This window comes from Mesorhizobium sp. B283B1A (genome assembly GCF_020165735.1).
In the GTDB taxonomy this organism is placed as follows: Bacteria; Pseudomonadota; Alphaproteobacteria; order Rhizobiales; family Rhizobiaceae; genus Mesorhizobium; species Mesorhizobium opportunistum.
This window is the reverse complement of the sequence record NZ_JAIUIQ010000039.1, coordinates 1-55,764: the sequence shown is the minus strand read 5'-3', so window position 1 is coordinate 55,764 and position 55,764 is coordinate 1. Positions and strand designations below refer to the sequence as shown.

At 62.8% G+C, this 55,764-nt stretch carries 54 protein-coding genes, 2 tRNA genes and 2 pseudogenes (1 of these 58 only partly in view); 38 read left to right on the top strand and 20 right to left on the bottom strand.

What is annotated here, in order from left to right; genetic code table 11:
- From LB577_RS26380 to LB577_RS26365, 4 genes are all read left to right on the top strand, one after another.
- A protein-coding gene (locus LB577_RS26380; RefSeq protein WP_224689553.1) for a valine--tRNA ligase crosses the window boundary here: on the top strand, positions 1–1,352 show its end. It extends 1,432 nt beyond the left edge of the window; the window shows 1,352 of its 2,784 coding nt (coding positions 1,433–2,784); its start codon lies off the left edge, out of view; it ends in the stop codon at positions 1,350–1,352.
- 358 nt (positions 1,353–1,710) lie between these two features.
- Entirely contained in the window at positions 1,711–2,940 is a 1,230-nt protein-coding gene (locus LB577_RS26375) for an OmpP1/FadL family transporter (protein WP_224689552.1), read from the top strand.
- Between the two features lie 307 nt (positions 2,941–3,247).
- Positions 3,248–4,972 (top strand): dihydroxy-acid dehydratase, encoded by a 1,725-nt coding sequence (gene ilvD, locus LB577_RS26370; protein WP_224689551.1) that lies wholly within the window; start codon positions 3,248–3,250, stop codon positions 4,970–4,972.
- Complete coding sequence (locus tag LB577_RS26365; RefSeq protein ID WP_031250208.1) at positions 4,959–5,810, top strand: tetratricopeptide repeat protein; 852 nt, start codon at positions 4,959–4,961, stop codon at positions 5,808–5,810. Before ilvD ends, LB577_RS26365 begins: the two co-directional genes overlap by 14 nt.
- A 190-nt stretch (positions 5,811–6,000) precedes the next feature.
- Here LB577_RS26365 and LB577_RS26360 read toward each other — a convergent pair.
- From LB577_RS26360 to erpA, 5 genes and pseudogenes are all read right to left on the bottom strand, one after another.
- Positions 6,001–6,326 (bottom strand): annotated as a pseudogene (locus LB577_RS26360) (endonuclease domain-containing protein).
- 135 nt (positions 6,327–6,461) lie between these two features.
- Positions 6,462–6,779: a hypothetical protein gene (locus tag LB577_RS26355; protein WP_318013560.1), complete on the bottom strand. Its 318-nt coding sequence runs from the start codon at positions 6,777–6,779 to the stop codon at positions 6,462–6,464.
- An 86-nt stretch (positions 6,780–6,865) separates the two neighbouring features.
- Positions 6,866–7,660 (bottom strand): exodeoxyribonuclease III, encoded by a 795-nt coding sequence (gene xth, locus LB577_RS26350; protein ID WP_013895093.1) that lies wholly within the window; start codon positions 7,658–7,660, stop codon positions 6,866–6,868.
- Between the two features lie 7 nt (positions 7,661–7,667).
- Entirely contained in the window at positions 7,668–8,060 is a 393-nt protein-coding gene (locus tag LB577_RS26345; RefSeq protein WP_224689549.1) for a VOC family protein, read from the bottom strand.
- Between the two features lie 10 nt (positions 8,061–8,070).
- A complete protein-coding gene (gene erpA, locus LB577_RS26340) occupies positions 8,071–8,418 on the bottom strand; it encodes an iron-sulfur cluster insertion protein ErpA (protein ID WP_224689548.1) in 348 nt (115 codons plus the stop codon).
- A 90-nt stretch (positions 8,419–8,508) separates the two neighbouring features.
- Here erpA and LB577_RS26335 point away from each other — a divergent pair, with 90 nt between their 5' ends.
- The 14 genes and pseudogenes from LB577_RS26335 to LB577_RS26270 form a co-directional block, all read left to right on the top strand.
- Positions 8,509–9,723, top strand: coding sequence for a deoxyguanosinetriphosphate triphosphohydrolase (locus LB577_RS26335; RefSeq protein WP_023778720.1), 1,215 nt, complete (start codon positions 8,509–8,511; stop codon positions 9,721–9,723).
- A 62-nt stretch (positions 9,724–9,785) separates the two neighbouring features.
- Complete coding sequence (gene argS / locus LB577_RS26330) at positions 9,786–11,543, top strand: arginine--tRNA ligase (protein ID WP_023778721.1); 1,758 nt, start codon at positions 9,786–9,788, stop codon at positions 11,541–11,543.
- Between the two features lie 103 nt (positions 11,544–11,646).
- Positions 11,647–15,036, top strand: a complete 3,390-nt coding sequence (locus tag LB577_RS26325) for an SPOR domain-containing protein (RefSeq protein ID WP_224689547.1) — start codon at positions 11,647–11,649, stop codon at positions 15,034–15,036.
- A gap of 235 nt (positions 15,037–15,271) precedes the next feature.
- Positions 15,272–16,291, top strand: coding sequence for a beta-N-acetylhexosaminidase (gene nagZ, locus LB577_RS26320; RefSeq protein ID WP_224689546.1), 1,020 nt, complete (start codon positions 15,272–15,274; stop codon positions 16,289–16,291).
- 64 nt (positions 16,292–16,355) lie between these two features.
- A complete protein-coding gene (locus LB577_RS26315; protein ID WP_224689558.1) occupies positions 16,356–17,156 on the top strand; it encodes a segregation and condensation protein A in 801 nt (266 codons plus the stop codon).
- Positions 17,153–17,917 carry an SMC-Scp complex subunit ScpB gene (gene scpB / locus LB577_RS26310; RefSeq protein WP_224689545.1) on the top strand — a complete coding sequence of 255 codons (765 nt, stop codon included), beginning with the start codon at positions 17,153–17,155 and terminating at the stop codon, positions 17,915–17,917. The genes LB577_RS26315 and scpB overlap by 4 nt, the downstream gene beginning before the upstream one ends.
- Positions 17,918–18,097: 180 nt before the next feature.
- Positions 18,098–18,319: a twin-arginine translocase TatA/TatE family subunit gene (locus LB577_RS26305; protein ID WP_013895102.1), complete on the top strand. Its 222-nt coding sequence runs from the start codon at positions 18,098–18,100 to the stop codon at positions 18,317–18,319.
- A gap of 30 nt (positions 18,320–18,349) precedes the next feature.
- Positions 18,350–19,090: a Sec-independent protein translocase protein TatB gene (gene tatB / locus LB577_RS26300; protein WP_224689544.1), complete on the top strand. Its 741-nt coding sequence runs from the start codon at positions 18,350–18,352 to the stop codon at positions 19,088–19,090.
- Complete coding sequence (gene tatC, locus LB577_RS26295) at positions 19,087–19,962, top strand: twin-arginine translocase subunit TatC (protein ID WP_224689543.1); 876 nt, start codon at positions 19,087–19,089, stop codon at positions 19,960–19,962. Before tatB ends, tatC begins: the two co-directional genes overlap by 4 nt.
- Positions 19,963–20,064: 102 nt before the next feature.
- The gene (gene serS / locus LB577_RS26290) at positions 20,065–21,369 is read left to right on the top strand and encodes a serine--tRNA ligase (protein WP_224689542.1); all 1,305 of its coding nucleotides are present in this window, start codon (positions 20,065–20,067) and stop codon (positions 21,367–21,369) included.
- Positions 21,369–22,127, top strand: coding sequence for a 5'/3'-nucleotidase SurE (gene surE / locus LB577_RS26285; protein WP_013895106.1), 759 nt, complete (start codon positions 21,369–21,371; stop codon positions 22,125–22,127). The genes serS and surE overlap by 1 nt, the downstream gene beginning before the upstream one ends.
- Positions 22,124–22,783, top strand: a complete 660-nt coding sequence (locus tag LB577_RS26280; protein ID WP_013895107.1) for a protein-L-isoaspartate(D-aspartate) O-methyltransferase — start codon at positions 22,124–22,126, stop codon at positions 22,781–22,783. The genes surE and LB577_RS26280 overlap by 4 nt, the downstream gene beginning before the upstream one ends.
- Positions 22,784–23,042: 259 nt before the next feature.
- The gene (locus LB577_RS26275; RefSeq protein WP_224689541.1) at positions 23,043–24,575 is read left to right on the top strand and encodes a peptidoglycan DD-metalloendopeptidase family protein; all 1,533 of its coding nucleotides are present in this window, start codon (positions 23,043–23,045) and stop codon (positions 24,573–24,575) included.
- 176 nt (positions 24,576–24,751) lie between these two features.
- Positions 24,752–24,930, top strand: a pseudogene (locus tag LB577_RS26270) (helix-turn-helix domain-containing protein); the annotation flags it as partial.
- 39 nt (positions 24,931–24,969) lie between these two features.
- On the opposite strand, the gene LB577_RS26265 reads toward LB577_RS26270, so the two are convergent.
- Positions 24,970–25,860 (bottom strand): ATP-binding protein, encoded by an 891-nt coding sequence (locus LB577_RS26265; protein ID WP_224689540.1) that lies wholly within the window; start codon positions 25,858–25,860, stop codon positions 24,970–24,972.
- A gap of 271 nt (positions 25,861–26,131) precedes the next feature.
- On the opposite strand from LB577_RS26265, the gene yajC reads away from it, so the two are divergent.
- The 6 genes from yajC to LB577_RS26235 all read left to right on the top strand — a co-directional run bounded on the left by yajC (position 26,132) and on the right by LB577_RS26235 (position 31,812).
- Positions 26,132–26,473, top strand: coding sequence for a preprotein translocase subunit YajC (yajC, locus tag LB577_RS26260; RefSeq protein ID WP_010909882.1), 342 nt, complete (start codon positions 26,132–26,134; stop codon positions 26,471–26,473).
- Between the two features lie 51 nt (positions 26,474–26,524).
- Positions 26,525–29,074 (top strand): protein translocase subunit SecDF, encoded by a 2,550-nt coding sequence (gene secDF, locus LB577_RS26255; protein WP_224689539.1) that lies wholly within the window; start codon positions 26,525–26,527, stop codon positions 29,072–29,074.
- Positions 29,075–29,102: 28 nt separating this feature from the next.
- Positions 29,103–29,495, top strand: coding sequence for an Mth938-like domain-containing protein (locus tag LB577_RS26250; protein WP_224689557.1), 393 nt, complete (start codon positions 29,103–29,105; stop codon positions 29,493–29,495).
- A gap of 1 nt (position 29,496) precedes the next feature.
- Positions 29,497–30,345, top strand: a complete 849-nt coding sequence (locus LB577_RS26245; protein WP_224689538.1) for a phytoene/squalene synthase family protein — start codon at positions 29,497–29,499, stop codon at positions 30,343–30,345.
- An 82-nt stretch (positions 30,346–30,427) separates the two neighbouring features.
- A complete protein-coding gene (locus tag LB577_RS26240) occupies positions 30,428–30,862 on the top strand; it encodes a hypothetical protein (RefSeq protein WP_013895115.1) in 435 nt (144 codons plus the stop codon).
- Positions 30,862–31,812 (top strand): sterol desaturase family protein, encoded by a 951-nt coding sequence (locus LB577_RS26235; RefSeq protein WP_224689537.1) that lies wholly within the window; start codon positions 30,862–30,864, stop codon positions 31,810–31,812. Before LB577_RS26240 ends, LB577_RS26235 begins: the two co-directional genes overlap by 1 nt.
- Positions 31,813–31,814: 2 nt before the next feature.
- Here the strand turns inward: LB577_RS26235 and LB577_RS26230 are convergent, their stop codons facing one another.
- From LB577_RS26230 to LB577_RS26210, 5 genes are all read right to left on the bottom strand, one after another.
- Positions 31,815–32,147 carry a type II toxin-antitoxin system RelE/ParE family toxin gene (locus LB577_RS26230; RefSeq protein ID WP_224689536.1) on the bottom strand — a complete coding sequence of 111 codons (333 nt, stop codon included), beginning with the start codon at positions 32,145–32,147 and terminating at the stop codon, positions 31,815–31,817.
- Complete coding sequence (locus LB577_RS26225) at positions 32,119–32,421, bottom strand: type II toxin-antitoxin system ParD family antitoxin (protein ID WP_224689535.1); 303 nt, start codon at positions 32,419–32,421, stop codon at positions 32,119–32,121. Before LB577_RS26225 ends, LB577_RS26230 begins: the two co-directional genes overlap by 29 nt.
- 71 nt (positions 32,422–32,492) lie before the next feature.
- Positions 32,493–33,902, bottom strand: coding sequence for a methylenetetrahydrofolate--tRNA-(uracil(54)-C(5))-methyltransferase (FADH(2)-oxidizing) TrmFO (trmFO, locus tag LB577_RS26220; protein ID WP_224689534.1), 1,410 nt, complete (start codon positions 33,900–33,902; stop codon positions 32,493–32,495).
- A gap of 574 nt (positions 33,903–34,476) precedes the next feature.
- Positions 34,477–34,617: a DUF1127 domain-containing protein gene (locus tag LB577_RS26215; protein WP_013895120.1), complete on the bottom strand. Its 141-nt coding sequence runs from the start codon at positions 34,615–34,617 to the stop codon at positions 34,477–34,479.
- Between the two features lie 49 nt (positions 34,618–34,666).
- A complete protein-coding gene (locus LB577_RS26210; RefSeq protein WP_013531315.1) occupies positions 34,667–34,807 on the bottom strand; it encodes a DUF1127 domain-containing protein in 141 nt (46 codons plus the stop codon).
- A 237-nt stretch (positions 34,808–35,044) separates the two neighbouring features.
- Between LB577_RS26210 and LB577_RS26205 the strand changes: the two genes are divergently transcribed.
- Both LB577_RS26205 and LB577_RS26200 read left to right on the top strand, forming a co-directional pair.
- Complete coding sequence (locus LB577_RS26205) at positions 35,045–36,163, top strand: DUF2157 domain-containing protein (RefSeq protein WP_224689533.1); 1,119 nt, start codon at positions 35,045–35,047, stop codon at positions 36,161–36,163.
- Complete coding sequence (locus LB577_RS26200; protein ID WP_224689532.1) at positions 36,160–36,744, top strand: GDYXXLXY domain-containing protein; 585 nt, start codon at positions 36,160–36,162, stop codon at positions 36,742–36,744. The genes LB577_RS26205 and LB577_RS26200 overlap by 4 nt, the downstream gene beginning before the upstream one ends.
- Before the next feature lie 50 nt (positions 36,745–36,794).
- Here LB577_RS26200 and LB577_RS26195 read toward each other — a convergent pair.
- A tRNA-Leu gene (locus tag LB577_RS26195) sits at positions 36,795–36,877 on the bottom strand.
- 363 nt (positions 36,878–37,240) lie between these two features.
- Here LB577_RS26195 and tig point away from each other — a divergent pair.
- Together tig and LB577_RS26185 are read left to right on the top strand one after the other, a co-directional pair.
- The gene (gene tig, locus LB577_RS26190; protein ID WP_224689531.1) at positions 37,241–38,734 is read left to right on the top strand and encodes a trigger factor; all 1,494 of its coding nucleotides are present in this window, start codon (positions 37,241–37,243) and stop codon (positions 38,732–38,734) included.
- Between the two features lie 157 nt (positions 38,735–38,891).
- On the top strand, positions 38,892–39,410 hold the full coding sequence (locus LB577_RS26185) for a hypothetical protein (protein ID WP_224689530.1): 519 nt from the start codon (positions 38,892–38,894) through the stop codon (positions 39,408–39,410).
- Between the two features lie 45 nt (positions 39,411–39,455).
- Here the strand turns inward: LB577_RS26185 and LB577_RS26180 are convergent, their stop codons facing one another.
- Positions 39,456–40,136, bottom strand: a complete 681-nt coding sequence (locus LB577_RS26180; protein WP_224689529.1) for a GntR family transcriptional regulator — start codon at positions 40,134–40,136, stop codon at positions 39,456–39,458.
- A 221-nt stretch (positions 40,137–40,357) separates the two neighbouring features.
- Here LB577_RS26180 and LB577_RS26175 point away from each other — a divergent pair, with 221 nt between their 5' ends.
- The 7 genes from LB577_RS26175 to LB577_RS26145 all read left to right on the top strand — a co-directional run bounded on the left by LB577_RS26175 (position 40,358) and on the right by LB577_RS26145 (position 48,860).
- Complete coding sequence (locus LB577_RS26175) at positions 40,358–41,485, top strand: sugar ABC transporter substrate-binding protein (protein WP_224689528.1); 1,128 nt, start codon at positions 40,358–40,360, stop codon at positions 41,483–41,485.
- 103 nt (positions 41,486–41,588) lie between these two features.
- On the top strand, positions 41,589–43,121 hold the full coding sequence (locus LB577_RS26170; protein ID WP_224689527.1) for a sugar ABC transporter ATP-binding protein: 1,533 nt from the start codon (positions 41,589–41,591) through the stop codon (positions 43,119–43,121).
- Positions 43,118–45,193: an ABC transporter permease gene (locus LB577_RS26165; protein WP_224689526.1), complete on the top strand. Its 2,076-nt coding sequence runs from the start codon at positions 43,118–43,120 to the stop codon at positions 45,191–45,193. The genes LB577_RS26170 and LB577_RS26165 overlap by 4 nt, the downstream gene beginning before the upstream one ends.
- A gap of 13 nt (positions 45,194–45,206) precedes the next feature.
- Positions 45,207–46,013 carry an SDR family oxidoreductase gene (locus tag LB577_RS26160; RefSeq protein WP_224689525.1) on the top strand — a complete coding sequence of 269 codons (807 nt, stop codon included), beginning with the start codon at positions 45,207–45,209 and terminating at the stop codon, positions 46,011–46,013.
- 13 nt (positions 46,014–46,026) lie between these two features.
- Entirely contained in the window at positions 46,027–46,974 is a 948-nt protein-coding gene (locus tag LB577_RS26155; RefSeq protein ID WP_224689524.1) for a 3-hydroxyacyl-CoA dehydrogenase, read from the top strand.
- The gene (locus tag LB577_RS26150) at positions 46,971–47,933 is read left to right on the top strand and encodes a 3-keto-5-aminohexanoate cleavage protein (RefSeq protein ID WP_224689523.1); all 963 of its coding nucleotides are present in this window, start codon (positions 46,971–46,973) and stop codon (positions 47,931–47,933) included. Before LB577_RS26155 ends, LB577_RS26150 begins: the two co-directional genes overlap by 4 nt.
- A 48-nt stretch (positions 47,934–47,981) precedes the next feature.
- Positions 47,982–48,860 (top strand): SMP-30/gluconolactonase/LRE family protein, encoded by an 879-nt coding sequence (locus tag LB577_RS26145; RefSeq protein ID WP_224689522.1) that lies wholly within the window; start codon positions 47,982–47,984, stop codon positions 48,858–48,860.
- 127 nt (positions 48,861–48,987) lie between these two features.
- On the opposite strand, the gene LB577_RS26140 is transcribed toward LB577_RS26145, so the two are convergent.
- From LB577_RS26140 to map, 3 genes are all read right to left on the bottom strand, one after another.
- Positions 48,988–49,773: a hypothetical protein gene (locus tag LB577_RS26140; RefSeq protein ID WP_224689521.1), complete on the bottom strand. Its 786-nt coding sequence runs from the start codon at positions 49,771–49,773 to the stop codon at positions 48,988–48,990.
- Positions 49,774–50,071: 298 nt separating this feature from the next.
- Complete coding sequence (gene radC, locus LB577_RS26135; RefSeq protein WP_224689520.1) at positions 50,072–50,833, bottom strand: RadC family protein; 762 nt, start codon at positions 50,831–50,833, stop codon at positions 50,072–50,074.
- A gap of 57 nt (positions 50,834–50,890) precedes the next feature.
- Positions 50,891–51,718: a type I methionyl aminopeptidase gene (map, locus tag LB577_RS26130; RefSeq protein ID WP_224689519.1), complete on the bottom strand. Its 828-nt coding sequence runs from the start codon at positions 51,716–51,718 to the stop codon at positions 50,891–50,893.
- Between the two features lie 345 nt (positions 51,719–52,063).
- On the opposite strand from map, the gene LB577_RS26125 reads away from it, so the two are divergent.
- The 3 genes from LB577_RS26125 (at position 52,064) to LB577_RS26115 (ending at position 53,055) form a co-directional block, all read left to right on the top strand.
- Complete coding sequence (locus tag LB577_RS26125; protein ID WP_023763564.1) at positions 52,064–52,360, top strand: DUF982 domain-containing protein; 297 nt, start codon at positions 52,064–52,066, stop codon at positions 52,358–52,360.
- A gap of 189 nt (positions 52,361–52,549) precedes the next feature.
- Positions 52,550–52,813 carry a DUF6074 family protein gene (locus LB577_RS26120; protein ID WP_013895144.1) on the top strand — a complete coding sequence of 88 codons (264 nt, stop codon included), beginning with the start codon at positions 52,550–52,552 and terminating at the stop codon, positions 52,811–52,813.
- 166 nt (positions 52,814–52,979) lie between these two features.
- A tRNA-Cys gene (locus LB577_RS26115) sits at positions 52,980–53,055 on the top strand.
- A gap of 152 nt (positions 53,056–53,207) precedes the next feature.
- Here the strand turns inward: LB577_RS26115 and LB577_RS26110 are convergent.
- The 4 genes from LB577_RS26110 to LB577_RS26095 form a co-directional block, all read right to left on the bottom strand.
- Positions 53,208–53,414: a hypothetical protein gene (locus tag LB577_RS26110; protein WP_224689518.1), complete on the bottom strand. Its 207-nt coding sequence runs from the start codon at positions 53,412–53,414 to the stop codon at positions 53,208–53,210.
- Between the two features lie 591 nt (positions 53,415–54,005).
- Positions 54,006–54,488, bottom strand: coding sequence for a hypothetical protein (locus LB577_RS26105; RefSeq protein WP_224689517.1), 483 nt, complete (start codon positions 54,486–54,488; stop codon positions 54,006–54,008).
- Positions 54,489–54,671: 183 nt separating this feature from the next.
- A complete protein-coding gene (locus LB577_RS26100; protein WP_224689516.1) occupies positions 54,672–54,863 on the bottom strand; it encodes a hypothetical protein in 192 nt (63 codons plus the stop codon).
- A gap of 291 nt (positions 54,864–55,154) precedes the next feature.
- Positions 55,155–55,358 carry a hypothetical protein gene (locus LB577_RS26095; protein WP_224689515.1) on the bottom strand — a complete coding sequence of 68 codons (204 nt, stop codon included), beginning with the start codon at positions 55,356–55,358 and terminating at the stop codon, positions 55,155–55,157.
- Between the last annotated feature and the right edge of the window lie 406 nt (positions 55,359–55,764).

Here is a 55,764-nt window from a genome sequence, read left to right as displayed (position 1 = left end):
ACAAGCTCGAGAACTACAAGCCGGGTGAAATCCTGACCCGGGACGAGGACGTGCTCGACACCTGGTTCTCGTCGGCGCTGTGGCCATTCTCGACGCTGGGCTGGCCGGACCAGACGCCGGAGCTGAAGACCTACTACCAGACCGACGTACTGGTGACTGGCTTCGACCTGATCTTCTTCTGGGTCGCCCGCATGATGATGATGGGCCTGCACTTCATGGATGAGGAGCCGTTCCACACCGTCTATATGCACGCGCTGGTGCGCGACAAGAACGGGCAGAAGATGTCGAAGTCGAAAGGCAACGTCGTCGATCCGCTCGACCTCATCGACGAATATGGCGCCGATGCGCTGCGCTTCACGCTGGCCGTGATGGCGGCGCAGGGGCGCGACGTGAAGCTCGACCCGGCGCGCATCGCCGGCTACCGCAATTTCGGCACCAAGCTGTGGAACGCGACCCGCTTTGCCGAGATGAACGAAGTCGCCCGCAACGACGATTTCTGGCTGAACGACGCCAAGCTGGCGGTCAACCGCTGGATCCTGACCGAGCTGACGCGCGCGGCGCGCGAGGTCACGGACGGCATCACCTCATACCGCTTCAACGAGGCGGCGGGCGCTGCCTATCGCTTCGTCTGGAACCTGTTCTGCGATTGGTACCTGGAACTCTTGAAGCCGGTGTTCATGGGCACGGACGAGGCGGCCAAGGCCGAAAGCCGCGCCTGCGTCGCCTTCGTGCTCGACGAGATCTACAAGCTCTTGCACCCGATGATGCCGTTCATGACGGAAGAGCTGTGGGCGCAGACGGCGGGCGAGGGCAAGGAGCGTGAGTCGCTGCTGTGCCATGCGGCCTGGCCTTCGCCGGACTTCGAGGACGCGGCCGCGGCCGCCGACATCAACTGGCTGGTCGATCTCGTCTCCGGCATCCGCTCGGTGCGCTCGGAGATGAACGTGCCGCCGGGTGCGATAGCGCCGCTCGTCGTCGTCGGCGCCAACGCCGTGACGCGTGAACGGCTGGTGCGCGAAGAGTTGGCGATCAAGCGCCTGGCGCGCGCCGGCGATATCTCGCTCGCCGATGCCGCACCCAAGGGCTCGGCGCAGATCGTGCTCAACGAGGCGACGATCTGCCTGCCGCTCGGCAGCCTGATCGATCTCGCCGCGGAGGCCTCACGACTGCAGAAGGAACTGGCCAAGGTCACCGAAGAGATCGCACGCCTGCACAAGAAGCTGTCCAACGAACGATTCGTCGCCAGCGCACCGGCCGAGATCGTCGAGGCCGAACGCGAGAAGCTCGCCGAATACCGCGATGCGCAGGACAAGCTTTCGGTGGCGCTGACCAGGGTCCGCGACGCCGGTTGAGAGGCAAGATTCGCCGTGACGCCGGAGGAAATTCCCATACGTAACCTGCCCCGAAAAAGGGCATTCCGTTGCGTTAATTTTGACGTAAACGGAAGTTTTTGCCCCATTGTTGCCATAATGTAACAATGGGGCCAGTAGGCCCATAAAAAGGCTGTTTTTGATCCTTTTCGGCCGGTTTTCTTTCCCTTTCAAGGCCAGGGCAGGCCTTGGTCAGCTATTTTCGGCGTTCTGGCGCCGCGTTGCATTTTGTCGAAAACGCGTTTGGCGAACGTGTACATGTACGCCTCCGAATTCGTTGTTGCGCCGTTAACCCGAATTGGTTCTAGCTTGAGCCACTAGTTACTCGGGGAGGACATCCATGAACACTTTGCGTTTGAAAGCCCTGCTGGGGGCGGGGTGCTTTTCGCTGGCTTTGATTGGGACGGCGATGGGTTCAGCGCATGCCGGCGGCCTGGAGCGCGGCGGCTACGATATCGACTTGCTGTTCGATCCGGCGCCGTTCGCTACGGAGGCGGAAGCGACTTATGTGATGCCAGACCGCAAGTATGAAAATGCGCGGGGTCCGGGCGGCTTCAATTTCCTCAATTCCACGGCGGATGGCGCCGAGGGCTATTGGGTACCCCGTATTGGTGGGAAAGTTCAGGTTGTGCAAGGCTTCGACTGCATGGTCGACTATTCACAGCCGTGGGGCGCCCACACAGCCCCCGGCGCGTCGTGGAATGGCGCGTTTTCCAACGTCGAAACGGATATCAAGAGCAACAATTACGCCGGCACCTGCTCCTACAAGTTCGATGTCGGCAAGGGCCAGCTCCGTTTTATCGGCGGCCTATTCTACCAGGAAATTTCAGGCTTCAAAGAAAGCTTGGTGGGTTTCAATCCATTTGGGCCGTCACCGATCGGCCGCGTCGACCTAGAGGCCAACGGTTGGGGTTGGCGAGCCGGCGTCGCCTACGAAATCCCCGACATCGCATTGCGCGCGAGCCTAGTCTACAATTCGAAAGTCAAGCTCGACAATATCGAGGGAACGCTTGATCTTACCAGTGTTGGCGGGAAAATTACGCCGATCTTCGGTGCGACGGAGTACATGCCGGACTCGGTGGAGTTGAAACTGCAGTCAGGCATCGCGCCCGGCTGGCTCGCTTTCGGCTCGATCAAGTGGGTCAACTGGAGCTTGCTGCAAAGCGTCCCGATCTGCCCAGTGGGCTTTGCGGCATCGTCATGCGTCACGGGTTCTCCGGTTGCGGTGACTTCGCTCGACCTGATGTACCGCGATGGCTGGACCGTTTCAGGTGGTGTCGGCCACAAATTCAACGATCAGTGGAGCGCCGCCGGCCAGCTTTCCTGGGATCGTGGTACCTCGCATGGCTATGGCGCGCAGTCTGATACGTGGACCCTGGGCGGCGGCGTCGCCTATACGCCGCGGCCCAATATCGAGGTGCGGCTTGCTGGAGCGATCGGCGTGCTGACCAGCGGCCACTCAGGGGAGTTAGCTGGTGAGAACGGATATGTCGCAGGCGAGGATGCTAGCTACGATTTCGGCAACGATCTGATCACAGCGATTTCTGGCGGTATCAAGATCAAGTTCTAACTGACTGAAAATTCTAACAAAAGGCCGGGCAATGCCCGGTCTTTTTCGTTTGAGCCGGCGCCGCCGGTGCGCCCGGTATCCAGGCCGCGTTGCATATAGGCGGCACTGTTGGCGCCTCGTGCGATTGTGACGTTTTGGCAACACTTCCTGAACAACCCCTGGGCTAGAAGCCAGGCCGAGGAAATTGCCCATTTCCCGCCATAAACCCGGCGCACCTCGATCTTGTCTCGGGACACGCGCCAAAAGGCTCGGGCGATGGGAGAGGCCGCACCGCCCCATTTGCAGGGAAGATGGGGCAAGGCAGAGTATGGACACCAAAGTCATTTCCAAGGCCAAGCTCCCTAGCCGTTATGTGACCGTCGGTCCGGCGCGTGCGCCGCATCGCTCCTATCTCTATGCGATGGGCCTGTCAGCGGCCGAGATCGCGCAGCCGCTGGTCGGCGTCGCGTCCTGCTGGAACGAGGCGGCGCCCTGCAACATCTCGCTGATGCGCCAGGCGCAAGTGGTCAAGAAGGGCGTCGCAGCCGCCAACGGCACGCCGCGCGAATTCTGCACCATCACGGTCACCGACGGCATCGCCATGGGCCACCAGGGCATGAAGTCGTCGCTGGTGTCGCGCGAGGTCATCGCAGATTCGGTCGAACTCACCATGCGCGGCCATTGCTACGACGCGCTGGTCGGCTTGGCCGGCTGCGACAAGTCGCTGCCCGGCATGATGATGGCCATGGTGCGCCTCAACGTACCGTCGATCTTCATCTATGGCGGCTCGATCCTGCCCGGCAGCTATCGCGGCCGGCAGATCACCGTGCAGGACGTGTTCGAGGCTGTCGGCCAGCACTCGGTCGGCACGATCAGCGATGACGAACTGCTCGAGATCGAGCAGGTCGCGTGTCCCTCGGCCGGCTCCTGCGGCGCCCAGTTCACCGCCAACACCATGGCGACCGTCGCCGAGGCGATCGGCCTGGCGCTGCCTTATTCCTGCGGAGCGCCCGCGCCTTACGAAATGCGGGACCGCTTCAATTTCGCCTCCGGCGAAAAAATCATGGAACTGATCGCGAAAAACATCCGGCCGCGCGACATCGTCACGCTGAAGGCGCTGGAGAACGCGGCGACCGTGGTCTCGGCCACCGGCGGCTCGACCAATGCGGCCCTGCATCTGCCGGCGATCGCACATGAGGCGGGGATAAAGTTCGACCTGTTCGACGTGGCCAGGATTTTCGAGAAGACGCCTTACATCGCCGATCTCAAGCCTGGCGGCAAATATGTCGCCAAGGACATGTTCGAGGCCGGCGGCATTCCGCTGTTGATGAAGACGCTGCTCGACCATGGCTATCTGCACGGTGATTGCCTGACGGTCACTGGCCGCACTTTGGCCGAAAATATGGAGCATGTTTCCTGGAATGAACACCAGGATGTGGTCCGCCCGGCCGACAGACCCATTACCCAAACCGGCGGTGTCGTGGGGTTGAAGGGAAACCTTGCCCCCGAAGGCGCGATCGTGAAGGTCGCGGGCATGACGGAGTTGAAATTCTCCGGCCCGGCGCGCTGCTTCGATTCGGAAGAGGAATGTTTCGAGGCGGTGACGCATCGCAATTACCGGGAAGGCGAGGTTCTCGTCATCCGCTACGAAGGGCCGCGCGGTGGGCCAGGCATGCGCGAGATGCTGTCGACGACGGCAGCGCTCTATGGCCAGGGCATGGGCGGCAAGGTGGCGCTGATCACCGACGGCCGCTTCTCGGGCGCGACACGCGGCTTCTGCATCGGCCATGTCGGCCCCGAAGCGGCGGTTGGCGGTCCAATCGGTCTCATCCGGGATGGCGACGTGATTTCGATCGACGCGGTGAACGGCACGATCGAAGTGGCGCTGACCGAGGCCGAACTGGCGGCGCGGGCAAAGACATGGAAGGCGCGCACGACCGACTATCAGTCGGGCGCGATTTGGAAATACGCACAGACGGTAGGTTCCGCCCGCGACGGCGCGGTCACCCATCCGGGCGGTGCGAAAGAAACACACTGCTATGCGGATATCTGAGTTGTTGAAGTCAACACCAGAGTTGTTGAGGTCATCTGTCCTGCCGGCACTTGTCGCGTTTGCGATCTTTGGCGCCGTGGGCCAGGCTTTGGCCTTCGACGACAAGGTGTTCGACGACAAGACCGGCGTGAAGCCGCAATCTAGCCCCTGGGCGGTGTTCCAGTTCGGCTTCTCCGCCTACAAGAACGGCCACAAGGAACAGGCCGCCGAGGCCTATAAATATGCCGCCGAAAACGGCCAGATCGGCGCCACCTGGAAGCTTGCCCGCATGTATGCCGAGGGCGACGGCGTGGCGCGCGACGACTATGAAGCGTTCAAGTTCTTCTCGGAGATCGTCGACCAGGACGTAGAGCCCGGTTCGCCCGAGGAAAGCTACGTCTCCGACGCGCTGGTGGCGCTCGGCGATTACCTGCGCAAGGGCATTCCCGGCAGCCCGGTCGCCGAGAACGAGGTGGCGGCACAGGAATATTACATGCGCGCCGCCGCCAACTACCGCAACCCGAACGCCCAGTTCGAGATGGGGCAGATGTTCCTCAAGGGCGAGGGCGGGGTGAAGGCCAGCGTCAAGCAGGCCGGGCGCTGGTTCCAGCTTGCCGCCGAGAAGGGCCATGCCGGTGCCCAGGCGACGCTTGGCCACCTGCTGTTCCAGAGCGGCAAGATCGTTCGTGGCCTGGCGATGATGACGGCGGCGCTCGAACGCGCCTCGCCGGCCGATCAGCCCTGGATCCGCGGCATGCAGGAAGAGGCCTTCGCCGCCGCCGGCGAAGCGGACCGGCGCACGGCGATCTCGCTCGCCGACGACATCCTGACCAAGGGCACCACCAACGCGGAACAGTAAGGCGTTGACCGCCGAACTGCCGATGTTCCCCGCAAGGGGGTGTTTGGACCGGGAGATTGGCAGCTTGGCTGCCGGCGCGTTTTCTTGCAACGTTGGAGATTGGCGAAAACGGTTGTGACAGCCAATCTCCCCCCAAGTGGGGGAGATGTCCGGCAGGACAGAGGGGGGCGCTGTCCCGCCAGCCATGCTGTTATGCTGATGTACCCGCAACACTGGCCACGATTGCAATGTGCTGGCAGACATTGTCGATGTCACGGATGATGTCGTCATTCCAAAAGCGCAGGACGGTCCAGCCATTCTTCCCCAGACGTGATGATCTCGCTTCGTCGCCCGCGACGGCATCGCCTTCCGCGTGTTGGGAGCCATCAACTTCGACCACCAGTTTCTTCTCTGGACAAGCAAAGTCGACAATGTAGCCGGCGATCGGAAATTGCCGCCGGAAGCCAAGCCCCATCAACCGGTGCGCGCGAAGCTCGTTCCAGAGCTTCAACTCGGCGTCGTCATCACCTTGCGCATCGACTTGGCGTTTGCACGATGGTTTGGAGGCAGAGGCGAGGCATTCTCGATGCTCGGTTGCTGTTGGGACTGGCGCTCTACGGCGCCCCCCTCTGTCCTGCCGGACATCTCCCCCACAAGGGGGGGAAGATTGGCTTAGTTCTCGGTGGGTTCCGTCGGCACCATGCTTGGCGCGGGCGTCGAGATCGGGGTGACGTGCAGGTGCGGCGCCATCGTGTTTTCGGGGCAGTTGTCGCCGACCTTCGTCCAGGATGTATTGTTGAGCACCATCTCGCAGCGCGCAAGATGGCTCTGGTCGGCAACGGTCAGGCAGGCGACCTGACCGACCGGATAGGATTTGCCATTGGCAAGACATTCCGGTGCGGCGAAAGCCGGCACCATAGCGGCGGTGGCAAATGCCAAGCCGATCGGACAAACAAGAAATCGAACGCTCATGGGAACCCCAGCCGCCATGATGATCTCCCATCATGCGCCTGAATGTGGCGACATGAGGTCCAGCTCGGCTGTGTCCCGGCATCTGGCCCGGGGGCGCTTCTCCGTCAGGCCGGCAACAAGGCGAGGTCGATCGCCACCGGCACATGGTCGGACGGCTTTTCCCACGCGCGCACATGTTTTTCGATCGAGGCCGACGAGAATCGGTTGGCGGCTTCCGGCGACAGCAGCAGATGGTCGATGCGGATACCGTTGTTCTTCTGCCAGGCGCCGGCCTGATAGTCCCAGAAGGTGTAGGTGTCCGGCGCATCGGTGACCGCGCGCACCGCCTCGGTGAAGCCGAGGTTGAGCAGCCGCCGGAAGGCTTGCCGCGTCTGCGGCTGGAACAGCGCGTCGCCCAGCCAGTTCTCCGGAAACCGCGCGTCGATCGGCTCGGGAATGACGTTGTAATCGCCAGCCAGCACCAGCGCCTCCTCCAGCCTCAGGCGCTCTTCGGCCCAGCGCTCCAGCCGCGCCATCCAGGACAGCTTGTAAGGAAATTTCTTCTCGTCATCGATCGGATTGCCGTTCGGCAGATAGAGCGAGGCGACGCGAAGGGCGCCCTTGTCGGTCGAGAACACGCCTTCGATGAAGCGCGCCTGTTCGTCGGCGTCGTCGCCCGGCAGGCCCTTGGTGACCTCGTCGAAGCGCAGCTTCGACAGCAGCGCCACGCCATTAAAGCCTTTCTGGCCATGGGTTTCGACATTGTAGCCCAGCGCCTCGATCTCGGCACGCGGGAATTGGTCGTCGACCGTCTTGATTTCCTGCAGGCAAACGATGTCGGGCGCGCTCTCGGTCAGCCAATGGGTGAGGTTGCCGATGCGGGCGCGAACGCCGTTGATGTTCCAGGTGACGATTTTCATGATGGTCTTATTCTTCCTGCGGCGGATGGCGTTCGACGAGGCCGATCGTATTGCCAGCAGGATCTTTTATAAAGGCCATCCACTCGCTTTCTCCCGCCGGACCGAACTGGCCTTCGGTATCGTGATGCACCAGCATCGGCGGCGCGGTGAAGGGGACCCCCATGGCTTTCGCCTCGGCGTGGAAGGGCTCGAGGCCGGCAATGTCGAGATAGACGGTGCCGGCCGGAACGCCGTCTGTGAACAGCAGGCGCACATCGCCCGCCATGATGAAGGCGATACCCGGGGGATCGTAGCGGGCGTGAACGCCCATACCGAGCACATCGCGCCAGAAGGCCAGCGTCGAATCAAGGTCGCGTCCGGCCGACAGCGCGACCTGACGGACCGCGCCGACGGCAGGCATCGCAATGCCGCTAGATGGAGAAACTGGTGCCGCAGCCGCAGGAGGCGACCGCGTTGGGGTTCTTGATCTGGAAGGACTGGCCCATCAGATCGTCGACGAAGTCGATCACCGAGCCGCCCATATAGACCAGCGACAAATCGTCGATCAGCACCGTTGCGCCATCCTTCTCGATGGCCACATCATCGTCATTGCGCGTATCGACCAGGTCGAACTTGTAGGAAAAGCCCGAGCAGCCGCCGCCTTCGACGGAAACGCGCAGCGCCGTCTTGCCGGCTTCGCCAGAGACGATCTTGGCGATCCGCCTGGCGGCGGCCTCGGTCATGTCGACTTTCATGGCAATCTTGGCATCTGCGCCCATGGGCGTCACCTTGCTTTCGGTTTCACATGATAGGTATGAAGCGAGAGGGGCCAAGTCAACTAGATCAAGTCAACCGCGGCAGCATCAGCCATGACCAACGAGTTGGGCGACATCGGATTCGGCTATCGGCCGCGCGCGGCCTATGCCACGGATCCGGCGCGCTCGCGCGGCCGGTTGTTCGACGAGGTCGAGAGCCCGACCCGCACGCCGTTCCAGCGCGACCGCGATCGCATCATCCATTCGACGGCGTTCCGGCGGCTGAAGCACAAGACGCAGGTCTTCATCGCCCATGAAGGCGACCACTACCGCACGAGGCTGACCCATTCGATCGAAGTGGCGCAGATCGCGCGTGCCCTGGCGCGTGCGCTGCGCGGCGACGAGGATCTGGCCGAGGCGGTGGCGCTGGTGCATGATTTCGGCCACACGCCCTTCGGCCACACCGGCGAGGACGCGCTGAACGAGAAGATGGCCCAATGGGGCGGCTTCGACCACAACGCGCAATCGCTGCGCATCGTGACCAGGCTTGAGGCGCGATACGCTGAATTCGACGGGCTGAACCTGACCTGGGAAACGCTGGAAGGGCTGGTCAAGCACAATGGCCCGCTGACCGACGGCAGCGGCAAGGGCCTGAAAGGAGCGGTGCCGCAGGCAATCCGCGATTACTCGCAGTTGCAGGACCTCGAACTGGACCGGTTCGCCGGCATCGAGGCGCAATGTGCCGCGATCGCCGACGACATCGCCTATAACAACCACGATATCGACGACGGGTTGAGATCAGGGCTGCTGACGCTGGACATGCTGAAGACTGTCTCGCTGCCGGGAACGATCCTGGAGGGTGTACGCGAGCGCTATCCAAGGCTCGATGACGTTCGCACCGGCCATGAGCTGATGCGGCGGCAGATCACCGCCATGGTCGAGGACGTGATCATGTCGACGACAGCCAATCTGGAGCGCGTCAGGCCGCAGAGCGCCGATGCGGTGAGGGCGGCGGGCGAGACGATGGTGACCTTTTCCGCCGAGATGGCAGCGGTGGAGAAGGAACTGAAGGCTTTCCTCTACAAGCACCTCTACCGCCACCAGGAAGTCATGCGGGTGCGCGCCGATGCCGAGCAGATCGTCAGGGACCTGTTCGATGCCTATTTCGCCGACCCGCGCGCCATGCCGGATGGCTGGCGCGAGGGGCTGGACCGGGCTGAAGATCGCATCAAGGCCCGCAGCGTGGCCGACTTTCTAGCCGGGATGACCGACACTTACGCGCTGAAGGAACACCGGCGTTTGTTTGACCGCACCCCGGATTTGAGCTAGGGCGGGCTCGATTTTGCCGGCCAACGAGCCGGATTCGCCATAAAGCCGCCAGAGCAATACCCATGAACATCTTCGCCGATTTCACCGCGCGAGTCATAAAGGCTGTCGAAGCGCTTGATCTGAAAGACAAAGACGGCGTTTCGCCCGATTTGTCGCGCATCGCCGTCGAGCCGCCGCGCGACGCCAGCCATGGCGACCTTGCGACCAATGCTGCAATGGTGCTGGCCAAACCTACGGGGCAGAACCCGCGCGTGTTGGCCGACAGGCTGGCGCTGGCGCTGCGGGATGACGTGGATGTCGCCGCCGCCGAGGTCGCCGGTCCGGGCTTCGTCAACCTCCGGCTCAAGGACGGCTTCTGGCAGGCCCATCTGTCGGCACTTCTGGGCGAGGGGCGCAACTATGGCCGCTCGACGATCGGTGCCGGCCGGAAAACCAATGTCGAATATGTCTCGGCCAACCCGACCGGGCCGATGCATGTCGGCCATTGCCGGGGCGCGGTTGTCGGTGACGCGCTCGCCAATATCATGGCCTTTGCCGGTTACGACGTGACCAAGGAATATGTCATCAACGATGCGGGCTCGCAGATCGACGTGCTCGGACGCTCGGCCTTCCTGCGCTATAGCGAGGCGCTCGGCGAGGACATCGGCGAGATTCCGCCAGGGCTCTACCCCGGAGACTACCTCGTCCCCGTCGGCGAGGCCCTGGTCAAGGAATTTGGACGCTCCTTGCTGCAGATGCCGGATGACGAGGCGCTGGCCATCGTCAAGGACCGGACCATCGATGCGATGATGGCGATGATCCGCGAGGACCTGGCATTGCTCAACGTGCATCACGACGTGTTCTTCTCCGAGCGCACGCTGCATGCCGACAATGCCAGGAAGATCCGGTCGGCGATCAACGACCTGACGCTGAAGGGCCATATCTACAAGGGCAAGCTGCCGCCGCCCAAGGGCGAGAAGCCGGACGACTGGGAAGACCGTGAGCAGACGCTGTTCCGCTCGACCGCGGTCGGCGACGACATGGATCGGGCGCTGGTCAAGTCCGACGGCTCATTCACCTATTTCGCCGCCGACGTCGCTTACCTGAAGGACAAGGTCGATCGCGGGTTCGTCGACCTGATCTATGTGCTTGGCGCCGACCATGGCGGCTACGTCAAGCGGCTGGAAGCACTGGCGCGGGCAATTGCCGGCGACGACGTCAAGCTCACCGTGCTGCTGTGCAACCTGGTCAAGCTGTTTCGCGATGGCGAGCCGGTTCGTATGTCGAAACGCTCCGGCGATTTCGTGACGTTGCGCGAAGTGGTGGAGGAAGTCGGGCGCGACCCGATCCGCTTCATGATGCTCTACCGCAAGAACGATGCGCCGCTCGATTTCGACTTCGCCAAGGTGACCGAACAGTCCAAGGACAATCCGGTGTTTTACGTGCAGTACGCCTCGGCGCGCTGCCATTCGGTGTTCCGGCAGGCGAGCGAGCAGTTGGGTGAGGCGAATTTCGACCGCAACAGCCTTGTGGCGGCCGTGACGTCGCTGACCGATGAGGGCGAGATCGGCCTGATCCGCAAGCTCGCGGAATATCCACGTCTCATCGAATCCGCCGCGCTTGCGCTGGAGCCGCATAGGCTGGCATTCTACCTCTACGATCTCGCTTCCAGTTTCCACGGACACTGGAACCGTGGCACAGATAATCCGGACTTACGTTTTGTTAAGGTTAACGACCGAGAATTGACGCATGCCAGACTAGGGCTGGTGCAGGCTGTTTCGGACGTTCTGACGTCCGGCCTGACGCTGATCGGAGCCGCTGCGCCCACCGAAATGCGTTAGGTTTGACTAAAAAACCTGTCACCTTTTGCCCACATTGCGCTGGTAAGGGCCAACCCTGCGCGACGTCCATGGCGTCCGACTGAGTGCGAGTTCGGGAACAATAATGGCAGACAGAACCCAGCTGAGAGTAGCCGACAACAACGACATCGCCGACGATGATCCGTTCGCGGAACTGACCAGGATCATGGGATTCGACCCGCGCCAGCCGGTCAAGCCGAAAGCCGATGTCGCCAGTCAGCCGGCGGATGAGGGCGACTTCGATATCGACCTCGAAAAGGAACTGATGGGCGAGTTCGACGCTGACGACAGCGACGCCGCTCCGGTTGTGGAAGCTTATGAGCCGGCATTCGAAACAGCTCCCGCTCATGATGGGACGGACGACGATCTTCGCGCGGACGATGATCTTGCGCTTTCGCTCGACGACGATTTCCACCTGGACTTCACGGCTGCCGATGAGCAGGCGTCCGTCGCCAGCCATGCGAACCCCAGCGCTGCCGAAGCCGCACCAGCCGTCGAACCTGCCTTCGACGCCGATTTCGATAGTGCCGTCGCCAGTTCGCTCGAAGACGTTTCCCCCTTTGAAGACGATGTGCCGATGGAGGACGAGCTCGCCGCGTCGCTCGATCAGGATTTCCGCATCGAGGACGAAGTCGCCGGCACCCAGCACGCGTTTGCCGAAGTGCCGATGGCTCTCGAGGCCGCCTCCGATCCTGAATTCGACGACGAAGCCGCGATTCCGCTCGAAGACGAATTGATGCTCGACGACCATCCGATGGATCAGCGTCATGCGGCTGCGACCACGGTGGAGTACCCAGAGCCGGTGGCGGCCGCCCAGGACCAGGACCAGGACCAGGCGATTTCCGACGAGGATTTCGAGGGCCGTTTCGACGACGTCATCGCCGATGTCGATGTGAATTTTGACGTTCCAGCGGACGAGCCGGTGGCCTTCGATCAGGCGGAAGCAGACGAAGTGCGCGCCGATGCCGTGGATACTGGCGAATTTTCAAGCCCTGAAGCCGTGTCGGATGACGCATTTGATCCGAGCTTGGATGACGGTGCTGCCGAGCGTGCCGAAGAGCCGGTCGTCGCCGAGGCCGCGGCCACTCCCGCCTGGCTGGTGGCGCCCGCCGCAACCGTGACGGCCCCTGCCGCCGATGAACGAAGCCTGGAAGACGAGTTGAACGCGCTGCTGGGTGCCATGACCCAGCGCACGGCTCCGTCGGCCAAGGAAGAGCCCGTCATGGCTCAACCCTTTGTCGCCCAACCCTTTGTGGCCCAGCCTTCCGCTGCTCCCGCCCAGCCTGCTGCCGCACCAGAGACGGTTGCCGACGAGCCCGCCGACCTTGCTGGCGACCTCGACTGGGATCTCGATGAGCCGGCGTCCGAAGAGGCGCATGCCGCCCAGGCCGCCGATGTCGATCTCGACGATATGCTGTTCGATGAGCTCGGGGATCACGGCTCGGATGCCGCCGAGGTCGACGTCGATTTCGACAATGCTGCATTCGACGCCGCCTTGGCCAACAGCCTCGATCCACGTGATGGGGCCGCTTCCCCGCAGGATCGGGATGATTCTCGCGATTGGCTGGCGGAACGTTCCACGCCGACGGAGCCAGCCCGCTCGTGGAGTCGCGTGACGCCGGTTCCCCAGCCGCCGGCGTTTGCCGCGCAGCCGTCCGCTTCGATGGCGGCCAGGACCGCCACACCGGAAGCGGCCCCAGCGGTGGCATCTGTGCCGTCCTACCGTGCGGCCGAACCGGCTGCGGCTGCTGCCTACACAACCCCCATCTCAGCACCGCCGGCGCCGCAGTCCCCGCGCTACGACGAGATGCCCGATGTCGAAACGGTCGATGTGCCCGAGCGCGTCGTGGCGCTGGCTGACGATCTCGACATTCCGGAGCTGCATTTCGAGGACGATGCACCGACGGCTGCCGGCTATGACGATCTCGATGCGGAGTTCGCCAGCCTTTTGACCGAGATGAATTCGGTCGAGGTGGCGCCGGCTTCCGCCGGCAGCGCTTCCTATGCCGACGATTCCTACAATGCCGGTTTCAACCCTGGTGGGCTCAATCCGGCCTATGAAGAGCCAAAACCGGCCTATCAGCCGGAAGCGCGGACCTATGCCGCGCGACCGGCGGGAATGCCGGCCCGTGCGGCGGCGACCGCAAGTTATGCCGATGCCGCTGACGGCTTCGACCTCGACAGCCTGCCAGGCAGCCAGCCGGTTTCGCAGGCGGACGATTTCACCGTCGACGAACTCGACTACGATCCGGAACTCGACGAGGCGATGTCCGTTCCGGGTCTGGGCGAACGCGAGGCGGCCAAGTCGTCGGGGCGTCGCGGCCTGTTCATCGCAGCGATTGTCGGTGCGGTGGCGGTTGCAGGCGGTCTTGGCGCCTTTGCGCTGTCTTTGGGCGGCAAGGGCGGCAGCGAAGCTCCGGTGATCGTCAAGGCCGACAATTCGCCGATCAAGGTCAAGCCTGAGAATCCGGGCGGCACCGTGGTGCCGAACCAGGACAACAAGGTCTATGACGCGGTGGTCAAGGGCGCGAAACCGGCCGAGCCGGTTCAGCAGAAGCTTGTCACCGACGTCGAGGAGCCCGTGGATGTGCAGGCGAAGGATCCGGCACGTGCCGTCGATCTTTCCCCCGATCAGAACGCCGCGGCCGACCAGAACGCTGCCGCCGGCGAAACGGGCGACAACAACGCCGCGCAGACGACCGCCAATGCGGCGCCGGCGACTGCCAATGCAGCGCCGACCGGCGTTGCGGCGCCAGCCGACAACGCAGCGCCGGCACCCAAGTCCGAGGATCGCATCGCGCAGGTGCTGCAGGATGCCGAGAAGGGCACCAACGCCGATGTCGTCGCCGTTGCGCCGCGCAAGGTGAGGACCATGGTCGTCAAGTCGGACGGCTCGCTGGTGCCGCGCGAGGACCCGGCTCCGGCCGCACCGCAGGTGGCCGTCACCGAACCGGCCGATCCGGCGCCGCAGCATGTCGCCCCTGCGGCCCAGTCTGATGCCGACCAGACCGGCACCGTGGCGCCCGTCGCCGCACAGTCGGACGACGCGCCGGCCCTCAAGCCGGCAGCCAAACCGGAAAAGGCCCAGTCAGCCAATACGCAGTCAGCCAATACTCCGGCCAAGGTTGCGATCGCGCCGCAGCGTCCGTCCGACCAGCCGGTCGACGTCGTCGGCGAGGTCAAGCCCGATCAGGTCGCCTCCATCGATCCGGCAACGACGGCAACCGGTGGCGGTTCGTGGTCGATGCAGGTTGCTTCGCAGCCGACGGTGGAAAGCGCCCAGTCGAGTTACCAGGATCTGCAGCGTCGTTACGCCAGCGTGCTTTCCGGCCGCAAAGCCAACATCGTCAAGGCCGAGATCGCCGGCAAGGGCACGTTCTACCGCGTCCGCGTCGTGGCCCAGTCGCGCAACGATGCCATCAACCTGTGCACCAACTATAAGGCTGCCGGCGGCAACTGCTTCGTGTCGCGCTAGAGCAATTCCAGGAAAAGCGTGAAGCGGTTTTCCGTTCGGAATTGCGTCAAAACCAAGAGTTAGACCGGTTTGCCGTTTCCGTGAAACGGTGAGCCGCTCTAGTCACCGGTCAACCAATCAAGCCGGCGCGGTCTTAGACCGCGCCGGCTTTTTTCATGTGGAAGCCGTTCTGGCGCCGGGCGGCGGTGATCCCGGGACGATTCCCTTTCGTCGCGCGAAGTCCTAGACTCCAGGCATGACCGAATCAAAATCCATGATCCTCGGCTGTGCCGGGAAATCGCTCACCCGCGAAGAAATCAATTTCTATCGCAATGAATGCCCGTGGGCCTTCATCCTGTTTGCCCGCAACATCGGCGAGACCGAGCAGATCCGCGATCTGGTCGCCGAGATGCGCGACTGCATCGGGCGTCCCGATGCGCTGGTGTTCATCGACCAGGAGGGTGGCCGGGTGCAGCGCCTGCGGCCGCCGCTGGCGCCGAACTATCCCTCGGGCGGCGCGCTTGGCGCGTTGTGGCGCGACGATCATGACGCCGGTGCCCGCGCGGCCTGGCTGTTGGCGCGCCTGCACGCCTTCGACTTGCTGCGCTACGGCATCACGGCGGATTGCCTGCCGGTGCTGGACGTGCCGATCGAGGGCGCCAGCGACGTCATCGGCGCGCGCGCCTACGGCAAGGAGCCGCGTCCGGTCATCGAACTCGGCCGCGCCGCTGCCGAAGGCCTGATGTCGGGCGGCGTGCTGCCGGTCATGAAACATATTCCAGGCCATGGCAGGGCCTTCGCCGACACCCATTTCGAGCTGCCCGTCGTCAACGCCTCGCTCGGTGATCTGCAGCGGCACGACTTTGCTCCGTTCCGGGAGCTCAACCATCTGCCGATGGCGATGACGGCGCATGTCGTCTACAGCGCCATCGATCCCAACAACCCGGCGACGACGTCCGGCAAGGTCATCGACGAGATCATCCGCCGCGAGATAGGCTTTGATGGGCTCCTGATGAGCGACGACACCTCGATGAAGGCACTTTCTGGGGATTTCCCGACAAAGGCGGCCTCGATCCTTGCGGCGGGCTGCGATCTGGTCCTTCACTGCAACGGCGTTTTCGAGGAGATGGCGGGCATCGCGTCGCGGACCAAAGGGCTTGAGGGCAAGTCGCTTGAGCGTGCAAAGCGCGCGATGACCTATATAGAGAATCGCGACGCGGCCGAAGAAACCGAAATACGCGCCGAATTCGCCACCTATTTCGATGCGGTGGCCTAGCTGAAAGGGAAGTGACGAGGCAGTGGCGGAAACATTGGAAAGCAAGGCCGCGAAGGCCGCACCGATGGACCGCCTGTGGGCCGAGAACGACGATTCACGGCTGACGGGCGACCCGTCGCTGGTCGTCGACGTGGCCGGCTTCGAAGGTCCGCTCGACCTTCTCCTGCACCTTGCCCGCACCCAGAAGGTCGATCTGGCGCGCATCTCCATCCTGGCGCTGGTCGAGCAGTATCTGGCCTTCGTCGAGACGGCGAGGGCGCTGCGGCTCGAGCTTGCCGCCGACTATCTGGTGATGGCGGCGTGGCTTGCCTTCCTGAAGTCGAAGCTCCTGATCCCCAAGCAGCCGGGCGATGAGGGCGAAAGCGGCGAGGAACTGGCGGCGGTGCTGCAGTTCCGGCTGAAGCGCCTGGAAGCCATGCGCGACGCGGCGGCGCGTCTGGTCAACCGCAACCGGCTCGGCCGCGACGTGTTCGCGCGCGGTATGCCCGAAATGGTCATCATCGAGAAGCGCAACGCCTATTCGGCGTCGCTCTACGATCTCTTGACCGCCTATGCCCAGCAGCGGCAGAAGCAGGCAATCAACAATGTGACGATCGCCAGGCGTGGCGTCTGGTCGCTCAAGGACGCGCGCGACGTCCTGACCCGCCTGGTCGGGGCTGTTAGCGACTGGACGACGCTGGAAAGTTTCCTGATCGCGTACATGACCAGTCCCGAGGAAAGGCGCACGGCGATCGCCAGTTCCTTTGCGGCGACATTGGAGCTGGTGCGTGACGGCACGATGGACGTTCGTCAGGATCAGACGTTCGCACCGATCTATCTGCGCGGCCGGGTGCAGCCGATCAAGGCAGTCGAGGTGGCAACATGAGCGAACGCGCCAATGCTTCCGTGATCCCGTTCAAGGTCGAAGATGAGCCGGAGCAGGAGCTTGTTGCCGAGGGGGGCGCCGAGCAGGTCCAGAATCCTGCCGAGCGGCTGCATATGGCGGAGGCCGTGCGCATGGCAGAGGCGATCGTGTTCGCCAGCGCCGAACCTGTGAGCGAAAAGCAGCTTGCCGCACGCCTTCCCGACGGCATCAACGTCACCCTCGCGATGGCCGAGCTGCAACAGATATACGCCCGGCGCGGCGTCAATCTGGTGCGCGTCGGTGATGGTTGGGCGTTCCGCACCGCCGGCGACCTGGCCTTCCTGATGAGCCGCGATACGGTGCAGCAGCGCAAGCTGTCGCGGGCGGCGCTCGAAGTGCTGGCGATCATCGCTTATCACCAGCCGGTGACGCGCGCTGAGATCGAGGACATCCGGGGTGTCGAGACCTCGAAAGGCACGCTCGACACGCTGCTCGAGACGGAATGGGTGCGCATGCGCGGCCGCCGCAAAACGCCCGGCCGTCCGGTCACCTACGGCACCACCGAAACCTTCCTCGACCATTTCGCGCTCGAGGAAATCCGTGATCTCCCCGGCATGGAAGAATTGAAGGGCGCCGGCCTGCTTTCGGGCCGCATGCCGTCTAATTTCTCCATTCCGCAGCCGCCGGCCGACCCGGATGCGCTGACCGAGGACGAGGATCCGCTGACCGACATCGATCTCGAGGAACTCGGCCTGCTAACGCCGCGCGTCACGGAAGATTGACCGCGAAATCTGTTTCAAAAGCAGTCGGCAGACTGTACATGCGCGGATTCGTAGCGGGCCATCACACTGAAAATGCGTGACAACCGCCACCCTTTCATAAACTCTGTCGCTGTTGTGTTTGAATCCCAACGCGAAAACGCATAGATCATCGCCAGGGAAAACGTTCGAGAGAGATTAGCTATGGGTTCATTTTCGATTTGGCACTGGATGATCGTGCTGGTGATCGTGCTGCTGGTGTTCGGCCGCGGCAAGATTCCGGAACTGATGGGCGACATGGCCAAGGGCATCAAGAGCTTCAAGAAGGGCATGGCGGATGACGACGTCGCCGAAGACAAGCGCACTGTCGAACACCGTGCCGACGAGACCGTTTCGGCCGTGAAGGAAAAAGCCAGCAAAAGCTGAGCCAGAAAGTTCTAGTCGGAACAGATTGCCATGTTTGAAGTCGGCTGGACCGAAATGCTGGTGATCGCGATCGTCATGATCGTGGTCGTCGGGCCGAAGGATTTGCCCAACATGCTGCGCACCTTCGGTCGCACGACGGCGAAGCTGCGCGCCATGGCCGCCGATTTTCAGAAGCAGTTCAACGAAGCGCTGAAGGAAGCAGAGCTCGACGACGTCAAGAAGTCGGTCGACGAGCTCAGGGGCCTCAGTCCCGTTGCCGAGATCAAGAAGCAGCTCAATCCCTTCGAGCAGGCGGCAGCCGATGTTCGCGCCGGCGTCGACGCGGCGATGAAGCCGAAGCCGGCCCCTGATCCGGCAACGCCCGCACCCTCTACACCCGTGGCGGCCGAGCCGTTGAAGAACGGCGCGACGACCATGCCTGGCGGCGCGGAGGTCGCGCCGGTGACTTTCCCGGCAATGACCGATGAATCGGTGGTAACGCCGTCAACGAGTGCGGCGCCGAAGGCGACCAAGGCTGCGCCGGCAAAGGCAGTGTCGGTTGCAAAAGCGTCGGCCAAGGCTTCGGCTGTGAAAGCTACCGCGCCAGCGAAAGCGGCGGCCGCGCCAAAGGCACCGGCGAAGACCGCTGCGGCCGCAAAGCCTGAAGCGGCGAAGACCGTGAAGCCAGCCGTGGCCAAGACGATTGCTGCCAAGACCGTGGCGAAGGCCGAACCAAAACCTGCGCCAGTGAAGAAGCCGGCAGCCAAAAAGACGGCGGGAGCCGCCAAGTGAGCGTTTCGGACAAGGAAAAGGACGAGATCGAAAAATCGTCCGCTCCACTGATGGAGCATCTCATCGAGTTGCGTCGGCGGCTGATCTGGTCGCTCGGCGGCTTCTTCGTCGCCTTCCTGGTCTGCTTCTTCTTCGCCAAGAAGCTGTTCAACCTTCTGGTCGTCCCGTTCAAATGGGCGACGAAATGGGCGGGGCTCGATCCGCACAAGGTCGAACTGATCTACACCGCGCCGCAGGAATTCTTCTTCACGCAGGTCAAGCTCGCCATGTTCGGCGGCATGGTGATCGCCTTTCCGCTGATCGCCACGCAGATCTACAAGTTCATCGCGCCCGGCCTCTACAGGAACGAGCGCAACGCCTTCCTGCCGTTCCTGATCGCGTCGCCTATCCTGTTCCTGATGGGCGCCTCGCTGGTCTATTTCTTCTTCACGCCGATGGTGATGTGGTTCTTCCTCGCCATGCAGCAGGCTGGCACCGACGATCAGGTGCAAATCTCGCTCCTGCCGAAAGTGTCGGAGTATCTCAGCCTCATCATGACGCTGATTTTTTCCTTCGGCCTGGTGTTCCAGTTGCCGGTGGTGACCAGCCTGATGACGCGCGTCGGCATGCTGTCGTCCAAGGCGTTGGCGGAAAAACGCAAATGGGCGATCGTCATTGCCTTCATCGTTGCCGCCGTGCTGACACCGCCGGATCCGATGAGCCAGATCGGCTTGGCCATTCCGACCATCCTTCTCTACGAGGTCTCGATCTGGGCCGCGCGGTGGATCGAGCGGGATCAGGAAAAGCAGCGGCTGGCGCGCGAGAAGCAGGAAGCCGGCGAGACCGTGGCGGATAAAGCGCCGGACGAGCCTCCAGCGCCGGCTGCTTCGTAAGACAACAGGCAGCGCCGGAAATAGACAGTCGCTGCCCGCTCTATCTTGCATCAATCAAGGATGCGGTTTACGCCCTCTCGCATAGCTGAGGACGGATAAACCATGCTTGACATCAAATGGATTCGCGACAACCCGAAGGCCCTTGTCGAGGCGCTGGTCAAGCGCTCGTGGTCGGCGGCTGAGGCGCAGTCCACGGTTGATGAATTGATCGCCAGGGACGAGGCGCGGCGCGAGCATGTCACCGAGTTGCAGACCAGGCAGGAGCGACGCAACGCCGCCTCGAAGGAGATCGGCAACGCCATGCGTTCGGGCGATGCGGCCCTTGCGGAAAAACTGAAAGCCGAAGTCGGCGAGATCAAGACCTTCATCCAGAATGGCGAGGCGCGCGAGCGCGAGCTCGACAAGGCGCTGAACGACGCGCTTGCCGTGCTGCCCAATGTGCCGTTCGACGACGTGCCGGTTGGCAAAGATGAGCACGACAATGTGGTCAAGCATATCGTTGGAGAAGTGCCGACGCGCCCGAATTGGGTGAAGGAGCATTTCGAGATCGGCGAAGCGCTCGGCATGATGGATTTCGAGCGCGCGGCAAAACTGTCGGGCTCACGCTTCACCGTGCTGAAGGGCGGGTTGGCGCGGATGGAGCGCGCGATCGGCCAGTTCATGCTCGACCTGCACACCAATGAGCACGGCTATGAGGAAATCATTCCGCCGCTGATGGTGCGCGACGAGGTGCTGTTCGGCACCAACCAGTTGCCGAAGTTCGAGGAGGATCTGTTCTTCACGCCGCACGGGGATGGCCGGCTTGGCCTGATCCCCACCGCCGAAGTGCCGCTCACCAATCTGGTGCGCGAGGAAATCACCGCGCATGAAAAGCTGCCACTGCGCTATACGGCGCTGACGCCGTGCTTCCGCTCCGAAGCAGGGTCGGCCGGGCGCGACACGCGCGGCATGCTGCGCCAGCACCAGTTCTACAAGGTCGAGCTGGTCTCGATCACCGACCAGGAATCGTCGATCGCCGAGCATGAGCGGATGACGCAATGCGCCGAGGAAGTGCTGAAGCGGCTCGGCCTGCCGTTCCGGACCATGGTGCTGTGCACCGGCGACATGGGTTTTGGCGCGCGCAAGACCTATGACATCGAGGTCTGGCTGCCCGGCCAGAACGCCTATCGCGAAATCTCGTCCTGCTCCGTCTGCGGCGATTTCCAGGCGCGCCGCATGGACGCCCGCTACAAGGACAAGGACGGCAAGGGCAACCGCTTCGTCCATACGCTGAACGGTTCGGGCACCGCTGTCGGCCGCGCGCTCATAGCTGTCATCGAAAATTACCAGAATGAGGATGGCAGCGTAACCATTCCTGAAGTGCTGCGGCCTTACATGGGCGGTCTAGAAAAGATCGAATCGAAATAATGCGCATTCTTCTGACCAATGACGACGGCATCCATGCCGAGGGCCTGGCGTCGCTCGAACGCGTTGCCCGCACCCTGTCCGACGATGTCTGGGTGGTGGCGCCGGAGCAGGACCAGTCCGGTTATGCGCATTCGCTGTCGATCTCGGAGCCACTGCGGCTGCGCAAGATCGGCGAGAAGCATTTTGCCGTTCGCGGCACGCCGACCGATTGCGTCATCATGGGCGTGAAGAAGATCCTGCCCGGCGCGCCCGACCTGATCCTGTCAGGCATCAATTCGGGCGCCAACATCGCCGACGACGTGACCTATTCGGGAACCGTCGCAGGCGCCATGGAAGGCGCGCTGCTCGGCATCCGCTCGATCGCGCTCAGCCAGGGCTACAGCACTGTCGGCGAGGATCGCGTGGTTCCCTATGAGACCACCGAGGCGCTGGCGCCGGCGCTGCTGAAGAAGCTTGTCGCGACGCCGCTGCCTGATGGCGTGCTGCTCAATGTCAATTTTCCGAACTGCCTTCCCGAGGAAGTCGCAGGCACCGTGGTCACCTCGCAGGGCAAGCTCGTGCACAGCCTCTGGGTCGACGAGCGGCGTGACGGGCGCGGCCTGCCTTACTATTGGCTGCGCTTCGGCCGCGAGCCGGTCGAGGGCAAGCAAGGCACCGATCTCTACGCACTGCGCAACCGCCTGGTGTCGGTGACGCCTTTGCAGCTCGACCTCACCGCTCATGAGATCCGTGACCAATTGAGCAAGGCGCTTGCATGAACCAGGGCTTTCCAATCGACGATCGCGAAGGATTTGCGGCTTTCCTTTTGCGCCTGCGCGGCAGGGGAACGGTGCCGAAGGCGCTGATCGCGGCTTTCGAGGCGACGCCGCGGCGTGGCTTTCTGGCGGCACAATTCCATCAGATCGCCTGGTCGGACCGCATGCTGCCGATCGAATGCGGCGAGGCGATCGAAGGGGCGGACATGCAAGCGGCAGTGATCGCCGCACTCGCCATCGAAGCGGGAAACCGCGTGCTCGAGATCGGCACCGGCTCTGCCTATACCGCGGCGGTGATGTCGCGGCTGGCGGCGCGGGTCGTCACCGTCGACCGCTACAAGACGCTTGTCGAACAGGCCAGGCAACGTTTCGAGGCGCTCGGCATCGGCAATGTCATTGTCCGCCAGGCCGACGGCTCCGGCGGTTTGCCCAATGAAGGGCCATTCGACCGCATCGTTGCCTGGGCCGCCTTCGACAGCCTGCCGCGCTTCCTGCTCGACCAATTGTCGAGCGGCGGCATCGTCATCGCACCGATCGGCCCGGAGGAGGGCGAGCAGGTGCTGGCCAAGCTGACCAAGGTCGGCAGCCGTTTCGAGCGCGAGGATATCGGCCTGGTGCGCTTGCAGCCGATCTTGCGCAGCGTCGCCGCGGTGATCTAGGCGCATTGAGATTCAGGTGAGGCCGGTCTGCAAATGGCTGATATCCGCGCCTCCAGCGCTCGCGTACTGAAGTACGCTCCGCTCCGGTTCTCGGTATCAACCATTTTCGACCCGGCCTGACCTGAATCTCAACGCGCCTCCAGTCCACTCGAAAATGTTTTAAGAAAATTTTCGTCGGATTCTAATGGGTTAACCGACCAGTAACATTAACGCGCTTTAATCCTGTCCAGTTGGTTCAGCGTTTGTGCGGGTTAGTGCGATGCAATTCAGTGTTTTGAAGGCAAATAGTCGCAATCTGGCGCGGGGCTGCGCTGTTCTCATGATTGCAGGCGCGGCGGCAGGGTGCAGTTCCCAGGCTTCGCGGTTCAACAGTGTCGATGACGTCTTCACCTCTTCGACCAACAATCAGCGCGCCATCATCAACAAGCAGGACGCCGTGCAGCCCTATCCGGGCGACGTCTCGGCCGCTCCGCTCGATGGCAGCCATACGCAGTCGGTGAGCCGCTCCAGCCTCGATCCGGTCTCCAGCCGGCCGTTGCCACCGCCCGCCACAGCCCAGGCGCAGCCAGAGCCGGCACTCGCGCCTGCCGCCAATCCGGTGCGTGTCGCATCGGCGCCGGCCATGGTCCGGCCGGCTCCTCATGTCGACAGGACGACGACCGGCACCGTCGCGCCGGCCGCGAAGCCGTTCAAGGAAGCGCAGCCCGATGCGCCGAAGGTGGCGGAGGCGGGCAGGCCGCACGCGACCGAGATCGTCGTCAGGGATGGTGAGACCATTTCCGGCCTGGCAGCGCATTATAAGGTGCCGGCCGATGTCATCATGAAGGTGAATGGCCTCAGCCCGACCAAGGGGCTGAAGAGCGGCCAGAAGATCGTCATCCCGGCCTATGCCTATTCGAGCAAGGCCGAGCCGAAGGTCGCCGATGCAAAGCCGGCGAAGGACGGGAAGCATGACCTGCCGGCCACCGCGCCGGACAAGGTCGCGGTGCTGCCGCAGCAGCCGAAGCTCAAGGAAGGCAAGGCTGCCGCTCAGGTCGACACGTCGGTCGCCGCAAGCCAGCCCAAGGAGCCCAAGCCGACGCAGGTAGCTAAGGCAACCGGCGCCCCCGGTACCTATACGGTCCAGTCGGGCGATACGATGTCGTCGATCGCCAGGAAGACCGGTGTCGGTGTCGTTGCGCTGAAGCAGGCCAACGGCATGAAGGATGGCTTGCTCAAGATCGGCCAGACCTTGAAGGTGCCGGCCGGCGGAACTGCGACTGTCGCCAGCGTCAAGCCGGCGAAGGTCGATCCGGTGACGACGGCAACGACGCAGCCTGCGGCAAAGACGACGCCGTCGGAAACGCTGGCATCCTACACGCCGCCGAAGAAGGATGCGAAGGTCATCCAGCAGGCCGAGGACGACGACGCGGTGGCGCCGGATGCCACGGGCATCGGCAAGATGCGTTGGCCGGTGCGCGGCCGGGTGATCTCTGGTTTCGGATCCGGCAAGGACGGCGTCGACATCGCCGTGCCCTCGGGCACGCCGATCAAGGCGGCCGAGAACGGCGTCGTCATCTACGCCGGTGACGGCCTCAAGGAATTCGGCAACACGGTGCTGGTGCGCCACGAGAACGGACTGGTCACTGTCTACGGCCACGCCAGTTCGATCGAGGTTCAGCGCGGCCAGAAGGTCAAGCGCGGACAGGAAATTGCGCTATCTGGCATGAGCGGTACGACGGACTCGCCGAAGCTGCACTTCGAGGTGCGCAAGAACTCGGCCCCGGTCGATCCCTCGACCTATCTCGAATAGAAGAAAAAAAAGCAATTTTGCGGGCCGTCTGACCTCCAGTCCAGCCCGCCGGCTCAGCCCGCCCCGCAAGGAGCGGGCTTTTTCAGTTGCTGCCCAACACCTATTCCCTCAAGGCTCAAAGATGATCACGCAGCGTGTCGGCTATCATCGTCTCAAGGCTGCTCGCCTTCACGCCGAGAAGCGTGTTGCGACGTCGGGTCGAACGTGCGCGCATTCTGCTGCGGCAAGGCGATCTCAACACAAGCGAGGTGGCGGAATTGACGGGCTTCGCGCACCCACACACCTAGCGCATTGGATGCGCCGCGAGATCGGCCAAACGCCGCGTGACTTGCGACGGGCGCAGCCGCCCAAATGATCTTGACGTTAGATGGCGTTGGCGACGCAATCCGATGCATCAATCCTTGAGTGGCTTGCCTAGCCGGCCTGCCAGGTCCTGCGTGAACTGCCAGGCGACGCGGCCGGAGCGGCTGCCGCGGGTCGTTGCCCATTCCAGCGCCTCGGCGCGCAACTGCTCGGGGTCGACGTCGAGGCCGTGATGGCTGGCATAGCCGTTGATCATGTCGAGATATTCGTCCTGCGAGCATTTGTGGAAGCCGAGCCACAGGCCGAAACGATCGGACAGCGAGACCTTTTCCTCGACCGCCTCCGACGGGTTGATGGCGGTCGAGCGCTCATTGTCGATCATGTCGCGCGGCAACAGATGGCGGCGGTTCGAGGTGGCGTAGAAGATGACGTTGGCCGGGCGGCCTTCGACGCCGCCTTCGAGCGCTGCCTTCAGCGACTTGTAGGACGTGTCGTCATGGTCGAAGGACAGATCATCGCAAAACAGGATGAAGCGGAAGGGAGCCGCCTTCAGCAAGCCCATCAGCTTTGGCAGCGTGTCGATGTCTTCGCGGTGGATCTCGATCAGCTTGAGCGGCAGGTCGGACCTGGATTGTTCGTATTTGGCTTTGGTATTGATTTCCGCGTGCACGGCCTTGACCAGCGACGATTTGCCCATGCCGCGCGCGCCCCACAAGAGCACGTTGTTGGCCGGGTGGCCGGCGGCGAAGCGCTCGGTGTTGTCGACCAGGATGTCGCGGACACGGTCGACGCCGCGGATCAGGCCGATGTCGACGCGGTTGACCTTGCGCACCGGCTCAAGATAGCCGGGATCGGCCTGCCAGACGAAGCAGTCGGCCTCGCCGAGGTCGGTTTGGGGCACCGGCGGCGGGGCGAGGCGGCTGACGGCCTCGATCAGCCTGTCGAGTTTCTTGTTGAGGGCGTCGATGCTGCTGTCGGTCATTTCAGGTCTTTTGCTTCGTTTCCTCGGGCAGGTGGAAGCGATCTTTTCGAATCCGTCGGGTTCGAAACTGGTTCCAACCTTTTGTTCGAGCGTGATCTTTTCGGAAAACCGGCTCGCGCTTTTCGCGATCCTGCTCTAACACGGCTCAACAGGCCGGAAAAGCAGCCGATTTGCCGGGCCGCGCAGTTGCATTGACAACTTTACCGACTATATTCCGGCCAAATTTCAAGGGGGCCGTTCGCGGCCGTTTTCAAAATTCAGGAGTACCTCGATGTTCGTGACACCGGCATACGCCCAAGGCATCGGCGGCGCCTCTCCCGATATGTTCATCAGCATTTTGCCGTTTGTCCTGATTTTCGTGATCATGTATTTTCTGATCATCCGCCCGCAGCGCACGCAGCTGAAGAAGCGCGGCGAGATGCTGGCGGCGGTCCGTCGCGGCGACACGGTCGTCACCGGCGGCGGTTTCGTCGGCAAGGTGACGAAAGTGATCGACGACAATGAGCTCGAGATCGATCTCGGCGGCGGCACCAAGGTGACGGCGCTGCGCTCGACAATCGCCGATGTGCGCGTCAAGGGCGAACCGGTGGCCAACCAGAACGCCAAGAAATAACCCAATTCAAGGCGGAGCGATCCGCGGACACGCTCTGACGGACGACGCCATATGCTGTATTTTTCGCGCTTCAAGATGATCCTGATCTGGGTGGCCGTGGCCATCACAGTGATCCTCGCCGCGCCCAATCTGTTCCCTGCCAGCACGCTGGCCCAACTTCCGAGCTGGGTTCCGAAGCGGCAGATGACGCTCGGCCTCGATTTGCAGGGCGGCTCGCACATCCTGCTGGAGATGAACCAGAACGACCTGATCAAGGATCGGCTGGAGACGACACGCGACGAAATCCGCACACTGCTGCGTGACGCCAAGATCGGCTATACCGGTCTTGCCGGCAACGGGCGGACCTTGCAGGTGCGCATCACCGACCCCGCCCAGCTCGATGCCGCCAAGAAGGCCCTGAAAACCTTGACCGACCCGGTTGCCGCCGGCCTGTTCACCGGCGGCTCCATCCAGGAAATGTCGCTGGATGAATCCGAGCCCGGCCTGCTCAAATTCACTGTGACCGACGCCGGCATCAAATACCGCACGTCGACCGCGTTGGCACAGTCGATCGAGGTGGTCGAGCGCCGCGTCAACGAGCTCGGCACCACCGAGCCTATCGTACAGCGGCAGGGCGACGACCGCATCCTTGTCCAGGTGCCTGGCCTGCAGGATCCACAGCGGCTGAAGGAAATCCTCGGTCAGACGGCGAAGCTGACCTTCCAGATGGTCGACCAGTCGATGCCGGTGCAGGACGCCCTCAAGGGGCGGCCGCCGGCAGGCTCGTCGGTGCTCTATTCCCAGGACGATCCGCCGGTTCCGTATCTGATCGAGAACCGCGTCATCGTATCGGGCGAAAACCTCGTCGACGCGCAGGCGACCTACAATTCGCAGAACAACGAGCCGGTGGTTTCATTCCGCTTCGATTCGAAGGGTGCCGCGCGCTTCGGCCAGGCGACCGCGCAGAATGTCGGCAAGCTGTTCGCCATCATCCTCGACAACCAGGTGATATCGGCGCCGCAGATCCGCGAGCCGATCCTCGGCGGCACCGGCCAGATCTCCGGCAATTTCACCGCCCAGAGCGCCAACGATCTCGCCGTGCTGCTGCGCGCCGGCGCGCTGCCCGCGACGCTGACTGTGATCGAGGAGCGTACCGTGGGTCCGGGCCTCGGCCAGGATTCGATCCATGCCGGCAAGGTCGCCGGCATCATCGGTTCGATCCTCGTCGTCGCCTTCATGTTCGTCGCGTACGGCTTCCTGGGCTTCCTCGCCAACATCGCGCTCGCGGTCCACGTGGCGATGATCGTCGGCGTACTCTCCTTGCTCGGCGCGACACTGACCTTGCCCGGCATTGCCGGTATCGTGCTGACCATCGGCATGGCGGTCGATTCCAACGTGCTGATCTACGAACGCATCCGCGAGGAGCGACGTGCCGGCCGCTCCGTGATCCAGGCGATCGACACCGGTTTCACCAAGGCGCTGGCGACGATCGTCGATTCCAACGTCACCTCGCTGATTGCTACCGTGGTGCTGTTCTATCTCGGCACCGGCCCGGTGAAGGGCTTTGCCATCACCTACGCCATCGGCATTCTGACCACGGTCTTCACCGCTTTCACCTTCACCCGTCTGCTGGTGTCGATCTGGCTGCGTCGCGCCCGCCCGAAGGAGTTGCCGAAGGCGCCGGTGACCTTCGTTCCGCCCGGCACCAAAATCCCGTTCATGGGCATCCGTCGGTGGACGTTTGCGCTGTCGAGCACGTTGTCGATACTGTCGGTGGTGCTGTTCATGAGCGTCGGCATCAATTACGGCATCGACTTCAAGGGCGGCTCGCTGATCGAGGTGCAGTCCAAGAGCGGCGACGCCAATCTTGGCGATATCCGCAACCGGTTGACGGAGCTGAACATCGGCGAAGTGCAGGTGCAGCAGTTCGGTGCGCCGAACGACGTGCTGATCCGCGTCGGCACGCAAGACGCGGGTGAGAATGCCGAGCAGACGGTGATCGACAAGGTCCGCGGCGAGTTGCAGGACCAGTATGATTTCCGCCGCGTCGAGGTGGTGGGGCCGACGGTTTCCGGCGAATTGGCCAAGCAAGGCACCATCGCCATGATCGTCGCGCTGGTCGGCATCCTTGTCTATGTCTGGTTCCGTTTCGAATGGCAGTTCGCGGTTGGCGCCATCGTCGCGACGGTGCACGATGTGGTCATGACGCTCGGCTTCTTCGTCATCACCGGGCTGGAGTTCAACCAGTCATCGCTGGCGGCGATCCTGACTATCATCGGCTATTCGCTAAACGACACGATCGTGGTCTATGACCGCGTTCGAGAGGATCTGCGAAAATACAAGCGAATGCCGCTGCCGCAGCTTCTGAACAACGCCATCAACGAGACGCTGTCGAGAACGACGCTGACCTCCGTCACGACCAGCTTGGCGCTGCTGGCGCTGGTGCTGTTCGGAGGCGAAGTCATCCGCTCCTTCACGCTGGCGATGCTGTTCGGCGTTGTCTTCGGCACCTATTCGTCGATCTTCATCGCGGCGCCGCTGCTGATCCTGTTTAAGCTGCGGCCGCAGGCTTCGGCTGACGAGGAGAAGCCGGTCAACGGCGGCAAGGCGGTCGCGACCTGACGCGCGGCGCCGAAGGGGTGACAAAGTGGTGACCGGCAAAGGCATCGTCATCCGCGAGGCGCACTTCCCTGGCCGCGCGCCGATCGAGGCCTACGGCAATGGCGGCTTCCGCTTTGCCGACATGTCGCATCGCGGCTCGCTCCTGTGCCTGCCGTCAGGAATCCATGGCTGGGAGCCGGCCAATCCGGTAGCGCTGACGGTCGCGGATTTCGACAGGCTGCTGGCCGAGGCGGACAAGGTCGAGATCCTGCTGGTCGGCATGGGCAGGGATTTGAGGCCATTGCCGGCGGCGCTGCGGGCGGCGCTGAAGGATGCCGGCATAGCCTCTGATCCGATGTCGACGGGGGCTGCCGTGCGGACCTACAACGTGCTCCTGGCCGAGGACCGCGCCGTGGCCGCCGCGCTTATCGCCGTCGACTGACATGTCCCAGAACACCGAGATCGTCATGGACACGGTGCGCGCCGCCGACCACGATCGCTATCTCACCGCGCTCTATGCGCCGGCCGACAAGCGCGATGCGCTGTTTTCGCTCTATGCCTTCAATGCCGAGATCGCCGGTATCCGCGATCGCATCCACGAGCCGTTGCCCGGCGAGGTGCGGCTGCAATGGTGGCGGGACGTGATCGCCGCCGGCGGCGAGGCGGGTGCGGGTCATCCGGTTGCCGAAGCCTTGAATGCCACCGTCGCAGCGTTCAAATTGCCGAAACTTGCCTTCGAAAACATGCTCGAAGCCCGCATCTTCGATCTTTACGACGACCCGATGCCGTCGCGCACCGATCTGGAAGGTTATTGCGGCGAGACGGCAGCAGCACTCATCCAGCTTGCCGCGATGGTGCTCGATCCTGTCGAGGCGCCAAGGTTCGCCGAACTGGCGGGCAGGGCAGGCTGTGCGCAGGCAATGACCGGCCTGTTGCTTCTGCTGCCGCTGCACCGCAAGCGAGGGCAGTGTTTTGTCCCGGCCGACATCCTGGCGGCGGCGGGCTCATCGCCGGAGGAGTTTGTCGCTGGCGATGGCGGGCCTGGTGCGCAGCGCGCGGTGGCGGCGATGATGGCGCTGGCGCGCGAGCATCTTTCCGCCTTCGAGCGAGGCGCCGTAGCGCTGCCGGCATCGTTGCGTGTGGCGTTTCTGCCGTTGGCGCTGTCGCGCGCTTATCTCGGCAAGATGGAACGGTCGCGCCAATCACCGTTCGATGGCGTCGTACGGCTGTCCGCCTTGCGCCGGCATTGGCTGCTGCTGCGTCGTGCAAGCAAGGGCTGGCCGGCACTTTGACGTAAAAGTCAACCGTGTTAAGGATTCGGCCGAGCCGAGAACTGTCCCCGAAGACGACAGGCCGGCCGGAGGAAATCCATCCATGAGCTTGCCTGTGCTGGTCGTCCTTGTCGTGTTCGGCATTGCGCTGTCGGTCGCTGCCGTGCATTTCACCGGCGGCAGCAGGACGGCAATGCTTGCCGGCGCAGATCAGGCATTGAGCCGTTTCGGCGAGGATTTTCCCGACGAAGTGGCCGCGAAAGTCCACCTGACGGCGGATGCCAGGACGGCATTCCTGGATATCGGGCACGGGCGCATCGGCATCGTGCACAGCGTCGGCGACTGCTTTTTGACCCGCATCGTCACGGCTGCGGACGTCTCCGTGTCCAACTCCGACGAGACGAACACGATCCTGGTGCGCCTGACGGACTTTACCTGGAAGGGCGGCAGCTTCCGCTTTGCCCGTGCCGGCGATGCTCAAGCCTTGCTGAATGCTCTCAGCGCGCACCAATCAAATTCCACCGCGGAGGCTGCTTGATGGACGACTACAATTTTCCGCAAGTCACCCAGCTGGCGATTCCGTTCTTCGTCGCCGCCATCCTGATCGAGCTTTGGCTGGTGCGCACAGGCCGCGCCAAGGGCTCGTTCGAGACGCGCGACACGCTGACCAGCCTGATGATGGGCACCGGCAATGTCGTCGCCGGACTGCTGCTTGGCGTCGTCTCCTACTGGGCACTGCTGTGGCTGTGGCAGTTCCGTGTCTTCAACCTCGGCCTGTCGGTCTGGGTGTTCCTGGCCGCTTTCCTGCTCGATGATTTGCGCTACTACGTCTATCACCGCATCGCGCACCGGGTGCGCTGGGTGTGGGCCGAGCATGTCAACCATCACTCCAGTCAGCACTACAATCTGTCGACGGCGCTTAGGCAAAGCTGGACCGGCCTGTTCACCTTCATGTTCGTTCTGCAGGCGCCGCTGGTGCTGCTCGGCTTCCATCCGGCGGTGATTGCCTTCACCTTCGGCTTCAACCTCGTCTGGCAGTTCTGGATCCACACAGAGACCATCGGCAAGATGTGGGGCTGGTTCGAATTCGTCTTCAACACGCCTTCGCACCACCGCGTCCACCACGCCACCAATCCGCGCTATCTCGACGCCAACTATGCCGGCACGCTGATCATCTGGGACCGCATGTTCGGCACTTTCGTCGAAGAGTTGGAGGAGGACCGGCCGCGCTACGGCATCGTCAAGAATCTCGGCACCTTCAACCCGCTGAAAGTGGCTTTTCACGAGTGGATCGGCATGTTCAGGGACGCTTTTGCGCCAGGTCTTTCGATTGGCGATCGCATCAACTATCTGATCAAGCCGCCGGGCTGGAGCCATGACGGTTCGCGCGAGACTTCGGAGAGCCTGAAGGCGGCCTATGTCAGGCGAAACCCAAGCGAGGCGGGGAAGCCGGGGCTGCCGATGGCGGCAGGCGGGCCGGGCGAGTAGCGCTACGAGGGCTCGCTCGAACCACCATCGCGCATCAGTGCTTCGTAGTCACGGCCGCCGTAGAAGATGTTGACGATGCGGACGAAATTGTCATTCACGACATAGACGATGGCGGCGGAATGTTCGAAGGGGACAGCTCGTAGCCCCGGCATGATGTCGTCGCGGGGGCGACCCCCGCGAGGGGCGTTACCGATGCCTTGGCAGCGATTTTTGATCCGATCGACAAAACGGTTGGCGATGGTTTCGCTTCCGCTGCTATCGAAGATGTAGACAGCAATCGCTTCGAGATCGGCAATCGCCTCTTCGCTAAGAACGACGGCGAGACGCTGTATCATCGGTGTCTCGCGCGAGTTGCGAAATGCGGCTCTTTACTCTTTCAATTGCATTTTCGAGTGGAACGGCGGGCCTCGTATCCTCGATCGACGCCTTCACCCGCGCCCGGATCGACGCCATCCGTTCGGCGTGCTCTTCCTCTTCGCGCTGGAAGGCGCGCAGCGCCGCGCGGATCACTTCGCTCGCGGAGCCGAAGGAACCATCCTCGACTTTCTCGCGGATCATGCGCGCCATTGCGGGCGTGACAGTGATAGACAGTTTCTCGGCGGATTCCATGGAACAGCTCCCGGCGGGCAGAAGTAGGATACTATCCTACTTCTGCCCGCCGGTCCAATCCGAAAGGCCCGCTATTCGGCTGCTTGCGCTTGCGAGGGCAGGCCTAGCCATTGCCTGCAATCACCCAGCGCGCGCGAGGTAATAGCGTGGCGCTTGGCAACGGTCTTGTCCTTGCCGCGCAGGCGTTTGCCTTCGATCTTCGCCGCTTCGACCGGCGGGAACAGGCCGAAATTGACGTTCATCGGCTGGAATGACCGCTTGCCCGGCTCATCGTCGGAAACGATGTGGCCGCCGGTGATGTGGTTGAGCAGCGCGCCGAAGGCTGTCGTCAGCGGCGGCAGCGACGGCTGCTGGCCGAGCCGCTCGGCGGCGGCGAAGCGGCCGGCGAGCAGACCGATCGCAGCGCTCTCGACATAACCTTCGCAGCCGGTGATCTGGCCGGCGAAGCGCAGGCCAGGCCGCGACTTCAGCTGCAGTGAGCCGTCGAGCAAGGTCGGCGAGTTGATGTAAGTGTTGCGGTGCAGGCCGCCCAGCCGTGCGAAATCGGCGTTTTCCAGGCCCGGAATGGTGCGGAAGACGCGCACCTGCTCGGCATGCTTGAGCTTGGTCTGGAAGCCGACCATGTTGTAGAGCGTGCCCAGCGCATTATCCCGGCGAAGCTGCACCACGGCATAGGCCTTCACCGTCGGATTGTGGGCATTGGTGAGGCCCATCGGCTTCATCGGGCCGTAGCGCAGCGTTTCGACGCCACGCTCGGCCATGATCTCGATCGGCAGGCAGCCATCGAAATAGGGCGTGCCTTCCCATTGCTTGAACTCGGTCTTCTGGCCGTCGACCAGCGCTTGCACGAAGGCGAGGTACTGGTCCTTGTCCATCGGACAGTTGATGTAGTCCTTGCCGGTGCCGCCCGGGCCGACCTTGTCGTAGCGCGACTGGAACCAGCAAATGTCCATGTCGATCGTGTCGAAATGGATGATCGGCGCGATGGCGTCGAAGAAGGCGAGCGCATCGGCGCCGGTCACTTGCGCGATCGACTGGGCCAGCGACGGTGCGGTCAGCGGGCCCGTGGCGATGATTGCCTGGTCCCAATCCGCCGGCGGCAAGCCCGGCACTTCCTCGCGCTGGATGGTGATCAGCGGGTGCGCTTCGAGCTTTTTCGTCACCGCGTCGGAAAAACCGTCGCGGTCGACGGCCAGCGCGCCGCCTGCCGGCACCTGGTTGGCGTCGCCGGCGCCCATGATCAGCGAACCGGCCAGCCGCATCTCGGCATGCAGCAGGCCGACGGCGTTGTTCTCGGCATCGTCGGAGCGGAAGGAATTGGAACAGACGAGTTCGGCCAGCCCATCGGTCTTGTGCGCGTCAGTGCCGCGAACGGGCCGCATTTCATGCAGGATGACCGGTACGCCGGCTTGCGCCGCCTGCCATGCGGCTTCGGAACCGGCGAGACCGCCGCCGATGATATGGATGGGATTTTTGCTCATGAGCGCCGGAATAATCGTTTGGTGCGGCGATTGCAATTGCCGTGCCTGGTGTTGGGCAAACCGCGGAGGGGCGAAACCAGGCGCTGAATACAACAACACCCGCCGGGGGAGGAGGTCCGGCGGGTGTCGTTTTGGGGGTCGACCCTCGGGAGGAGGTGAAGATCGACCGTATCCGTCATTGCCGGGGAGGAGGTCGGCTTTGACGAAATCTCTTTTGCTATCTTTTGAAAGGGGCAAAACCCTTTGGAGCAAATTCATTTGCTCCGGGGAAACAACGCCCGCCGCGGGAGGAGGTGCGGCGGGCGCCGTTTGTGTGGCCAACCCTCGGGAGGAGGTGAAGGTCGGGCCTATTCGTCATTGCCGGGGAGGAGGTCGGCTTTGACGAAATCTCTTTTGCTATCTTTTGAAAGGGCAAAAACCCTTTGGAGCAAAATTCATTTTGCTCCGGGGAAACAACGCCCGCCGCGGGAGGAGGTGCGGCGGGCGCCGTTTTGGTGGTCAACCCTCGGGAGGAGGATAAGGGCTGACCGTTCGCTGGAGGTCGGGGAGGAGGTCGACCCCAGCGAAATTCCTGTTAGATCGCCCGGCGGGCGACGATCTTGATTTCGTCGCGGACGATACCGAGATCATGCAGCTGGCGGTTCGAAAGGCGACCCAGCTCGGTAACCGTCTCGCGATAAACGCGCCAGTTACGATAGTTGCGGATCAGGTTCATTGTCGTTCTCTTTTTCAAAACTGGTTCGGACCATTCGCGGTCCGAAGAATTAGACCGCCTTGCGGGCGACGTAAGGAATGTCGCTGCGGCTGATGCCGAGGTCGGTCAGTTCACGGTTGCTCAGGCGGCTCAGCTCGGACACGGTGTCCCTGTAGCGGCGCCAGTTGCGGTAATTGCGGATCAAGTTCATGGTAGTTCTCGTTTCGTCTTTCTTGCGGATCATTCCGTTTGTGTACGAACCATAAATAGGGGGACCCATATCGATTTAAAAGCGCTATGGCTGCATGGCAGCAATGCAAATTGTGCAATGCAGCATTAACGCGCCTTCACGGACCTGACACAAAGAAGCCAGAATCAGAAAGTGCCGCTGCGTCAAGGGTTTGACCGGGCCGGCTGAAAAAAAGACGAAACTTAGGGGAGAAGCGGGATGGCAGGTTATTCGTCACGAGTAAGGTCGGATATCGCGCGGTGGCGGCAGGCGGGCCTAATCGACGCGGCGACAGCCGATACATTAACGCGTGACGTCGAGGCCAACGAGCGCAATTCGCTCAGTTTCGGTTCGATCCTGGCAATGATGGCCGCCTTGCTGTTCGGCGCCGCCATCCTGATCTTCGTCGCCGCCAACTGGGACGCGATCCCGCGGCTGGCGCGGGTCGTAGCCCTTTTCGCCATCATCCTTGGCGGTTATGTCGGCGGCGCCGTGCTGAAGACGCGCGACCATGCGGCAATTGGCGAGGCCCTGTGGATCGTGGCCGCCGCCGCTTTCGGCGGTTCGATCGCGCTGATCGGCCAAATGTATCATCTCTCGGGCGACGAGGCTTCCGCCCTGATCACGTGGGGCGCCGGCACGGCGCTGGCGGCGGTGGTATTGCGGTCGAACCCGCTGACGGTTGCCGCGGTCGGCATCGCCGATGCCTGGCTGTTCCTGAGAGGGTTCGACTATTTCTATCGCAATGAATTTCCGCACGCCTTCGTCATCATGGCGGCCGTGCTGTTTGCCGTCTCGTTCTGGACCCTCAGCCAGCCGGCACGCCATTTGATCGTCCTGTCGCTCATCTTCTATCTCGTGCTGTTGGCGATGAACCACGCGACGCTGCCCGTGGCGATCCCTCTGGTCATTGTCTCTGCCGCGCTTTTCGCGGCTGCCGTGTTCGCACCGGAGCCGGTCGACAGGATCGTCCAGCTTGGCGGCCGCTTGCCCTTGCACGCACTGCTCGGCTTCCTCACCGGCCTGGCATTCATCCAGTTCGAACTGGCCGACGAGAGCACCTACAACAGCGGCTTTGCCATCGCTTCCGTCGTCGCGCTGGCCGGCATCGTCGCGGCGATCGTGCTGGCAGGACGGGAGAGCCGTGGCCTGCGCTGGCTTGCCTATCTCGGTTTCGCCTTCGAACTCGCCATCATCTATGTGGTGACCTTGCAGTCGATGCTCGACACCGCAGGCTTCTTCCTTGCCGCCGCCGTGCTGCTCGGCATCCTCGCGGTCGTCATCATCCGCGTCGAAAAACGCATGAAGGGTCCAGTCACCACGGGAGCGACGGCATGATGACCGGAAAGCGACTGATCATTTCGGCGCTGGTGCTGGCGCTCGTCCAGATAGGCTTCCTGAGCTGGATCATCGCCGGCCGAGCGGCGATCCTGCGCAACGGCAAGGAAGTGCTGTTGAAGATCGAACCCGTCGATCCGCGCGACCTGCTGCGCGGCGACTATATTATCCTCGGCTACGAGATTTCGCGCATCCCGGTGAAGATGATCGCCAACATTCCAGCCGGCAAATTCTCCAGCGACGAAACGCCGATCGTGGTCCGCCTGAAGAAGGGGGCCGACGGCTATTGGACGGCGACCACCGCCTGGTTCGGCAAGGCGCCGACGCCGGCGGGTACCGACGAGGCGGATATATCAGGACGTGTCACCGAGGGCTGGGATCTTCGCGGGGAGAGCGCGACGATCGCACCGGACTACGGCATCGAGCGCTTCTACCTGCCCGAAGGCGAAGGGATGGCGATCCAGAACGACATGCGGGTGCGCCCCTTCGGGATCAGGCTTGCCCTTGCCAGCGACGGCAAGGCGCAGATCAAGGCGCTGGTCGACGGCGACAAGACGCTGTTCGAGGAGCCGCTGTATTAGAGATAGAGCCTCAGGGTGGCCTGCCACCCGAAGCTCGCTGGAGCGAAGGGTGGTGCGGGTAGAGGGACTCGAACCCCCACGATCTCTCGCCAGAACCTAAATCTGGTGCGTCTACCAGTTCCGCCATACCCGCATTGCCCGGCAATCTCATGTAGCCATCATTCTGTCAATGTCGGGGCGGAAATGTTGGGTCAGGATCAAAGAATGTTGGTTATTGGCCGAAATGCGAAGACTGTTGAAAATTAGCCTCGCGTGTGACAAAAGGCGTGTCAAATGTGACGGGACGCGACGATCCGCTTCTACAGAATGTGATAAGAAGTAGGAAAAACAAGAACTTATTCACATTTTGGAACGCAGTTTGGGAAAGTTTGAGCCGTATTTCCGGTCAAACCGCCAGGTTCCGTCCCAAAAGCCATTCCCGGCAAGACTATACCGGCAGGCTGTAAACGGCAGGGAGCCGTTTGGCAGCCTCATTGGTGAAAACAAAGGTTTTACGATGCAGGTCACCGAAACACTCAATTCCGGTCTCAAGCGCGAGATCAAGATCACCGTGCCGGCTGGTGACATGGAAGCCAAGCTGATGGCGCGGCTGTCGGACGCCCGCAACAAGGTCCGCATCAACGGCTTCCGGCCGGGCAAGGTGCCGGTGCAGCACCTGCGCAAGGTCTATGGCAAGTCGTTCATGGCCGAAGTGGTCAACGAGATCCTCAACGATTCGACCCGGTCGATCATCACGGGCCGCGGCGAGAAAGCGGCCATGCAGCCCGAGGTCATCATGACCGAGGACGAGAAGGAAGCCGAGAAGATCCTGGCCGGTGGCGCCGACTTCGAATTCCGCCTCAACTACGAGGTCATTCCGGCGATCGAGATCAAGGATTTCTCCGACATCAAGGTAACGCGCCAGGTGTACGACGTGCCTGAAACGGAGATCGACGAGCAGGTCAAGCGGGTCGCCGAATCGGCGCGCAGCTACGAGCCGAAGACCGGCAAGGCCGCCGAGGGCGACCGCGTGAGCATCGACTATGTCGGCAAGATCGACGGCGAGGCCTTTGCCGGCGGCGCCGGCAACGATCAGCCGCTGGTGCTGGGCTCCAAGGAATTCATTCCCGGCTTCGAGGATCAGCTTGTCGGCACCAAGGCCGGCGACGAAAAGCAGGTTACGGTGACCTTCCCTGAAAACTACCAGGCGGCTCATCTGGCCGGCAAGGAAGCCACCTTCGACGTCACCGTCAAGGAAGTGTCGAAGCCCGGCGAACTCGAAATCAACGACGAGACCGCCAAGAACCTTGGCCTGGAATCGCTGGAGCGCCTGCGCGAGATCGTGCGCGGCCAGATCGAGAACCAGTTCGGCTCGATGACGCGCCAGAAGGTCAAGCGCCAGTTGCTCGACCAGCTCGATGCGGCTTATTCGTTCGAGGCCCCGTCGAAGCTCGTCGAGGCTGAGTTCAACAACATCTGGGCGCAGGTCAACCGCGATCTGGAAGCGGCCGGCCGCACCTTCGCCGACGAAGAGACGACCGAGGAAGAGGCTCGCGCCGAGTATATGCGTCTTGCCGAGCGCCGCGTGCGCCTTGGCCTGGTGCTGGCCGAGATCGGCGAGAAGGCCGGCGTCACGGTATCGGACGAAGAGCTGCAGCGCGGCCTGTTCGAGCAGGTTCGCCGCTTCCCGGCCAACCAGCAGCAGGAAGCCTTCGAGTTCTACCGCAACAACCCCGAGGCGCTGAATGCGCTGCGGGCGCCGATGTTCGAGGAGAAGGTCGTAGACCATCTGCTCGGCCAGATCTCGGTCACCGACGTCAAGGTCAGCAAGGAAGAGCTGATGGCCGATGACGAGGAAGCGGAAACCACGACCAAGGCCAAGCCGGCCAAGAAAGCCGCGGCCAAGAAGGCTGAAGACAAGAAGGCCGACGCCAAGTCTGGCGATGAGGCGGGAGAGCCGAAGAAGAAGGCTGCGCCTAAGAAGAAGGCGGCCGCCAACGACGCCGAATAAGTCTCGGCACTTGATGAAATTGACGAAGGCCGCCTCCCGAGGCGGCCTTTTTCGTTGCGAAACTGCAACAGGCGGCCGGCTTCTCAGGCCGTGGCACTTGGCGATACCAAGCGTTGATCACTATCTGCGCTTCTGCTGCAAATTCCTGGAGGGGGCGTTGAGCCTATTCTTCGAAACGGGGCGTGCTGTCGTCCTGACGCTCATCCTGGCCTTCGCCTGCAATCTTGCCCCCGCCGACGCGATTGCCGGCGACTGGCGCTTCGGCACGGCTGACGATGGGCTGGTCACGGCTTCGCTCCATGCCACCAACAAGCTGATCACCGGCGGTGGCGCCTTGAGCTACAGCCCGGTCCTGACCATAGCCTGCCGGGCAGGCGAACCGCGCTGGACCGAATGGCTGCAATTGAACGACGCGGTTTCGGCCAGCCGCAAGATCACGATGTCGGTTGCCGTCGACGGCGACAAGTTCGACGAGAGTTGGTCGGTCGGGTCGCGCGGCAGGATGCTGGTGCTTGACGGCGCCGATGCGATCAAGCGCCTCGTTTCCGCAAGCCGGCTGTCGCTTTCCTGGCGGTTCGGACTGTTGTCAGGGCGCGGCCAGGCGGATTTCGACCTTGCGGGGTTTGAAGAGGCGGTCGAGCAGATCGCCGGGAACTGCCATACCGATCCGCCATAACTATCGTCCTCGACCCTGGGCGAAAGCCGAGCAGGCTTCGCAGTCCTATTTCAGCAGGCCGACCAGGATGTCGAAGGCCGCGTCGATATCGGCGCGGATCGCCTGGCGGACGGCTTCGACATCGCGGTTGCGCAATGCCGCGAACATCTCCTGGTGGTGCTCGTTGGCGGTCGAGTAGTTTCCGGAATCATGCAGCATGTTGAAATAGGGGCTGATCTGCAGCCACAGGTTCTCGATGATGTTGAGGATGTTCTCGGACCCCGCCGCCCGGTAGATGGAGAAATGAAAGGCGTAGTTGGCGCGCAGATAGGATTTGACGTCTCCCGCCGCGTTGGCCTGTTCGAGCGCATTGAGGTGCAGGCCGAGCTGCGCGATGCCCTGGTCGTCCATGCGCTCGGCCGCCCATGCGGCGGCGATCGCTTCGATCTCGAAGCGGACATTCCTGAGATCGATGAGGCGTGCGCGGCTGAGCGCGGGAATTCCGATCGAGCGGCCTGAAACAACCATCAAGGCGTTGGCCGCCGTCAGCCGCCGCAACGCTTCCCTGACCGGCATCGGACTGACTCCATAGGCGTCGGCCAGGCTTTGCACGGTCACCATCTCGCCAGGCACGATGCTGCCGTCGAGGATCAATTCGGTGACATGGCGATAGACCCTGTCCTGCAGGGTTTCCCTGGACAGGGGCACGATCTCGACACCAGGCTTCCTGAACGCCGCTCCGGCCATCTCCCCATCAACCTTTCCGCGCAAGGCCGCGCCACCAACCCGTTCCCGGAATGCAAGGTTCCGGCAGCGGCGTCAAGCGTCCGCGACTGTCGCCTGGCCGTCAAGACATATCATCATTGATCTTTGATCAAATCGTGGTACGGTTTTCAATATCGGATGGCGAGGGCTAGCTTTCGTGCCCTCGGGAGGCATTCGGTCATTCGGATCGGGAGGAATTTCACATGGGTATCGGATTGAAAGTCCGGCGGCTCACGCTGCTGGCAGGCATGGCTATGTGTACTTTTGGCATGTCCGCGGCTGACGCGGCCCAGAAGCACAAGATCTTTCTCAGCATGAGTTATATCGGCAATGACTGGCAGGCGGAGGCAGCCAACATGGTCAAGGCCATCGCGGCCCACAAAAGCCTGGCCGACAAGGTCGACCTGCAGGTCCAGGTCGCAGGACCCAATGCGCAACGCCAGATCCAGCAGATCAACGCCATGGTGCAGAGCGGCGCAGAGGCGATCGTCGTGTATCCGATCTCGCCGACGGCGCTCAACCAGGTCGTCAAGAATGCCTGCGACAAGGGCGTGAAGGTCTTTGCCTATGACGCCGAGATCACCGAGCCTTGTGCCTACAATGTCCATATCGACCAGCTGGAAGCGGGCAGGGTGACCGCCGAATGGCTCGTCAAGAAGCTCAACGGCAAGGGCAACATCATCGCCATCACCGGTGTTCCCGGAACATCCGTGGACGACCAGCGCACCAAGGCCGCCAAGGAAGTCTTCGCCAAATATCCCGACATCAAGATCGTCGGCGAGGCTGTCGGCATGTGGAGCCAGGCGGTCGCTCGAACCGAACTCTCCAAGATCCTCGCCACGCGCAGTTGGGGCGATATCAACGGCCTGTGGATGCAGGTCGGCTGCTTCACCGCCAACTCCATGCAGCTCGAGACCGGCAAGAAGGACAGCGAACTCCTGCCTTGCGCCGGCGAGGGCTCGAATGGCGGCCGCATCCAGATGCTGCCGGAGGGCACCGAAGTCGAAGGTGCCGCTCCTCCCTATGCACCGGCGGGCGCGCAACGCATTTCCTATGCCTCGCCGCCCTATTCCGGCGCGTTGGCGTTGAAGCTTGCCGTCGAGGCGATCGAAGGCAAGGACGTGCCGAAGACGACGATCCTGCCGTTGCCGGTCGTCACCAACGAGACGATCAAGCTTTGCAACGAGGGCACCTGGGCGGAGATGAAGGCCGGCTGCAACGTCTTCAAGCCGTCACTGGTTTCCAATCCCGGCTGGTTCGCTTCGATCTTTTCGGACCAGACGCCCGAGATCGGCCTCAACGCCGCACTCGTCGGACAGCCCGAAAACTAGCCTCCCAAGGCAAACCCAGACGGTGCGCGGACATCTTGTCCGTGCATCGTCGATCCGCGCTAATGCGTGTCGCCCAGAAATGCGCAGCCCGGCGATCGAGGACATGACAGAACACCCAGCGCTTCCCGCCATCGAGATCGACGGCATCGGCAAGGCCTTCGGGCCAACGGTCGCGCTGGATGGCGTGTCGTTCCGCATCGCGCCCGGCAGCGTCCATGCGCTGCTGGGCGAGAACGGAGCCGGCAAGTCGACACTGGTGAAACTGCTGTCCGGGCTGGTGCGGCCGAGTGCCGGCCATGTCCGTGTCTTCGGCAAGGAGATCGGCTACGGCGCACCGCGCGCGGCACACGCGCTGGGCGTGCAGACGGCGTTCCAGGAGATGACGCTGGTGCGCGACCTCTCGGTCCTCGACAACATGCTGATGCCTTATGCTCCGGTCGGCATCTCCGGCCTGATCCGGCGCGCGGCGGCGCGCAAGGCGGTCCGTCGCCATATCGACGAACTCGGCTTTTCCGTCGATCTCGATGCCGAGGTCGGCGAGCTCGAGCTTTCCGTGCGCCAGAAGATCGAGATCGCGCGCGCCGTCTACCGCAAGCCACGCATCCTGCTGCTCGATGAGCCGACCTCGACGCTCGCCGGTCGCGATGTCGAGTGGCTGGGCGACATCATCGCCAGGCTGAAGGCGGCAGGCACCACCATCGTCTTCATCACCCATCGCATGCGCGAGGTTCGCGCTTTTTGCGACACGCTGACGATCCTGAGGAATGGCCGCCATATCGTCACAGCGCCGGTTGCCGATGTCTCGGACGCCGACGTCATCGAAAAGATCATCGGCCGCAGCATCGAACAGACCTTTCCGCCCAAGCCCGATGGCGCCCAGGCTTTCGGTCCGCCGGTCCTGGGCGTGCGTGACTTGAAGGTCGGGCGCAAGCTCGACGGCGCGAGCTTCGATCTGCGCCGCGGCGAGATCCTCGGCATTGCCGGGCTGCAGGGTATGGGCCAGCAGGATCTGTTCCTGGCCTGCTTCGGCATGGCCGAAATCACCCGCGGCGACGTCCTTGTCGATGGCCGAAAGGTCTGGCTCGGCTCTCCGGCGGATGCCTTGCTGCCCAATATGGCCATCGGCCTGGTGCCGGAGGACCGCAAATCCGAAGGCCTGTTCCTGAAACTGCCGGGTAGCCAGAACGCCACGCTGCCGGTGGTGTCGCGCTTCACACGCTTCGGCCTTGTCGATGTTGTGGCCGAGACGCGCGCCGTCGAGGCGGCGTTCGCAACCGTCGAGGTCGACCGACGGGCGCTGTGGACGCGGGCCGGGGCTTTTTCCGGCGGCAACCAGCAGAAGATCGCCATCGCCAAATGGCTGGTGGCGCAGAGCCGCATCCTGCTGCTGTTCGACCCCACGCGCGGCATCGATGTCGGCACCAAGCACGAGCTCTATGTGATGATGCGAAACTACGTCGCCGCCGGCGGCTCGATCCTGCTGCACTCGACCGAGATTCCCGAACTGGTCCACCAGTGCGACCGGGTCCTGGTTCTCTATGACGGGCGCATCGCGGCCGAGCTCGAAGGCGACGCCATCGCCGAGCCTGCCATCATGCGGCCGGCGCTTGGACATGGCGGGGATATAGCCGCATGAGCAGCGTTTCCCCCTCTGCTTCCGCCGGATTCGGCCTGCGCCGTGCGCTGATACGCAATCGCGGTGCACTGATCGCCGCGGGCGTCCTTGCGATCCTGCTTTTCATCGTCGACTGGATCAGCGCCGGGCCGCTGACCTATTTCGACGTGTCGTTCCTGTCCAGCGGCGGCGCGACCTCTGCGCTCGCGGCGATCGGCCAGACGATCGTGATCCTGTCGGGCGGGTTCGACCTGTCCGCCGGCGCGGTGATATCGCTGGTCAATGCCGTGCTGGCATCGAGCATGGATCCGATGGCGCCAGGCGCAAGCCTCCTCTTGTGGACGGCCGTCGGCATCGGCGTCGGCATGGCGGTCGGTGCCTTCAACGGCTTCTTCATCGCGGTGTTACGCATGCAGCCCATCGTGGTGACGCTGTCCACCATGTTCATCCTGCAAGGCGTGACGCTGCTGGTGATGGACAAGCCCGGCGGCTTCGTGTCGCCCGATCTCGGCACCTTCTATTTGGGCGACGCGATCACCGGCTGGCTGCCAATGCCGCTGGTGGTGATCGGCGTCGTCCTGCTCGCCTGGTTTTGGCTGAAGGGAACCCGTTTCGGCACGGCGCTTTATGCGGTCGGCAGCGATGCGGATTCGGCTGCCGCAGTCGGCATCAACGTCGTTATGGTGCGCTTTGCCGTCTATGTGATCGCCGGCGGCTGCTACGGCCTTGCCGGCGTCTTCATCAGCGCGCAGACCGGCAGCGGCGACCCGCTGGTCGGCAATCCGCTGCTTCTGTCTATGTTCGCGGCGGTGGTCGTCGGCGGCACGCGCCTGGGCGGCGGGCAGGGTGGTCCGGTGGGCACCGTCTTCGGTGCCTACATCCTGATGATGGTGGTGAACATCCTGCTGGTGCTCAATGTATCGGCCTATTATTCGACCATCGCCGAAGGCACCATCCTGGTGCTGGCGGCCCTTGCCGGATCCCTGTCTCACGCATCGGTGCTTGCCGTGCAACTGCGCGCGGCGCGCGCCCGGCTGGCCGCCTGGCGAGCGGGTATTCTGCCCTCGCAGCTTGAACCGATCGACCGGCGGCTCAAGATTGCCGGACCCTCGCATGGCAAACCCGACACGGTGTCTCCGCGTCCCGCCTTCCATGTTCGCAACGCGGAGACGCTGCGCTACGCGCTGCCCGCCTATGTCTGCCTGCTTATCATCGTGGTCATCACCCAGATCTGGCTCGGCCGTGCCATCCTCAATCCCGGTTACTGGAATTCGCTGCTGGTGCTGTCGTCCTTTCTCGCCGTGCTGGCGCTCGGACAGGGAACGGTCATCCTGACGGGCGGCCTCGATCTCTCCGTGCCGTGGACGATCGGTATTTCCGGCATCATCCTGGCCGGCATGGTCAACGGCTCCGACACAGCGCTCCTCTACGCCTTGCCAGTCGTGCTGGTGATGGCCTGCGCCATCGGCTTCGCCAACGGCTTCGGCATCGTCTATCTCGGCATCTCGCCGATCGTCATGACGCTTGCCACCAACGGCATCCTGCAAGGCTTCGCACTGCTCTATTCGCAGGGTACGCCGGCCGGTTTTTCCTCGCCAATGCTGCGCTGGTTCATGACCGCCAGGCTCGGTTTCGTGACCCCGGTGGTCCTGCTGATGGTCGTCTTCGTGGTGGTGGCGGTGCTGTTGCTTGGACGCACGCCGTTCGGGCGCCGGGTTTACGGCATCGGCAATGGGCTGCGCGCGGCGCGCCTGTCCGGCATCGGCGTCGAGCGCACGTTGATCCTGGTCTATATGCTGTCGGCAGTCTGCGCCGCTGTCGTCGGCATCATGCTGACCGGCTTCTCTGGACAGGCGAGCCTCGGCATGGGCGACGACTATCTCTTGCCGTCGATCGCCGTCGTGGTGGTGGGCGGTGCGCTGATCACCGGCGGGCGCGGCCATTATCTCGGCATGCTCGGAGGCGTGCTGCTTTTGACGGCGCTGCAGATGCTGCTGGCCGGTACCACGCTGCCCTACGCCACGAGGGCAATTCTCTACGGACTGGTCGTTCTGGGCGCCGTCATGGCGTTGCGCGAGCGGCAGTTGCAATGAAAAGGACGGAACGATGAGCGCAAAGGCACCTCAAACGGCGGACGAATTCCTGGCCGGTCTGAAAGGACAGCGCGTGCTGGTGACGGCGGGCGCCGGCGGCATTGGCTTTGCCATCGCCGACACGCTCTCGCGGCTTGGCGCGCGTGTCGTCGTCTGCGACGTTTCCGACGAGGCACTGGCTGCCGCGCCTGGCAAGATCGACCTCGTCACGGCGGTCAAGGCCGATGTCTCGCGCGACGATGACGTCGACCGGCTGTTCGAGGCGGTCGAGAAAAAACTCGGCGGGCTGGACGCACTGATCAACAATGCCGGCATCGCCGGGCCGACCGGTGGTGTCGACGAGATCGAGCCGGACGACTGGCGGCGCTGCATCGACATCTGCCTCACCGGCCAGTTCCTGTGTGCACGGCGTGCCGTGCCGCTGATCAAGGCGGCGGGCGGCGGCTCGATTGTATCGATGTCGTCGGCGGCCGGCCGCCACGGCTATGCCTTTCGAACGCCCTATTCGGCGGCCAAGTTCGGCGTCATCGGTTTCACCCAAAGCCTCGCCAAGGAGCTGGGGCCGCACGGCATCAGGGTCAACGCTATCCTGCCGGGCATCATCGAAGGGCCGCGCATCGAGGGCGTCATCTCGGCGCGCGCCAGGCAGGTCGGCATCAGCCACGAGGAGATGACCGCGCGCTACCTGCAGAACATCTCGCTGCGCCGCATGACCAGTCCCTATGACGTCGCCTCCATGGTCGCCTTCCTGCTGTCGGACGCCGGCATCAACATTTCCGGGCAGTCGCTCGGCGTCGACGGCAACGTCGAAACGCTCTAGGGAGGGCCGATCCATGGCAAAGGTTGCGATTGTCGGCAGCGGTTTCATCGGGCGGGCCTGGGCGATCAGCTTCGCTCGCGCCGGCCATGACGTGCGGATGTGGGACCAGTCGCCCGCCGCGACGGGCGGCGCGCGCGATTACATAAAAGGCGTGCTTGGCGATCTTTCCTCGAACGACCTGCTGCGCGGGCAGTCCGTCGACACCGTGCTTGGCCGCATCGCCATCGCGGCCGAACTGGAGGAGGCGCTGGCCGGGGCAATCCATGTCCAGGAGAACACGCCTGAAAACCTCGATGTGAAGCGGGAAGTGTTCTCCCTGATCGACAGTCTGGCCGGCCCGCAAACGGTGATCGCCAGTTCCACCTCGGCGCTGTTGCCGTCGAAGTTCACTGACCATCTAAAGGGACGGCACCGCTGCCTGGTGGTGCATCCGATCAATCCGCCCTACCTCATTCCGGCGGCCGAGGTGGTGCCGGCGCCATGGACGTCGGCCGAGACGCTGGAAAGAACCCGTGCCTTCCTCATCGATGCCGGCCATGCGCCGCTGTTGATGAAGCGCGAGCTCGACGGCTTCATCATGAACCGCCTGCAGGGCGCCTTGCTGGAGGAAGCCTTCCGGCTCGTCGCGGACGGCTATGCCAGCGTCGAGGATGTCGACATAGGCATCCGAGACGGGTTGGCGCTGCGCTGGTCGTTCATGGGGCCGTTCGAGACCATCGACCTCAACGCGCCCGGCGGCGTGCGCGATTATGTCGATCGCTACCAGGGCATCTATTCCAACATTTTTCCGCAGATGCTTCGCCGGGTCGACTGGGCGGGCGAGGTCATGGCAACCGTGGAGGCCGAGCGCAGCAAGCGACTGCCCAGGGAAAATCTGGGCGGGCGGCAGGTCTGGCGGGACCGCCGGCTGATGGCGCTGGCGGCACACAAGAAAAAATCGGATCAGGAGTTCGGACAATGAAAGAAACCAGCCGCAAGCCCGGCGCAACGGCGACCAGGGGCAAGGTCATCATCACCTGCGCGGTGACGGGGGCGATCCACACCCCGACCATGTCGCCCTACCTGCCGATCACGCCGGACCAGATCGCGTCGGAGGCGATCGCCGCGGCCGAGGCCGGTGCCGCGATCCTTCATCTGCACGCGCGAGACCCGGAGACCGGCAAGCCCGACCAGACACCCGAGGCCTTTGCCCGCTTTCTGCCACGCGTCAAGCAGGGCACCAATGCCGCCATCAACATCACCACCGGCGGCAGCCCCTACATGAAGGTAGAGGAGCGCGTGCGTCCTGCCGCCCAGTTCAAGCCGGAAGTCGCTTCGCTCAACATGGGCTCGATCAATTTCGGCCTCTATCACCTCGCCGACAAATACGAGACCTTCAAGTTCGACTGGGAAAAGCCGCATCTGGAGGCGACGCGCGACCTCGTCTTCCGCAACTCGTTCAAGGACATCGAGTACATTCTGACGACCTGCTACGACAATGGCACGCGCTTCGAGTTCGAGTGCTACGACATAGCCCATCTCTACAACCTCGCCCATTTCGCCGATCGCGGGCTGGTTAAGCCGCCATTCTTCGTGCAGTCGGTGTTCGGCCTGCTCGGCGGCATCGGCACCCATCCGGAAGACGTCGCCCATATGAAGCGCACCGCCGACCGGCTGTTCGGCGACCAGTTCCGCTGGTCGGTGCTCGGCGCGGGCGCCAGCCAACTGCGCATCGCCGCGCAATCGGCGGCACTCGGCGGCAACATCCGGGTCGGGCTGGAGGACAGCCTGTGGGCCGGCAAGGGCAAGCTCGCCAAGTCGAACGCCGAACAGGTTGTGCTGGCGCGCAAGATCATCGAGGGGCTCGGCATGGAGGTGGCGACGCCGGACGAGGCGCGCGAAATCTTGTCCCTGAAGGGTGGCGACAAGGTTGCCTTCTGACGCGGGCCGACCAATCGCCGCGCGGGCGTCAATAGAGAGGAGGACAGCATGAAGATCGAAGTCGTGGTGGATGTGAAGACCACCTTGGGAGAGGGGCCGCTTTGGGACGTCGAACAGGAGCGCCTTTACTGGATCGACAGTTTCGACGGGCGGGTGTTCCGAGCGACCGCCGACGGGCGTGAAATCCGCTCCTGGGACGTGCCGATGAAGATCGGCTCAATGGCGCTGCGCAGGGACGGCGGCGGCGCCGTCGTCTCACTGCAGCGCGGCTTCCATCTGCTCGATTTCGCCACCGGCGAGGTGACGCTGATCCATGATCCGGAGCCGGACAAGCCGATGAACCGGCTGAACGACGGCAAGGTCGACCGGCGCGGGCGCTTCTTCGCCGGCTCGATGGATACGATGGAGGAGGGACCTTCAGGCGGGCTCTACCGGCTCGATCCGGATTTTTCCGTCACCCGGATCGATTCCGGCATCATCTGCTCCAACGGCCCTTGTTGGAGCCCCGACGACCGCACCTTCTACTTCGCCGACACCTGGACCGGCGAGATCTGGGCCTACGACTACGACATCGCCACCGGTGCGGCCACGAACCGCCGCACCTTTACCCGCGTCGACACCAGCAGGGGCGGTGCGGCGGATGGCTCGACCGTCGACGCCGAGGGTTATCTGTGGAATGCGCTGGTCTATGACGGAAGGCTGGTGCGCTATGCGCCGGACGGCACTGTCGACCGCATCGTCGACATGCCGGTGAAAAAGATCACCAGCGTCATGTTCGGCGGGCCGAAGCTCGACACGCTCTACGTCACCTCGATGGCCAAGCCGCCGCTGCCGCGCTTTCCTGGCGACGGTGTCCTGCGCGGCAGCCTGTTCGCCATCACCGGCCTCGGCGTTGCCGGCGTGGCGGAGCCGCGGTTTGGCGGGTGAAGTTCGGCGCACGACGGATCGCCCAAGCCGCCGCGGATAGCCGCTCTTTACCTTCAGCAACCAGCAATGCCGCCGGCAAACCGGCGGCATTGCTGGTTGCTCCTGCCGTTTTCCGATCGTGACGTCCTTAAGGCGTCGTTTCCGCTTCGATCTTGGTAGCCGTCTGGTCGATCTTGTCGGCAAGGACTCCTTGGGCCCAAGTCGTGACCTCGGCGTCTATGGGCTTGTTGGCCATGTTTGCCAGCGCAGCGTCGAGTGATGCCTGATCGGTGCCGACGGTCGCCGTGGTAGCTGCTGCCTCAGCTTCGGCGGCGGCCGCGTTGGCGTCGGCGACAACGGCCGTCTGAGCCGTGATCTGCTCATTCAAGGCTTGGATCTGTGTGGCGTTGGCGACAGGGTCCACCTGCGCTGCCGTCAGCTGCGCATTCAGGTCATCCAGTTTGGCCTGGGCCGCTGCCGCTGTGGCTGCCGCGGTCTCAGCCGCGGCTTGCGCGACCTTGGCTTTCGCGGATTGGGTCACGAATGCCTGAATACCGGCGAACTTCTTGCTCTTGGAGTTCATATAGGCGTTTATGTTGCGCTGCAGAGAGTTCAGCCGGCCAAGCTTGGCGTGGATGTTCTTGTCCTTGGTCACCGACGAGACCTGCGTGCTCGTGTCGACCGTCGTGTCCTTTTGCGCCTTGGCTACCTGCCCCGGGGCCGACGACGACTTGCCATGCGTAGCGCTGCTGTTGCCGTGCGCGGCGCCTGAATTGCCACCGCCGTTGCCGTTGCCACCGCCGTTGCCACCGCCATTGCCACCGCCGTTACCGCCGCCATTGCCACCACCGTGCCCGTTGCCACCGGCGAGCGCCGGAGTTGCCAGGAGCGCCAGTGAGGCAAGGGCCGCAAACAAAGTTTTTCGGGTTGTCATGGTAATCTCCTCGAGGAATCGCCATCCGCCCGACAGCTAAGAAAGGGTCGTATGAGAAATCGCTAATTCTACAGAGTAAACTTTAGTCAAATGCCGTATCAATACGCGAGCCCGCAGCCCGCAGACGTGGTAACGGTTTGATAATACAAAGAAATCGGCGCCATAAAGCTGATGCAGTACTGAAGTCCCATGTCGGCGGGACCTTGGTCCTAGTTGCCAACCGCGGCACTGCTGCGCCAAGCGCGAACGCCTGGTTTCGTCTTGGCGAAGACGATTTCACGACAAGTGTTTTGTTGCCCTAGATCAGCAACAAACCCTTCATGCTGGCGTATCCCTTTCGCCCGATGATGAGGTGATCGTGCACGGAAATTCCGAGGGGCTTGGCCGTATCGATGATCTGCTTGGTCATCTCGATGTCCGCGCGCGATGGCGTTGGGTCGCCTGACGGGTGATTGTGGACCAGGATAATCGCGGTCGCCGACAGTTCGAGCGCCCGCTTGACCACTTCCCTGGGGTAGACGGGCGTGTGATCGACCGTGCCCGTCTGTTGCACCTCGTCGGCGATCAGCGCGTTCTTCTTGTCGAGGAACAGGATGCGGAACTGCTCGCGCGCCTCGAAAGCCATGGCCGAGCGGCAATAATCGAGAAGCTGCTGCCAGGAGGAGAGGACCTCGCGGCCGTGGATCTCGCTGCGCGCCATGCGCTGCGCGGTCGCCGCGACGATTTTCAAGTCGAGCGCCACCGTGGGGCCAATGCCCTTGACCTCCTGCAACAGCCCGACGGGCGCGCCAAGCACTTCGGCCAGCGTGCCGAAGCGCGCCAGCAGCGCCTTGGCGGCCGGCTTGGTGTCGGCGCGCGGGATCAGCCGGAAGAGCAAAAGTTCCAGGAGCTCGTAGTCGGGCAGGGCGTCGGGACCGGCCGAGGCAAAGCGCTCGCGCAAACGGTCGCGATGGCCGAGATAGTGCGGCTTCTCCTCGAGCGTCGGCCTGGCCTTCGCGACCGGCCGGACCGGCGCCTCGGAGAAGAAACTCCGCTCTTCGTCGTCGTTTGCCTTGCCCATCCGCCCCCGCATCCGGCAATCAATCGGGCAAAGCAGTCGCCCGAAATGTCAAGAATATCAGGCCGGCAGACCGGGGCGGTCGAGTTTGTTCGGCGAGAGCGTGAAAATCTCGCAGCCCGTGTCGGTCACCCCGATCGTGTGCTCGTACTGCGCCGAAAGCGAGCGGTCGCGTGTCACGGCCGTCCAGCCATCCGACAGAACCTTCACATGCGGGCGGCCGAGATTGATCATCGGCTCGATGGTGAAGATCATGCCGGGCCGCATTTCCACGCCTTCATTGGCGTTGCCGTAGTGCAAGATGTTCGGGGCGTCGTGGAAGAGCTGGCCGACGCCATGGCCGCAGAAATCACGCACCACCGAGCAGCGCTCCGCCTCGGCATAGGTCTGGATGGCGGCACCGATGGCGCCGGTGCGTACGCCCGGCCTGACCGCGGCGATGCCGCGCATCAGGCATTCATGGGTGACCTCTAGCAGACGTTCCGCCGCGCGCTTGATGGTGCCGACCGGATACATGCGCGAGGAATCGCCGTGCCAGCCGTCGAGGATGTAGGTGACGTCGATGTTGACGATGTCGCCATCCTTCAACGGCTTGCTGTCGGGAATGCCATGGCAGACGACGTGGTTGATCGAGGTGCACGATGACTTGGTGTAGCCGCGATAGTTGAGTGTCGCCGGCAGTGCGCCGTGATCCATGCCGAACTCGAAAACGAAACGGTCGATCGTGTCCGTGGTGACGCCGGGAGCGACCATCGGCACCAATTCGTCCAGACAGCGCGCGGTGAGGTCGCATGCCCTGCGCATGCCGGCAAAGCCTTCCTCGCCATAGAGGCGGATCTGGCCGGTGTTTCTGAGTGGTGCCGTGGCGGCGTCGAGATAGGTGACCATTTTGTCCGTATAGAGCTGGGGCGCTGCAAGAGTGCTGGCGTGAAGATGCCACCAGATTTGGCACTTGGGGGCGAAAGGTTCAAGGAAGAACTGCCTGATACGGCCCACGCCGCCGGGATATTCGTCTCGTTGGTGCGATCTCTTGCCGGTTTTGCACGGCTGCTTTGCTTTCTGGCCATCATGCCCTTGGGTCGCCCGAGCGGGTCAGATCGCCCGAAGCGTCGCTGATGGCAGCCTGCTGGGCCACTTCCGCAGTGACGACACATTTGCATGACACAAAACCGTCAAGGCAACTTTTGACGACGAACGGCGTTGCTTGGGCGACACCGATTCGGGAGATGACGGATGGACAGATTGCAGTTCGAGGTGCCGGTGCGCATTGCGCAAGGCCCCGGCTTGCCCGTCGAGGAGATCTACAGTGTCGAGCAGGCGCTCGACTTTCTCCAGGACTGGCCAGCACGCCGGCAAGGACCGGTGTATCAGAAAGCCTTCAATGCCTGTTTTGGCGCCACGGTGGACGTGGTCAAGACCGAGGATGCCTGCCGGGCATTCATGGCGTTCTGCCGTGTCACCGGACTGATGGCCGGCGACATGCTGGCTCCGCGCAAGCGCGGCGGCGAGCCGAGGGCACTGCAGGCCTGAGAGCCATAGCGGCGGTCACAGGCGAACGGCAATACCCGCTTAAACACGCCAGCGGTTGCCGGGGCGCTGCACACTTAGCATCCACGAAGACGCGTCGACGGCGTCGTTAAGCTTCCGTTTCCACCTTAACGGCTACGCCATTGCTGTTCAGCGATGGTTGATTCGTTGCGTCAGTTCAGGGTTCGGAAGATGTCCTCAGAAAAAGTTCGTGCGTTCCCGATCGACCGTCAGGTATTCCTGGTCCGGGAAGTTGCCGCCAGGCTCGATAGCCTGCAAGGCGAAACTGCCGCCTCGTTCTGGAGGGCAAAAGCGGCGGAGTTGCTCGATCTCGTTGTCGGATCGGGAAGGGATAAAGCCGCGGCCACTGATGAAGTACGCAGGTTTTTCCTGGCCGTGCAAAGAGAACTGTTGGCCGGAGTGACGGCTCAGCCGGCGCCAGTTCTTTCCGCCTGAGGCAGGGTCTACTATTTTCCTGGCGGGGATGAACCAACGGGCGGTCCCTACGCCATTGTTATCTGACTGACGTGTCCTGCGCCGTGCTTTCCGTGGTATCGATCAGGGAAATTTTACCAAAGACGTCAACAACCTTTAAACTTCTTACCGCTACTACCAGTTGCATGGCCTCGTGGCGGAGCGGCTACGCTAGAGACGGCAAATCTCGGAAGCCTCGGTTCGATTCCGAGGCGAGGCCTCCAATCTCCTAAAGCAAACAACTGGACGGCGGATTCGGCTGCAATTCGATGCCGCCGTCGGCGTGTTTGAAACGCGCACGGCCCATCGAGGCGGCCTGGAATGTCGTTGGCGACATGCAAGAGGCGAATCCTATCCCATTCCGAAGGTTCGATATTCATGGCTGCCGTTGAGATAGCGGGGCCGTCATGGCGATGGTGAACTGCCTTGCATATACTCGCTCTTTTACCGCCACGGGTTGATCGGGCTGCTGCGCGTTGGCAGCTTGAGAGGCTGTCGAGGCGAAGAGGATTGTCTGAGTCAGGAGAGCCGAATAGACAGCGACCTGGATCAGCACGGCAGCAAAAGCGATCTGTTTGAGCATGCCATAGAACGCGCTGGCCTGTATCGGGTTCCCGGCTCTCGCATTCGCCCGCTGCCGCTCGGTGGCGGCTTTTTCAATGGCTGGAGTTCGATCTGCCTTCGGCCAAATTGGTCAGTGAGGAGTCTTCCGGTTGCCCGCTATGCCTCCTCCCACGTCGGCGGCAGATCGCCGACTGCCGAAAGCTTGAGGATGAGAACGTAGTCTCGAGGGCTATAGACCGGAGCGGCCGGCCAACGAGTGGTGTCCGTCATCGCCTTGCCCCGCTCTATGAGGCGCTTAGAATACCATGGTCATTTCAGGACGAAGTAGAGCGGAACGAGCAACGCGAATGCAGCGACACCCGTGAGAAACAGGTTTGTGGTCAAGTCGTGTGGCCCCCCGGCCGTTTTCATAGACCATACAGCCACGCAATTTAGCTAAAATGCAAGCGACCTTGCTCCGTCGCCCGCCTCGCTCTCTTGCCTATAAGTCGAGACTTATGCAATATCGCCGCGTTCCCAACTACGAGGCGCGGCGTGCGCGACAGCGAATTGACCGAGCGGCCTGGCAAGGGCTGGACACATTGGCAGGAAGGCGTCCTGACCGAGTCTGCTAGTCCTCAGCGGGCAAGGAAGCATCCTTGACAGACTGTATCCTGGTAGCATTTGTCGGAAAATCCGGGATGACGCTGGCGAAGTTTGTCGACGATCTCGGGATGTGAAAATCTCTGGGCGAGCGCATCCTCGCCGGCTTGGAAGGCGTCTTGAAAAAATGCGCGCGCCCGGCGGCGTGCGTCATCGATTTGACCTCTGAAAAGCGATCTCTTAGGACGCGTAAGTCAATTGGAAGAGGCCCCTCACCGAGGGGGCCGAACCGTTGATGAGAGCTGTTATGAGAAATAATTGCAAACGCCGCATCGAGCAGCTTGGCGTTTCGCGCTTCTGTCACGACCTTGGCTCGGGCAGCGGTGCGAAGTTGTTCGACGTCTTGCTCATCGATCATCGGATCTTGCCCACGGCGCACCCAAAGAGAGAATGCTTCTATTCGACGATGGTGTCCATACATCAGGGGGTGTGCCGATGCGTTGACGAGCATACAGAGCGTCCCGGCCGAGGGCGCGACATGCTCGCACGGACTTCCTTGACGGAAGTAGAGATCGGATGGCGTCGGCACGTCTCGGCTACCAGGCGAGCGGGACGCAGTGGGCGGGTGAACCGAGCGTCGGCGGGTCGAGACATGCGTCCGCCCGACTATCGCAACCAACCGTGCCGAGAGCGCCTAGACTCGCACGATCCTATCGAGGTGCAGGCGTATCCGCTGGCCTTCCGCAAAGTTCAAGGCGAACGATTCCAGCTCGAATGAACGGGTAAGTTCCTGGTCTTCCTCGACCACGCGAACGGACCATTCGCCGCTGGCTTCGGCCACTTGGACACAAGGCAATTCCTTGCGGATTGGAACCACGCTACCCATCACAGCCTCTCTACGAAAAGCAATAGCTACGCGATTTTAATAAGTCCGCCGAACTCGGGGTTTCAACAGGAAAAGACTGTACGGTTTTTACCAAGGAGTTGCCGACCCAACGGCATGCTCTAGCTCCGGCAGGTGGCAATTCCCTCAAGTTGCCGCAGTGGCCGGCGCTCTAGGCGGATTGCTTTCATCTGCAATCGCGCCGGCCGCTATCCCAGAGCGTCATTCCGGTCGCTTCGGGAAGTTGATTATCTTGGCGCTTCATAAGGCCTAGATCGGAACTTTAGCGTTCTCTCATGGTTCTCCCTTCGATGTTGTCGAACCTAGGATCGGTAGAGCGATGGCTGTGTTGGCCTTTAATTTCATCCATTGCCCGAGGGTGACCCCCGACGAAATATTAGTCGGGGTTTTGTCGGTGGCAGCGTGCTTGCTGTTTTTCAATGTTTTTGCGACCAACCGTCCAAATCGATAGGCCGCAGGGGCGTCGTTGAGGAACATTAGCTATTTCGAAAGGTTGGGATCACGCGCCCGGATGCTGCTTGGCATCCGAGCAGGCTGGTGCGGCAAACATCAGCCGGCCCGCGTCATCGGTCCCTCCGTGGCGCGGGCTTTTTCTCGGGTCAGGAGAGGCGGAGGGTCGTCTTGTTGTCTCGAACAGTTGTCGCCACCGACGTAAAACGGCGCCAGCGCACGTTTGTCCCTAGTCTCTGTCCTACGCCGCGCTTCCTGCCCGCGACGCCTGGCGTCAACCCTCGCTGCTGCGACGGTTGAGGTGCAAGTCACGATCCCGACATTTCGCCGGCGACGCCCTCCTGATGCCCCTGCCGGTTAAGCCCGGTGCTTACTGGCCCGCCCGCCCCAAGTGCCGGGCCGCTGCTTCCGATAAGTGCCTCAAGTTCACCAG

What these genes read in the sequence shown, in the direction of transcription:
- LB577_RS26375 (WP_224689552.1), top strand. Translation starts at nt 1,711, where the DNA reads ATGAACACTTTGCGTTTGAAAGCCCTGCTGGGGGCGGGGTGCTTTTCG.
- ilvD (WP_224689551.1), top strand. Translation starts at nt 3,248, where the DNA reads ATGGACACCAAAGTCATTTCCAAGGCCAAGCTCCCTAGCCGTTATGTG.
- LB577_RS26365 (WP_031250208.1), top strand. Translation starts at nt 4,959, where the DNA reads ATGCGGATATCTGAGTTGTTGAAGTCAACACCAGAGTTGTTGAGGTCA.
- LB577_RS26355 (WP_318013560.1), bottom strand. Translation starts at nt 6,779, where the DNA reads ATGGCGGCTGGGGTTCCCATGAGCGTTCGATTTCTTGTTTGTCCGATC.
- xth (WP_013895093.1), bottom strand. Translation starts at nt 7,660, where the DNA reads ATGAAAATCGTCACCTGGAACATCAACGGCGTTCGCGCCCGCATCGGC.
- LB577_RS26345 (WP_224689549.1), bottom strand. Translation starts at nt 8,060, where the DNA reads ATGCCTGCCGTCGGCGCGGTCCGTCAGGTCGCGCTGTCGGCCGGACGC.
- erpA (WP_224689548.1), bottom strand. Translation starts at nt 8,418, where the DNA reads ATGGGCGCAGATGCCAAGATTGCCATGAAAGTCGACATGACCGAGGCC.
- LB577_RS26335 (WP_023778720.1), top strand. Translation starts at nt 8,509, where the DNA reads ATGACCAACGAGTTGGGCGACATCGGATTCGGCTATCGGCCGCGCGCG.
- argS (WP_023778721.1), top strand. Translation starts at nt 9,786, where the DNA reads ATGAACATCTTCGCCGATTTCACCGCGCGAGTCATAAAGGCTGTCGAA.
- LB577_RS26325 (WP_224689547.1), top strand. Translation starts at nt 11,647, where the DNA reads ATGGCAGACAGAACCCAGCTGAGAGTAGCCGACAACAACGACATCGCC.
- nagZ (WP_224689546.1), top strand. Translation starts at nt 15,272, where the DNA reads ATGACCGAATCAAAATCCATGATCCTCGGCTGTGCCGGGAAATCGCTC.
- LB577_RS26315 (WP_224689558.1), top strand. Translation starts at nt 16,356, where the DNA reads ATGGACCGCCTGTGGGCCGAGAACGACGATTCACGGCTGACGGGCGAC.
- scpB (WP_224689545.1), top strand. Translation starts at nt 17,153, where the DNA reads ATGAGCGAACGCGCCAATGCTTCCGTGATCCCGTTCAAGGTCGAAGAT.
- LB577_RS26305 (WP_013895102.1), top strand. Translation starts at nt 18,098, where the DNA reads ATGGGTTCATTTTCGATTTGGCACTGGATGATCGTGCTGGTGATCGTG.
- tatB (WP_224689544.1), top strand. Translation starts at nt 18,350, where the DNA reads ATGTTTGAAGTCGGCTGGACCGAAATGCTGGTGATCGCGATCGTCATG.
- serS (WP_224689542.1), top strand. Translation starts at nt 20,065, where the DNA reads ATGCTTGACATCAAATGGATTCGCGACAACCCGAAGGCCCTTGTCGAG.
- surE (WP_013895106.1), top strand. Translation starts at nt 21,369, where the DNA reads ATGCGCATTCTTCTGACCAATGACGACGGCATCCATGCCGAGGGCCTG.
- LB577_RS26280 (WP_013895107.1), top strand. Translation starts at nt 22,124, where the DNA reads ATGAACCAGGGCTTTCCAATCGACGATCGCGAAGGATTTGCGGCTTTC.
- LB577_RS26275 (WP_224689541.1), top strand. Translation starts at nt 23,043, where the DNA reads ATGCAATTCAGTGTTTTGAAGGCAAATAGTCGCAATCTGGCGCGGGGC.
- LB577_RS26265 (WP_224689540.1), bottom strand. Translation starts at nt 25,860, where the DNA reads ATGACCGACAGCAGCATCGACGCCCTCAACAAGAAACTCGACAGGCTG.
- yajC (WP_010909882.1), top strand. Translation starts at nt 26,132, where the DNA reads ATGTTCGTGACACCGGCATACGCCCAAGGCATCGGCGGCGCCTCTCCC.
- secDF (WP_224689539.1), top strand. Translation starts at nt 26,525, where the DNA reads ATGCTGTATTTTTCGCGCTTCAAGATGATCCTGATCTGGGTGGCCGTG.
- LB577_RS26245 (WP_224689538.1), top strand. Translation starts at nt 29,497, where the DNA reads ATGTCCCAGAACACCGAGATCGTCATGGACACGGTGCGCGCCGCCGAC.
- LB577_RS26240 (WP_013895115.1), top strand. Translation starts at nt 30,428, where the DNA reads ATGAGCTTGCCTGTGCTGGTCGTCCTTGTCGTGTTCGGCATTGCGCTG.
- LB577_RS26235 (WP_224689537.1), top strand. Translation starts at nt 30,862, where the DNA reads ATGGACGACTACAATTTTCCGCAAGTCACCCAGCTGGCGATTCCGTTC.
- LB577_RS26230 (WP_224689536.1), bottom strand. Translation starts at nt 32,147, where the DNA reads ATGATACAGCGTCTCGCCGTCGTTCTTAGCGAAGAGGCGATTGCCGAT.
- LB577_RS26225 (WP_224689535.1), bottom strand. Translation starts at nt 32,421, where the DNA reads ATGGAATCCGCCGAGAAACTGTCTATCACTGTCACGCCCGCAATGGCG.
- trmFO (WP_224689534.1), bottom strand. Translation starts at nt 33,902, where the DNA reads ATGAGCAAAAATCCCATCCATATCATCGGCGGCGGTCTCGCCGGTTCC.
- LB577_RS26215 (WP_013895120.1), bottom strand. Translation starts at nt 34,617, where the DNA reads ATGAACCTGATCCGCAACTATCGTAACTGGCGCGTTTATCGCGAGACG.
- LB577_RS26210 (WP_013531315.1), bottom strand. Translation starts at nt 34,807, where the DNA reads ATGAACTTGATCCGCAATTACCGCAACTGGCGCCGCTACAGGGACACC.
- LB577_RS26205 (WP_224689533.1), top strand. Translation starts at nt 35,045, where the DNA reads ATGGCAGGTTATTCGTCACGAGTAAGGTCGGATATCGCGCGGTGGCGG.
- LB577_RS26200 (WP_224689532.1), top strand. Translation starts at nt 36,160, where the DNA reads ATGATGACCGGAAAGCGACTGATCATTTCGGCGCTGGTGCTGGCGCTC.
- tig (WP_224689531.1), top strand. Translation starts at nt 37,241, where the DNA reads ATGCAGGTCACCGAAACACTCAATTCCGGTCTCAAGCGCGAGATCAAG.
- LB577_RS26180 (WP_224689529.1), bottom strand. Translation starts at nt 40,136, where the DNA reads ATGGCCGGAGCGGCGTTCAGGAAGCCTGGTGTCGAGATCGTGCCCCTG.
- LB577_RS26175 (WP_224689528.1), top strand. Translation starts at nt 40,358, where the DNA reads ATGGGTATCGGATTGAAAGTCCGGCGGCTCACGCTGCTGGCAGGCATG.
- LB577_RS26170 (WP_224689527.1), top strand. Translation starts at nt 41,589, where the DNA reads ATGACAGAACACCCAGCGCTTCCCGCCATCGAGATCGACGGCATCGGC.
- LB577_RS26165 (WP_224689526.1), top strand. Translation starts at nt 43,118, where the DNA reads ATGAGCAGCGTTTCCCCCTCTGCTTCCGCCGGATTCGGCCTGCGCCGT.
- LB577_RS26160 (WP_224689525.1), top strand. Translation starts at nt 45,207, where the DNA reads ATGAGCGCAAAGGCACCTCAAACGGCGGACGAATTCCTGGCCGGTCTG.
- LB577_RS26155 (WP_224689524.1), top strand. Translation starts at nt 46,027, where the DNA reads ATGGCAAAGGTTGCGATTGTCGGCAGCGGTTTCATCGGGCGGGCCTGG.
- LB577_RS26150 (WP_224689523.1), top strand. Translation starts at nt 46,971, where the DNA reads ATGAAAGAAACCAGCCGCAAGCCCGGCGCAACGGCGACCAGGGGCAAG.
- LB577_RS26145 (WP_224689522.1), top strand. Translation starts at nt 47,982, where the DNA reads ATGAAGATCGAAGTCGTGGTGGATGTGAAGACCACCTTGGGAGAGGGG.
- LB577_RS26140 (WP_224689521.1), bottom strand. Translation starts at nt 49,773, where the DNA reads ATGACAACCCGAAAAACTTTGTTTGCGGCCCTTGCCTCACTGGCGCTC.
- radC (WP_224689520.1), bottom strand. Translation starts at nt 50,833, where the DNA reads ATGGGCAAGGCAAACGACGACGAAGAGCGGAGTTTCTTCTCCGAGGCG.
- map (WP_224689519.1), bottom strand. Translation starts at nt 51,718, where the DNA reads ATGGTCACCTATCTCGACGCCGCCACGGCACCACTCAGAAACACCGGC.
- LB577_RS26125 (WP_023763564.1), top strand. Translation starts at nt 52,064, where the DNA reads ATGGACAGATTGCAGTTCGAGGTGCCGGTGCGCATTGCGCAAGGCCCC.
- LB577_RS26120 (WP_013895144.1), top strand. Translation starts at nt 52,550, where the DNA reads ATGTCCTCAGAAAAAGTTCGTGCGTTCCCGATCGACCGTCAGGTATTC.
- LB577_RS26110 (WP_224689518.1), bottom strand. Translation starts at nt 53,414, where the DNA reads ATGCTCAAACAGATCGCTTTTGCTGCCGTGCTGATCCAGGTCGCTGTC.
- LB577_RS26105 (WP_224689517.1), bottom strand. Translation starts at nt 54,488, where the DNA reads ATGCTCGTCAACGCATCGGCACACCCCCTGATGTATGGACACCATCGT.
- LB577_RS26100 (WP_224689516.1), bottom strand. Translation starts at nt 54,863, where the DNA reads ATGGGTAGCGTGGTTCCAATCCGCAAGGAATTGCCTTGTGTCCAAGTG.
- LB577_RS26095 (WP_224689515.1), bottom strand. Translation starts at nt 55,358, where the DNA reads ATGTTCCTCAACGACGCCCCTGCGGCCTATCGATTTGGACGGTTGGTC.